At 73.0% G+C, this 47,320-nt stretch carries 34 protein-coding genes and 2 pseudogenes; 14 read left to right on the top strand and 22 right to left on the bottom strand.

The window, feature by feature from the left end; genetic code table 11:
• Positions 1–1,400: 1,400 nt before the first annotated feature.
• Positions 1,401–3,860 carry a DEAD/DEAH box helicase gene (locus CG736_RS35345; protein ID WP_100590196.1) on the top strand — a complete coding sequence of 820 codons (2,460 nt, stop codon included), beginning with the start codon at positions 1,401–1,403 and terminating at the stop codon, positions 3,858–3,860.
• A 706-nt stretch (positions 3,861–4,566) separates the two neighbouring features.
• On the opposite strand, the gene CG736_RS35340 is transcribed toward CG736_RS35345, so the two are convergent.
• From CG736_RS35340 to CG736_RS35330, 3 genes are all read right to left on the bottom strand, one after another.
• Entirely contained in the window at positions 4,567–7,545 is a 2,979-nt protein-coding gene (locus CG736_RS35340; protein WP_100590195.1) for a substrate-binding domain-containing protein, read from the bottom strand.
• Positions 7,542–7,895, bottom strand: a complete 354-nt coding sequence (locus CG736_RS35335) for a hypothetical protein (RefSeq protein ID WP_100590194.1) — start codon at positions 7,893–7,895, stop codon at positions 7,542–7,544. Before CG736_RS35335 ends, CG736_RS35340 begins: the two co-directional genes overlap by 4 nt.
• A 591-nt stretch (positions 7,896–8,486) precedes the next feature.
• Complete coding sequence (locus CG736_RS35330; protein WP_100590193.1) at positions 8,487–9,074, bottom strand: GNAT family N-acetyltransferase; 588 nt, start codon at positions 9,072–9,074, stop codon at positions 8,487–8,489.
• A gap of 847 nt (positions 9,075–9,921) precedes the next feature.
• Here CG736_RS35330 and CG736_RS35325 point away from each other — a divergent pair.
• Positions 9,922–10,425, top strand: coding sequence for a helicase associated domain-containing protein (locus CG736_RS35325; RefSeq protein ID WP_100590192.1), 504 nt, complete (start codon positions 9,922–9,924; stop codon positions 10,423–10,425).
• 311 nt (positions 10,426–10,736) lie between these two features.
• On the opposite strand, the gene CG736_RS35320 is transcribed toward CG736_RS35325, so the two are convergent.
• Entirely contained in the window at positions 10,737–12,359 is a 1,623-nt protein-coding gene (locus tag CG736_RS35320) for a DUF11 domain-containing protein (RefSeq protein ID WP_157815863.1), read from the bottom strand.
• Between the two features lie 1,120 nt (positions 12,360–13,479).
• On the opposite strand from CG736_RS35320, the gene CG736_RS35310 reads away from it, so the two are divergent.
• Positions 13,480–14,316, top strand: coding sequence for a hypothetical protein (locus CG736_RS35310; protein ID WP_157815862.1), 837 nt, complete (start codon positions 13,480–13,482; stop codon positions 14,314–14,316).
• A 649-nt stretch (positions 14,317–14,965) separates the two neighbouring features.
• Here the strand turns inward: CG736_RS35310 and CG736_RS35305 are convergent.
• A complete protein-coding gene (locus CG736_RS35305) occupies positions 14,966–15,349 on the bottom strand; it encodes a cupin domain-containing protein (RefSeq protein ID WP_100590188.1) in 384 nt (127 codons plus the stop codon).
• A 718-nt stretch (positions 15,350–16,067) separates the two neighbouring features.
• Here CG736_RS35305 and CG736_RS36760 point away from each other — a divergent pair.
• From CG736_RS36760 to CG736_RS35285, 3 genes are all read left to right on the top strand, one after another.
• Complete coding sequence (locus tag CG736_RS36760; protein ID WP_157815861.1) at positions 16,068–16,475, top strand: hypothetical protein; 408 nt, start codon at positions 16,068–16,070, stop codon at positions 16,473–16,475.
• 725 nt (positions 16,476–17,200) lie between these two features.
• On the top strand, positions 17,201–18,010 hold the full coding sequence (locus CG736_RS35290) for an alpha/beta fold hydrolase (RefSeq protein ID WP_100590186.1): 810 nt from the start codon (positions 17,201–17,203) through the stop codon (positions 18,008–18,010).
• A gap of 107 nt (positions 18,011–18,117) precedes the next feature.
• Positions 18,118–18,924, top strand: a complete 807-nt coding sequence (locus CG736_RS35285; RefSeq protein WP_100590198.1) for an AraC family transcriptional regulator — start codon at positions 18,118–18,120, stop codon at positions 18,922–18,924.
• 797 nt (positions 18,925–19,721) lie between these two features.
• Here CG736_RS35285 and CG736_RS35280 read toward each other — a convergent pair.
• A complete protein-coding gene (locus tag CG736_RS35280; protein WP_100590185.1) occupies positions 19,722–20,078 on the bottom strand; it encodes a hypothetical protein in 357 nt (118 codons plus the stop codon).
• Positions 20,079–20,274: 196 nt separating this feature from the next.
• On the opposite strand from CG736_RS35280, the gene CG736_RS35275 reads away from it, so the two are divergent.
• Entirely contained in the window at positions 20,275–20,691 is a 417-nt protein-coding gene (locus CG736_RS35275) for a hypothetical protein (protein WP_157815860.1), read from the top strand.
• Positions 20,692–21,124: 433 nt separating this feature from the next.
• On the opposite strand, the gene CG736_RS35270 is transcribed toward CG736_RS35275, so the two are convergent.
• Complete coding sequence (locus tag CG736_RS35270) at positions 21,125–21,862, bottom strand: hypothetical protein (RefSeq protein WP_100590183.1); 738 nt, start codon at positions 21,860–21,862, stop codon at positions 21,125–21,127.
• Positions 21,863–22,067: 205 nt separating this feature from the next.
• Between CG736_RS35270 and CG736_RS35265 the strand changes: the two genes are divergently transcribed.
• Entirely contained in the window at positions 22,068–22,463 is a 396-nt protein-coding gene (locus CG736_RS35265; protein WP_232734385.1) for a contact-dependent growth inhibition system immunity protein, read from the top strand.
• A gap of 142 nt (positions 22,464–22,605) precedes the next feature.
• Here CG736_RS35265 and CG736_RS35260 read toward each other — a convergent pair.
• From CG736_RS35260 to CG736_RS35240, 5 genes and pseudogenes are all read right to left on the bottom strand, one after another.
• Positions 22,606–22,983 (bottom strand): annotated as a pseudogene (locus tag CG736_RS35260) (transposase); the annotation flags it as partial.
• A gap of 434 nt (positions 22,984–23,417) precedes the next feature.
• Positions 23,418–23,972 carry a hypothetical protein gene (locus CG736_RS35255; protein WP_100590181.1) on the bottom strand — a complete coding sequence of 185 codons (555 nt, stop codon included), beginning with the start codon at positions 23,970–23,972 and terminating at the stop codon, positions 23,418–23,420.
• Positions 23,972–26,620, bottom strand: coding sequence for a transcriptional regulator (locus tag CG736_RS35250; protein ID WP_100590180.1), 2,649 nt, complete (start codon positions 26,618–26,620; stop codon positions 23,972–23,974). The genes CG736_RS35255 and CG736_RS35250 overlap by 1 nt, the downstream gene beginning before the upstream one ends.
• A gap of 11 nt (positions 26,621–26,631) precedes the next feature.
• Positions 26,632–27,267, bottom strand: coding sequence for a hypothetical protein (locus CG736_RS35245; protein WP_100590179.1), 636 nt, complete (start codon positions 27,265–27,267; stop codon positions 26,632–26,634).
• A 676-nt stretch (positions 27,268–27,943) separates the two neighbouring features.
• Entirely contained in the window at positions 27,944–28,969 is a 1,026-nt protein-coding gene (locus tag CG736_RS35240; RefSeq protein ID WP_100590178.1) for a YafY family protein, read from the bottom strand.
• Positions 28,970–29,061: 92 nt separating this feature from the next.
• Here CG736_RS35240 and CG736_RS35235 point away from each other — a divergent pair, with 92 nt between their 5' ends.
• Positions 29,062–29,460 carry a VOC family protein gene (locus CG736_RS35235; RefSeq protein ID WP_100590177.1) on the top strand — a complete coding sequence of 133 codons (399 nt, stop codon included), beginning with the start codon at positions 29,062–29,064 and terminating at the stop codon, positions 29,458–29,460.
• Positions 29,461–29,941: 481 nt separating this feature from the next.
• Here the strand turns inward: CG736_RS35235 and pcaD are convergent, their stop codons facing one another.
• A complete protein-coding gene (gene pcaD / locus CG736_RS35230; RefSeq protein ID WP_100590176.1) occupies positions 29,942–30,748 on the bottom strand; it encodes a 3-oxoadipate enol-lactonase in 807 nt (268 codons plus the stop codon).
• Between the two features lie 99 nt (positions 30,749–30,847).
• Here pcaD and CG736_RS35225 point away from each other — a divergent pair, with 99 nt between their 5' ends.
• Positions 30,848–31,798 carry a LysR family transcriptional regulator gene (locus CG736_RS35225; protein ID WP_100590175.1) on the top strand — a complete coding sequence of 317 codons (951 nt, stop codon included), beginning with the start codon at positions 30,848–30,850 and terminating at the stop codon, positions 31,796–31,798.
• An 848-nt stretch (positions 31,799–32,646) separates the two neighbouring features.
• On the opposite strand, the gene CG736_RS35220 is transcribed toward CG736_RS35225, so the two are convergent.
• The 5 genes and pseudogenes from CG736_RS35220 to gndA form a co-directional block, all read right to left on the bottom strand.
• The gene (locus tag CG736_RS35220; RefSeq protein ID WP_100590174.1) at positions 32,647–33,714 is read right to left on the bottom strand and encodes a CU044_5270 family protein; all 1,068 of its coding nucleotides are present in this window, start codon (positions 33,712–33,714) and stop codon (positions 32,647–32,649) included.
• Positions 33,711–34,382 (bottom strand): RNA polymerase sigma factor, encoded by a 672-nt coding sequence (locus CG736_RS35215; protein WP_100590173.1) that lies wholly within the window; start codon positions 34,380–34,382, stop codon positions 33,711–33,713. The genes CG736_RS35220 and CG736_RS35215 overlap by 4 nt, the downstream gene beginning before the upstream one ends.
• Before the next feature lie 414 nt (positions 34,383–34,796).
• Positions 34,797–35,090, bottom strand: coding sequence for a hypothetical protein (locus CG736_RS35210; RefSeq protein ID WP_100590172.1), 294 nt, complete (start codon positions 35,088–35,090; stop codon positions 34,797–34,799).
• A 1,009-nt stretch (positions 35,091–36,099) separates the two neighbouring features.
• Positions 36,100–36,744, bottom strand: a pseudogene (locus CG736_RS37260) (SDR family NAD(P)-dependent oxidoreductase); the annotation flags it as partial.
• A 138-nt stretch (positions 36,745–36,882) separates the two neighbouring features.
• A complete protein-coding gene (gndA, locus tag CG736_RS35200; protein WP_100590170.1) occupies positions 36,883–38,334 on the bottom strand; it encodes an NADP-dependent phosphogluconate dehydrogenase in 1,452 nt (483 codons plus the stop codon).
• A gap of 294 nt (positions 38,335–38,628) precedes the next feature.
• Here gndA and CG736_RS35195 point away from each other — a divergent pair, with 294 nt between their 5' ends.
• The 3 genes from CG736_RS35195 (at position 38,629) to CG736_RS35185 (ending at position 40,375) form a co-directional block, all read left to right on the top strand.
• Complete coding sequence (locus CG736_RS35195; protein WP_198520710.1) at positions 38,629–39,054, top strand: low temperature requirement protein A; 426 nt, start codon at positions 38,629–38,631, stop codon at positions 39,052–39,054.
• A gap of 440 nt (positions 39,055–39,494) precedes the next feature.
• Complete coding sequence (locus CG736_RS35190; RefSeq protein WP_100590168.1) at positions 39,495–40,139, top strand: PASTA domain-containing protein; 645 nt, start codon at positions 39,495–39,497, stop codon at positions 40,137–40,139.
• A 29-nt stretch (positions 40,140–40,168) separates the two neighbouring features.
• The gene (locus CG736_RS35185; RefSeq protein ID WP_100590167.1) at positions 40,169–40,375 is read left to right on the top strand and encodes a hypothetical protein; all 207 of its coding nucleotides are present in this window, start codon (positions 40,169–40,171) and stop codon (positions 40,373–40,375) included.
• Between the two features lie 447 nt (positions 40,376–40,822).
• On the opposite strand, the gene CG736_RS35180 is transcribed toward CG736_RS35185, so the two are convergent.
• Complete coding sequence (locus CG736_RS35180) at positions 40,823–41,632, bottom strand: hypothetical protein (RefSeq protein ID WP_100590166.1); 810 nt, start codon at positions 41,630–41,632, stop codon at positions 40,823–40,825.
• A gap of 44 nt (positions 41,633–41,676) precedes the next feature.
• Positions 41,677–42,264 carry a transposase gene (locus tag CG736_RS38255; protein ID WP_232734384.1) on the bottom strand — a complete coding sequence of 196 codons (588 nt, stop codon included), beginning with the start codon at positions 42,262–42,264 and terminating at the stop codon, positions 41,677–41,679.
• 1,823 nt (positions 42,265–44,087) lie between these two features.
• On the opposite strand from CG736_RS38255, the gene CG736_RS35170 reads away from it, so the two are divergent.
• The gene (locus CG736_RS35170) at positions 44,088–44,480 is read left to right on the top strand and encodes a hypothetical protein (RefSeq protein WP_100590165.1); all 393 of its coding nucleotides are present in this window, start codon (positions 44,088–44,090) and stop codon (positions 44,478–44,480) included.
• Positions 44,481–45,050: 570 nt separating this feature from the next.
• Here the strand turns inward: CG736_RS35170 and CG736_RS36750 are convergent.
• Both CG736_RS36750 and CG736_RS35155 read right to left on the bottom strand, forming a co-directional pair.
• Positions 45,051–45,374 (bottom strand): hypothetical protein, encoded by a 324-nt coding sequence (locus CG736_RS36750; protein ID WP_157815858.1) that lies wholly within the window; start codon positions 45,372–45,374, stop codon positions 45,051–45,053.
• 1,723 nt (positions 45,375–47,097) lie between these two features.
• Positions 47,098–47,320, bottom strand: a 223-nt coding sequence (locus CG736_RS35155; RefSeq protein ID WP_232734383.1) for an ATP-binding protein, incomplete at its 5' end; no start/stop codon positions are given.

Genomic DNA, 47,320 nt, shown 5'->3' with positions numbered 1-47,320 from the left:
CCCGGCTGCGCCGGGTAACCACGCGCCTTCGGCGCGGGTTGCTTGCGCCTTCGGCGCTGCGCGGCGGCTTCGCCGCCAGAACTGCCGGCCTTCGGCCGGGGCCCCAGGCTTCGCCTGGGGCGGCTCGTCGGCTTCGCCGACGACTGCCCGGCTTCGCCGGGCTGTTCGGGCTTCGCCCGATCATCGGGGCGTGCCCAGGTGTGTGGGGTGGTGGTGCGTCAACTCCGCTCTTCGCTACGGAGTTGAGCGGGTGTCAGGGTGGGGCCTTCGGCCCAGGGTGGGTGGGGTGGGTTCGAGCTCCGGCCCGCACTGACTGGGGTGGTGTGTCGGGGCGCTTCGCGCCTTGACGGGCGAGGAGGTGACGGGTGGTCACATGGTGGAGTTGTTCGTTCGGGTGACGAGAGGGCTTCGCCCGTTCCTGTGCATCAAAGTAGCTTCAGCGCTAGACTCTGGGCTTCTAGTGGGGTTCTGGATGATTCACGGACTGGTTTGTTATACGAGTATGGCGAGCGGCGAGGCAGTAGCGTCGAAACCTCGTGCCGCCGACGTGCAAAAAGGGTGAATTGATGGGTGAATCATTCGGTGAAGTTAATGTACTCTATGCCCAGTACTATCTGATCGGATCAGGGTTTATTCCGGGTGGCGATCACGACGCGCTGGGGCGAATCCGTGCGGGCAACAGTCTGGTCGCGGCGGCGCCCGATCACTTGGCGGTTCGCTGTGGCACCCACACCGGGCCTGTCAGGCTCACTGTCGTTCCTGAGTCTGCTCCGCCTCTGCCGCCGGGATCCGAGTGGGAGACATCTGTAGAAGTCAGCCTGCACAGCAGTTGTGGCCAGCTCGGGGTCCAGCCTTGGGGCGGCGCACCCGCGCCAGCTGGACTGCGCACCAATGTGGCTCTGAGCGGACCCGGCTGGTACCGCGTCAGAGTGGATGCTCGCGGACGAGACGCCGCCAGGGCCACAACACCGTTACAACGTGGATCGAGGAACACCGCATCACCCTCTGGCCAGGGGCACCGGCACCTGACCACGTCCACCGCGTCACCGACACCTTCGGCCTCAGCACATACGACCCCACCCGTCCCAGCCCATCACCGATCCATCCCCTCACCACCCCCGTCCTGCCGGCCAGGTCGGCGAAGGTGGCTGAGGTTGAGGAGGCCCGGCTGCGGGAGTGGGCCAGGACCGAAGGCATCTACGACAACGACAGCCGACCGGTACCAGAAGCCATACGCACACTCGCACAGTTCGCAGGAATCATCCCTCAGAACCCAAAGACAGTTGGCGCAGCCGAGTAAAAGCACTACGTTTTGCGGTTGAATATTGGGGCCCTTCCGCAATCCCATCGCAGCTTTCTCCCGTATCCCATAAATTCAGGGAAAGAAAAGTAGGAGCGTCATGAAAAGTCTCCGGCCGAACCAGGAGGGGGCCGCTGATTCCTCCGTACGACTTCTGACGCTCCCGGCGTCGGGTCTGGTGCCGCCTCAGGGACTGCGGTGCCAGATCCGGGCCGCGACGGGCACGGGGAAGTCGCTGACGGCCGTTCACATCGCCGGCCGACTGCGGTCGGAGCGGACGCTGGTGGTGGTGCCGTCGCTGCCGCTGCTGGAGGAGACGGTGGCGGTGTGGCGGCGCGAGGACCACGGCGGGCGGATGGTCGGGCTGTGCTCGCTGACCGGCTACGCGCAGCCCGTCGGCGTGCGGTGCACCACCGATCCCGCCGAGCTGGTGAAGCTGACGGCCGGGATGAAGCGGGTCACCGTGTTCGCCACCTACACGAGCCTGCGCCGGGTCGAGGAGGCGCACCGGCTGGGTCTGCCGGCCTTCGACCTGACGGTCGGCGACGAGGCCCACCACGCCTCCGGCGAGGCCGGGAAGCCGTGGTCGATGATCCTCGACAACACCCGCATCCTGTCGGACCGCAGGTTCTTCATGACGGCCACCCCCAGGATCTGGGCGATCACCGAGACCGCCCGGGAGCGAGCCGCCGAGGCCGGGGTGGAGCCGGCCGAGCTGATCGCGTCCATGGACAACGAGGACCTGTTCGGCCACGTCGCTCACGACTACCCGCTCGGACAGGCCATCGCCGACGGTGTGATCGCTCCGTACAGGATCGTGTGCGTCGACGTCTCCGACCCCGTGCTGCAGGGCCTTCAGCGGCGTGGGGTGGACGAGCGGTCGATCGAGTACCGCGGGGCACGGTTGGCGGCGCTGCAGACCGCGCTACTGACCGCCTGCGCGGAATGGGACCTGAGCAGGACGCTGTCGTTCCATCACCTGGTCGCAGAGGCCCGGGCGATGAGCACCGGCCTCCGGGAGGTGGCGCGGGTGCTGTGGGAACAGGATCCGGCGCTGCACCCGGACCCGAAGCTGATCGGGACGACGTGGCTGGAGGCCGACCACACCCCCGCCCAACGCCGCCGGGCGCTGGACGACTTCGCCTCCCTGATCGGGGAGAGCGGACTGCGGCTGCTGCGCCACATCCTCACCTCGGTCAAGACCCTCTCGGAAGGCGTCGACACCTTCGACTGCGACTCCGTGTTCTTCGCGGACGTCCGCGGGTCGATGGTCGACCTGGTCCAGGCCGTCGGCCGCGCCCTGCGCACCACCTCGGACAGCGGGAAGATCGCCACCATCATCGTGCCCGTGCTCCTGGGCGCCGGGGACAGCGGCGACGTCCTGCTCACCTCCCGGGCCTACGACGGGTTGGCCAAGGTGCTGCTCGCGCTGCGGGCCCACGACGAAGCCGCCGTCGAGCGGCTCGCGCTGCCGCAGTCGGAGACCCGCCCCGCGCGGGAGCCCCGGCACGCCGGGGAGCTGGACGAGGTCCGCTCCGCCGGCGGCGAGGAGCAGCTGCTCCATTTCTCCACCGAGCGGGATCCGGCGGTGATCGCCGCGTTCGTCCGCACCCGGGTCCTGGAGCCGGAGCGGGAGGAGTTTCGCCGCGGCCTGGCGGAGCTGCGCGCCTACCGCCAGGCGTTCGGCGATGCGAAGGTCCGCTACGCCTACCGCGCCCCCTCCGGGCACCGGCTGGGGGTGTGGGTCGCCGACCAGCGCCGCTACAAGGCCGCCGGCATCCTCGACGACAAGCGGACCGCCGAGCTCGACGAGCTCGGGATGGTGTGGTCGGCGTTCGACACCGCCTTCACCGACAACCTCACCGCCGTCGCCGGCTACGCCGCCGAACACGGCCACGCCTGCCCCCCGAACGACGCGGTGTGGGACGGCCGACCGGTCGGAACCATCCTCAAGAACTGGCGCACCGCCCAACGCCGCACCGAGGCGCTGGCGCGGCGGGCGGAGGCCGGCGAGACGGACCTCGACTGGACCGGGGCCCTGTCCGCCGAACGCAAGGCCGCCCTCGACGTCATCGACCCCGCATGGTGCCCCACCTGGCCGATCGAGTGGCAGCGCTGCTTCACCCTCGCCTGGCGCCACGTCAGCAACGGCGGCGAGCTGGCCGGTTCGGCACCGGGGACCGTGGTCGTCGTCCAGGGCGAGGACCTCGCCGGATGGGCACGGGCGCAGCAGACCGGCTGGAACAAACTCGGCCCTGCCCAGCAGTGGGCGTGCGAACACGTCCTCGGACTCGAGTCCCTGACGCCGGAGCAGCTCCCGCCCGCCAAGGTGAGCCACGCGGAAAAGGAGCGGCGGAACCTCGCCGCAGCCGCCCAATACCGCGAGCGGGAGGGGAGCCTCAAAGTCGGCCGCAAGCACAAGGAGCCGCTGGTGCTGGCCGACGGCACCACCGTGGAGGTCAGCCTCGGCCTGTTCATCGTCAACAGCCGCAGCAGGCGCGCTGACATCCCGGCCGAACGGGCCGCCCGGCTCACTGAGCTCGGGATGCGCTGGGAGTAGGACGGCGGGAAAGAGCGGGCGAGGGGTGCAGCGCGGAGTCGGCGCTGTACCTCTTCCTCGTACTGCCCTGGCCCTGTCCCCGCCGCGCCTGTCGCGCCCGACCCCGGCACAGGGGGGAGCGGGTATCCGTACAAATCACGGCACGCGACAGCGCCCACCGTAACAAGGGGTGCGACAACCTGCCGCGACACCCTCGAAGCCGGTCACCGGGTTGTCCCGGTGACCGGCTTCACCTTGAAGAGGCAGCCCGGCTAATGGGCGGGATGCGCTGGGGCACCGGCCGCGTTGTTGCTGCTCAGCACCGCAGGAGATCGCCGGCGGCGGTACTCACAGACACAGCAGGCCGCCTGGGAGGCTGGCCTGCCGAAACGGGGTGGCGGGTGCGTGCGGCGGGCTGGGCGCTGGAGGTCGCGGACGCCGAGGTCGCGGACCCGCGCGCCGGCTGCCTGGGCGATGAGGATGGCTGGACGGCCGACCGGCTGTGGGCGGCTGAGGACTTCCTTGGTACGAGTGGCCCACTGGACCTGCCCGGGCGCTGGAGGGGTGCCCTGTCATCAGATCCTGATCCGTCTGCTGGACCGGGTGCCGGCCGCAGCCACCATGATTTCGCCCAGGTCGTCCCCTCGCCCCTGACCCACTGGCTGGATCGGCTGCACCGGAGCCCGGGGCGGGTGCGGTCGACCGCACCCGCCCCGCGAGCGGGGGTTCAGAAGTTGGAGATGACCGCGGTGAGGGCGTCCGCCAGGGAACCCGCTGTGGTGGCGTCGTAGCTGCGGCCGCCGCTCGCTTCGGCGATCTTGGCGAGGGCCTCCTTCCCGTTGGCGCCGGCGGCGGAAGCGCTGTAGGCGATGGTGAAGACCCGGACCCGGTTCTGCGCCGGGTCGGAGAGCTGCTGCAGCAGGGCCTGTCCGCGGAAGGGCTCGTCCGGTTTCCGGTCCCCGGTCGGGTCGTCCTGGCCGTCGGTGAGCAGGATGACGGCGTCGATCGCGGCGGGGTCGTAGCCGCTGCGCAGGGCGGTGACCGCGGCGCCGGTGGTGCTGAACAGGGTGGTGTCGCCCTTGGGTTCCAGTGCGGCGATCCCGGCCACGAGCGCCTGCCGGCGCGGGAGGCCGCTCACCGGGTCCACGCCGTCGAGTCGGCCGAGCGGGACGCGAATCCTGTACCCGGACCCGCCGAGGGCCGACACCGAGGAGAACTCCCACAGCCCGACCTTGTCCGTGTCGGTGAAGGCTTTGTCGTTGAGCAGGGCGGGGGCGGCGGCCTTGAGGACGTCGAGCTTGCTGTTCTGCCCGTCCATCGCATCCTTCATCGAGCCCGAAGTGTCCAGCACCAGCAGGACGTTGGAGGGCTTGCGCAGCTTCGGCCAGAGGTCGAGGAGCTGATCGGCGACCGCCGGCGCGGGCAGCTTCAGTGGTTGCTTCGGCCCCTTGGGCAGCGCGCCGTTCGCCTCGACGATCTGGTCGCTCGCTTCTCCGTTCGGGCCGCGCATCCCGATCTCCGCGAACGGCCGCTGCCCCTCGGCGGTGTGCAGGTAGCGGAGGAAGTCGTCGGCGACGGTCTGTTTGGCCTGGCCGATGCCGTTCAGCTCGATGTACGGATGGTCCGACGACAGCTGTCCGTCCTTGGGGTAGAACGCCTTGAGTTTGGTCTTCGGCGGATCCAGTTTCCGGTCACAGCCGGCTTGTTCGGTGCTGCGGGTGCCGCACGGGTAGCCGAGGTTGTAGGCGATGACCGCGCTCTCCTCGACGGTGACCGCCGAGATGTAGTTGAGCGCCGGATCGGGGTCGGCCGTGGTGGGCGCGCTGTCGTCGGCGTGGCGCAGGTTGGCGAGGAAGGTGAGCGTGGTGTCGCCGTAGTGGACAGCTGCGTTCTCGATGTCCTTGACGATGTCCTGGTTGCTCTGCGCTGCCACGTCCGCGGCGGTGATTCCCTCCTGGGTGCGGGATGCGGCGGCGGTGAACGCGGCGATGGTGGCGTTCAGTCCGGAGGTGGAGTACCTCGGATCGGTCTTGCCGAGCCGGAACGGGCCCCAGTCCTTGGGGCCGTTGTCCCTCCAGTAGGTGGGCGCGGCGTGGGCCATCGCGGCGAGGTCCCGCCAGCCGAGCTGCTGGTCCTTCCAGTGCTTCGCCTCGGCCATCTGGTCGGGCATGGCGATGACCAGCGGGCTGGTGGCGATCAGGCCCTTCGGCGTCTCCGGCAGCACGGCCGTGGTCTCTGCTGCCGCCTTCTCCCCCGCCGGCGGCAGTCGCGCCAGCGACAGCCAGACCTGCGAGGCCGGCGACCACACGTCGGGCTTCCGGCCGTCGCTCTCCTTCCAGCCGCTGCGCAGCGCGGTCATCGCGAGACCGGAGTCCTTGCCGTCGACCGCGACTTTGACGCACGTCCCCTGCACGGAGTGGCCGCCGTAGGTTCTGGCCTGCTCGGCGAGGATCGAGGAGACGTCCACCGAAGCGGTGACGACCAGTTCGACGGGTTGGGCCGCCGAGCAGGTCGGTAGCGCCGACGGCGCAGGATCATCGGTGCTGTGGTCGGGGGCGTAGGTGTAGGCGATCAGCCCGGCTGTGAGGGCCAACGTGATGCCGGCTGCGAGAAACGCGTACCTCCGCCCGGGCTTCCGGGGCCGGTCCGGCTCGTTCCTGCTCGTCGATCCGCCGGTCGGCCCTCTGTCGGCGGGCGGATCGTTCCGCCCCGGCCCTGAGGGCTGTTTCCCGCCTTCGGGTGGAACTGCCCTGCCCGGCGGCTCCGTTCTGTCCTTCGGCTCCGCCTTCCCGGAATCGTTTGTGCCGGAAGTGTTGGTGCCGGAAGTGTTGGTGCCGATCGGCGGTACACGGCTTCCCCCGCCCTCTTCGTCGCCCCCGAGTCCGGCTCCGCTGCCGCTGCCGGTGCCGGTGCCGCCGCCCTCCGAGTCCCCGCGGACGAAGGCGCGATTGGCCACCAGCGGATAGTTCGCGGCATTCGCGAACCGGGCGTCCTCCGGGATCGGGAGCTCCGCGCCCTGGTCGCGCTCCAGAATGATCCGGTTCCGCAGCGCCCTGAACACCTCACCGCTCCGCAGCAGCTCGCCGCCGCCGGGAAGGCCGGTCTCCAGCAGGTCCAGCAGCCGTCCGGTGAACGCCGTCCGGGTCTCGCCGGGCAGGACGCGGGCCACCTCATGACCGGGCGCGGAGGCCATCAGGTGGGAGCCCGCGATGTTCAGGCGGGCCATCGGGAAGCCGTCGTCCAACCCGCCCACGATCACCTGCCCCGCGTAGCAGCAGTCCAGGATGACGATCTTGGTCCGGGCGTTGCTCTCCCGGAACGCCTTGCGCACCAGGCCGAAGTTCAGAGCGGTGGTGGCCAGCCGGGTCCGCACGGTGTTGTACAACGACAGGTAGAGCGCGTGGTTGTCGCTCTGGTCGAAGATCCCGTGGCCGCTGTAGTAGAACAGCAGCAGGTCCTCGGCCTCGATGGCTGCTGTCTCGAGTATCTCGTGCACCTGGCCGAGGTCTGCCGCTGTCACGATCTCGCACTGCTTGGTCGTGAAACCGCCGAGCCCGGGGTCGGTCAGCATGCTGAACATCCCGACCAGGTTGTTGGCGACCTCCGGCACCCTGGTCAGCGCCTTCTCGACGTAGGTGGTACCGCCGAGCAGGATGATTCTCGACCTTCCCCGGTCCGGCAGGCGCGGTGGACTCGGCTGGGTCACTGCGCGGTGCCCTTCGTCTGTCGGATCAGCTCGGCGATGTCTATCTCCTTGGCCCGCTTGGCGTCGACCTCGACCTTGGTGCCGTCGGGCAGGGTGAGCACGATGCGGAAGTCGGCCCGCCGGGGCTGGGCGAACAGGACCCGCAGCGAGGCAGCGAACACGGCGACCGCCCCTTGCGCTCCGAGTGCGATGGCGAGGGTGTCCGAGAGACCGCCCAGGTCGCCCGGCCTGATCGCATGTTCCTCGACCCGCACCTGCCCGCGGAGTTCCGGCTCGCAATCGAGCAGGGCCCGCACGTCCCCGAGGTCGGTGGCGGCCCGATCCCCCAGCACGGTCAACCGAATGTTCACTACGCTCTCCCCAAACGTCGTCAACTACCGCGTTCACAATAGGATGTTGGGCCGTTCCTGACGCTTCGCCAGGAGTGCGCCACAGGTACCGATTGGGTCACTGCCGAACGTCGGCGCCCGGATGTCGAACCCGTCGACGATTCCAGCCTCTCCGACGGCCGTTCCGGTCCCCGGCTCGACGGCGACCAGCGCGTACTGATCCCCGCTCGCCGTCCGTCCGGTGCACGGAAGTTGCCGCTGCTCCCCCGGGTACGGCAGGTCGGCGCAGCCGGCAATCAGGGTGCGGGCCCTTCGTCGGTGGGTCGGGGGTGGGGGAAGTCCCGGGTCGGGATTCCCGTGCGGCGGCTGGTCGTTGACGGCCAGGCGCAGTCGGAGCCGGCGACCGACCGGCGCGGCGGGGGCGATACCGGGACCATGGGCCGGGCCGACGGGAGCATGGGCGGACGGGCAGACATGAAGACGGGCAGATGGCAGACGGGCAGGGCGGGGCGGGGCAGGGCCGAAACGGGGGCGGGGCGTTCACGGGTGTCGGCGACGGGCCGCGCCCACCGGCGCGGGCCGCTGACCACTCGTCAGCCTTGGAGGAGGAGGTCAGGAGCTGGGGTCGGTCGGTGCGGGGGGCCTGCTCTGGAAGTCCTGTGGTACGAGGGAGAACAGGACGAGGTCGACTCGGCCGGCATGCACGAAGCCGGCGTTGCGCAGGACGCCTTCGCGGTGCAGGCCGGCCCGGAGCGCGACTTTCTGAGAGGCGGTGTTCTCGGTGGCGGCCAGCAGTTCCATGCGCTGGAAGGCCCGGTCCGTCAGCAGCCACTCTCCCAGCACCCGGGTGGCCTCGGCGGCGATCCCGCGTCCCCTCGCCCAGGGCGCCACCCAGTAGCCGACCTCGCTGACGCGCGCCCGCCAGTCGGTCTTCTTCAGCCCGACGGTGCCCATCAACCGGTCGTTGGAGGCGTCGGCGATCGCGAAGTGGATGCCGTCACCGGACTCACGCAGGGCATGTGCGACCTCGGTGCACCAGGCCGTCGCGTCCTCACGGGTATAGGGCCGGGGCAGTGGGAGCCACCGCTGGGTGAGCTCGTCCGAGCAAGCAGCCCGGGTGTCGTCGATGTCGCCGCCGGTGAACGGACGAAGCGTCAGCCGGCTCGTTTGCATCACCGTCTCGGGGAAGATGCCCGACATGCCCGTCCCCGTTCGCAACCCGTCATCGCAGCCGCGCTGACGGTAACAGGAGGCCGCCGGCCGTCAGGTGATGCCCCCTGCGCTTGATCGGCAGCGGACGGCCGCCGGAGACACCCGGGCTCCTCCTCGCCACACGGTCCCCGATCTCCTCCAACCCTCGACCAAGACTGTTCGATTCCGTGACCTGCGTAAATGGCATCAGGACGTTAAGGCACGGGTAAGGAACACATGGCCGTACGACCGGATGGACGCGGCCTGCCCGGAGCCGGCCGCCCACACCGTCCTGGCCGACGGCGGCGGCCGGTACATCGCCTGCGACGGCCACGCCCGCGCCGCCCGCATCCACATCGTCGGCAGCGAGATCGTCCCCGGCACCGCATACTCCGGGGCGCGGCGGGCGGGGTGCTGCTGGTCGAGACCAGAGACGAACCCGGCCGAGCCGCCCGCCGGGACGGACCCGGGCGGGCACGGCGGCCGGGGCCGAAGTGTGGTGGTGGCACCAGGCGGAGCGTCAGGCGGCCTCGGCGGGCCCGCCGGAGCCTGGCTGCGCGGCCCTCTGGCCGGGACGGCAGAGAGCGGCAAGCGCCGGTGGCAACCCCGCCCGGCCGGGCCCGGGTGCTCGACGGCCGGGCCGTCGGGACGGCCCGCGGCGGCGGAGAACAGCCCGCCGCAGGCGCGAACCCCGAACCGACCAACCGACCCAGACCAAAAGACAGAGGAGGAGGGGTCGTCGGGATTTCCCGAGCCCCGGCCAGGTGCCTTGGGCTGCGGTGATGCCTGGTCAGGCCATGGGGTGGGGTGCCCACAGGCCCCCGCGAGGGAACCGGAGAGGTGTCCCGCCTGGGCGGTGGAGTGGCAGCGCTGCTTCACCCTCGCCTGGCGGCACGTCAAGAACGGCGGCCGGCTCACCGGCGCCGAGCCGGGAAGCATCGTCGTCCAGGGCGAGGATCTGGCCGGGTGGGCGCGGGCGCAGCAGGCCGGCTGGGACGGACTCGCACCGGCCCAGCGGTGGGCGTGCGAGCAGGTCCTGGGCCTGGTCCCGCTGGAGCCGGAGGAGTTGCCGGCCCCGAAGGTCCCCCACGTCGTCAAGGAGCGGCGCAACCTCGCCGCTGTCGCGCAGTACCGGGAGCGGAAAGGGCACCTCGACGTCCCCCGCACGCACGAGGAGATCCTGGTCCTGGGCGACGGCACCGGCACCCGCATCACCGTGGGAGTGGGTCTGGGGCTGTTCATCGCCGACAGCCGCAGCAGACGCGCCGCCGTCCTCCCGGCCCGCGCCGCCCGACTCGCCGGGCCGGGGATGCGACGGGCCGCTGGTTTCGACAGCCAGGAGGCCCGGGGGCGAAAGTGACGTCAGGTCGGCTCGCTCAGCTCGCCGGGGGCGGCACCGGGTGGGTGTGGGGGCGGCCTGTCGCCTCCGTCGGGTGCTGCCGGCCGGCCTCGCGGCGTGCGGGGTCGGCCGGCAGCGTTCTGTGGGGCTGTTGGTGGGGCGGCGGTGTGACCTGGGTGGGAGCGTGCGGGTGTGAAGCGGTGCGGGACGGGTGGGCTCCGTGCCTGGTTCGTGGTCCTGGTTGAACAGGGCGGTGGGCCCGTCCGGGGCGTTGTTCCGGTGGTTGTGGGGGGGGGGTGGTGCGGGCTCCGGGGTCTTCGGGGTTGGGTGGGCTACCAGTGCTCGTGGCGGTCGCAGCGCATGTCGTACTTGTCGTGTTGGTCGTGCCGGTGGTGCTTGATCCTGGTGGGGTCGGTGGCGGTGTGGGGGGTGGTGTCGCCGCCTCCGGTGACGACCGCGACGTTGGTGACGTCGTCGGCGGCGCTGCAGGAGACGTCGACCTGCAGGGTGATGGGCGGGTAGCTGCTCCCGGCGGGGAGGGCGTCGCTGCGGGTGCAGGTGAGTGTGCTCTGGTCGCAGGTCCAGCCCGTGCCGCTGATGCTGTCGGCCTTGAGCCCTGCGGGGAGGGTGTCCTGCATGGTGACCGTGGTGCCGTCGGTCGGGGCGGCCCCGGCGGTGTTGCCGACGGTGATGGTGTAGAGGCCGTCCCGTCCTTGGGTGAAGTGCCCGGTGTGGGTCTTGGTGATGGTCAGGGACGGGACGACGTAGGAGATGGTCACCTGGCCGTTGTGGTTCGCCGTCCCGATCGTCGACGGCGTGTAGCTCGTGCCGGTACCGGTGGGGGTGGCGAAGCTGCTGCCTCCGCCGCCGCCGCCCCCGCCCGCCGAGGTGCCTCTGAAGTTGACGGCGCCGCTGCCGCCGCCCCCGCCGGCGAAGTACCCGCCCCCGCCGCCGCCGCCAGCGCCGATGACGGAGGCGGCGCAGCCGCCGTCGAAGGTGCCGCCGGTGCCGCCGGTGCCGACCGTGGCGCCCAGGAATCCGCTTCCCGGGCCGCCCGGCAGGGCGGTACAGGGTGGGGCGGTGCCGGCGGCCCCGGGGGCGCCCCCGGTGCTGGTGCTGGTGCTGCCGCCGCCCCCGCCCTGCCCGGGTGAGGCCCCGGGGCCGGTGGCGCTTCCTGCGGTGGCGCCGGTGGCGTCCGGCGTCGTCCCGCCGTTGCCTCCGTTGCCTCCCGTGGAGCCCGCTCCGGTGCCGCCGGAGGCGCCGCCGCCGCCGGCGACCACGAGCAGGGAGCCGCCTGTGGTGACGCTGGAGGCCCCGCCCCCGCCCGGGCCCTCGAAGTGGAAGCCGGTGAGCGGGAAGCCCCCTCCCGGGGCGCCGCCGTTGAACCCGCCGGCGCCGCCCGTCCCGGTGCCGTTGCAGCCCTTGCCGCCGGTGCCGCCGACGTTGACGGTGAAGGTCGTCGGGGTGGTGGTCTGCGGCAGGGTGGTCACCACGCGCGCCCCTGTCCCGCCGGTCCCGGTGACGGAGCAGGGGGTGCCGGTGTTGTCGGCGCCGCCCGCGCCGTCGGCGGTGATCGTCACCACCGCGGCCGCCGGAACCGTCAGGGTCTGCGGGGCGCCGGTGAAGGTGAAGGTCTGCGACGGATCGGCCTCCTGCGCCCGCACCGGCACGGCCTCCGCCGGCGCGGCGGCCACCGGTGGGGCCGCGGCCGCCAGCAGCGCCATGCCGGACAGCAGCGCGCCCCCCACCGACACCGCCCCCGCAGCGCGCTCCCCGCGCCGTCCGACCGAGCCGACCGGGTCGGACGGGTCGGACGGGTCGGACGGGTCGGACGCCCCGCCGGCACCGGCCCGGATCGTCCCACCGGCCGTGGCCCTGTTGAACACGGCCGCGGGCCACTGACGGCCGACCCGGTACCACGGCAGATCGCCCTGTCCACGCGTACGAGCACTCATTCGCGGGTTCACCTCTCCTCACAACAAAAGCGCCCCGCACTCTCACGCGACAACCCGGAAGTGCGACACGACACTTGACGGCAGATCATGACAAACCGCAGCAGATACCCCGATTCGATCGCTTCGAGGCAGCGAGGTTGTGATGAGAAGCCTCGTATGCCGCACCACCCCACGCGAGCCGGCGAGGAGCCGGCATCGCCCATACGCCTGCCGCACCGGGCGCTGCTCGACGCCGGCGAGGCCGCCGCCGCACGCACCGCTGTGCGCACCCGCGAGACCTTCGCGGCGCCGCGGGGTCGCGGCAGGGGCTCGGGTCCGACGGCCCGGCCGGCCGGACCGTGCTGCCGCTGGACACGGTGCACGGGGGCGGGCAGCTCGGCCGGTGGGCGCCCGGTGGGCGCGGGCGCAGCGTGTCGGCCGGCCGGGCCCGGAGGCGGACCGGCGGGACCTCCTCGTCGCGATCGGGATCGGGGCCGACGCCGGGCCGGCGGCCGCGGGGGCCGACGCCGTGGCCGAGCGGACGGTGTCAGATGAGGGCCTCGGCGGGGAAGCGCGGGAGCGCGGCTCCGCTGCGAGGAGGAACCCGGCCTTTGCCGTGCCCGGCCGGACGTTCGCCGGGCGGTTCGGATCTTCTGGGCCTGTCGGGGGCTGTGCTCGGTGGGGTCGGTGAGGTCGGTGAGGTCGGTGGGGTCGGGCCGGTCATGGCGGCCGGAGGGGCTTCTCGCCGGACGGCACCTGCGCGAGAATGAGCCCGATTTGGACCAGATCCGTGCTGGTCTCGCTGCCGTGCCCGGCATCGCGGCGCTCGCCGGCTTTTGCCGACGCGGTGCCGTACCGCCTGCTGTTCACGTTGCCGCGAGGGGCCGCACGGGCGAACCGGGGGGATCGGTACGGCGGCGACCACGGTGGAGGTGGCCGTTCCCGACGCGTTGCGGCCGGTCGTGGATGTGGCGGCGGCGCCGGCGGTCCTCGGTGACGCGGGGTCCGGGGTGGCTGGTGCTGTCCGGGGGCGGACGGCCGGCGCGGTGGACGCCGACGACCGGCGAGGTCCGGGACGTGGCCCGGCATCGGGAGGAGGGGCCGGCGTCCGAGTGCGGTGGCGGCGTTCGACTGCGGCTCCATGTGTCTCGATGCGGCCGTTGGGCGGCGGTGGTTCAGGACCGCGGGTCGGTACGGCACCGTCGTCGATCTCACCACCGGTTCGCCGGCGTTGGAGTTGGACGGCGGGGACTACTGCTGCGAGACCGTCCCGTTCGCGTTGGCGTTCGCCGAACACGGCGGCCGGGCGGTTGCCGTCCATCGCACCGACTGGAACCGGCTGGACGTCACCGACCTCGCGTCCGGCGAGGTGCTCACGGCGCGGAACAGCCCGGACGGGGACGGGGAGGATGCGGGGCACGACTTCGACTACTTCCACGGCGCGCTGTCGCTGAGCCCTGACGGGACCCGCATCTACGACGGCGGCTGGGTGTGGCAGCCGTGGGGGATGCCGGCGGTGTGGAGCCTTGCCGCGTGGCTGCGCGACAACCCGTACGAGTCCGAGGGCGGGCCCAGCCATGCGGTGTATCCCGAGGTCTCGCAGTGGAACCGGCCGGTGGTGTGGATCGACGACGGGCGGATCGCGGTGTACGACCGCGACGATGCCGGCAGCGGTACCGTCCACGTCCTCGACCCCGCCTCGATCGAGCTGCGCGCGCCGGGCGTCCGATGGATCAAGGCGGTCGCGACGTTCCCCTGGCCGGTCGGCGTTTTCGGCTTCTTCACCGACGGGGAGCATCTGCTGATCGCCGACGAGGCCGGTCTGCAGGGCGTCGACATCACCGGCGGACGGCGGGTGTTCGCGATCGACGGGTTCCGCCCGGCACGCCAGGACCGGCATACCGGAACGCTGATCCAGGTCGGCAGCGCCAGTGCCCGGTTGTGGACGCCGCCGAAGTGGACTGCGCGCGCCGGCTGAGCTGCCGATTTCTGCGGGGCGCCGAGCGGGAGAGCGTTCGGGGGCCCCTCCGGCGGGCGTAGGCGGGCCGGCGACCCCCGCCGCCCCGCCGGCCCGCCCTCGCCCGCCAGTACCCCTCCCCTCGCCCCGGCCCGGCCCGTCCGGTGGGAGGTCGAGGCGCCGGGGCCCGCCGCACTACGGCCCCCGGTGCTCGCTGCCCTCGAACCGCAGCATGTCGACAGCGCCGTCCTGCCGGCCCCGGCGGGAGCCCTGCGCCGGGCAGAATCCGTTCCCGCCGGGTGGGCACGGGCGCAGCAGGCCGGCTGGGACGGGCTCGCGCCGGCCCGGCAGTGGGCGGGCGAGCACGTCCTGGGACTGGCCCCGCCGGAGAGCCCGGGGAGTTGCCGGCCGCGAAGGCCCCGCACGCCGCGCAGGAGCAGCGGAACCTCGCCGCCGCCGCGCATACCGGGACCGGGAAGGACATCTGGACGTGCCGCGCAAGCACAGGGAGCCGTTGGAGCCGGCCGACGGCACCGCGGTGGGGATCAGCCTCGGCCTGTTCATCGCCAACCGCCGCGCCAGCATCACCGCCGCCCGCGCCCAACGCCTCACCGAGCCGGGGATGCGCTGGGCACAGGACGGCGGGAAGCGGCGGGGTGGGGCCGGGCAGCTAGGGCGTGCCGTCCTGTTGGCGGCCCATCCAGTCGGTGATGGCCTGCTCGGTGCGGGCGAGCGCATCGGTGGGGCTGAACTGCAGCAGCTCCGTCCCGGCGTCGACGTAGGGCCGGTGGCCCGGCGGCTGGTAGAACGCGTCGCCGGCCTCGTACACCTCCTCGTGGTCCGCGAAGACGAAGCGCATGCGCCCGGCGATGACGTAGCCCCAGTGCGGGCACTGGCACTTCCCGTCGGGCAGCGACTGCAGCGGCCCGTCCAGGTCGGCGTCCGCGCCGAAGGAGACGAATTCGACGGTGTAGCCGTTCATCTCCTCGCGGCGGTCGGTCACCGGGCCGAATTCCTGGACGTTCGTCGCGGACTGCTTGGATACCTTCGGCATCGCTCGGCTCCTCTCCGTGACGGCCCCCGAGGCTTCCCGTCGTCTCGAGTCGACCACTGTGTACGGCCGGGTGCATCCGGGCGGTGGGGCGGCGTGTCGGGGGCTTCTCGGTGGGTGCCGACTGTGGGCGCTGTCGTGTGGGCGCTGGCGCGGCAGCCCTCGCGGCGGTCGCGTGCGGCGATGGGCGCTCGTGCGGCGCGGTCCTGCACCGGGTGGGGCTGGGCGTGCGGCGATGGGCGCGTCCGGTGGCGGACCGTCCGGGGCGCAGACCTGCTCGCGCTCGGTCGGGGCCGGCAGTGCCGGCGGGGGTCCAGGGTCTTCCCGGGGCGAGGGGCACCGCCTTCCCGGGCTCTGTCGTCCGCACGATCCCGGCACGCCGGCCGCGGCCGCCCGACGAGCGCCCGGAGCACCGCCCGGACACCGCCCGGACACCGCAGAGGACTGTCGCACCGGCCCCTGCTTCGACCAGCGCGTTCGAAGACGGCCAGGCTTCGAGCCGGTCGTCCCGGCGTCCCGGGCCAGTGGCGGCCCCGTTCCCGGGCGAGCGGGTCGGGCGGCAGACCGTACGCGCGACTGCTCGGGGGTCCTGCCGAACGGCTTGGAGGCTGGAGCTCAAGGCCCGTTGGAGTGGTCAACGGCCGGCGGCCTGTTCATCCGCGCTCGAATCGGTGACATCTCCTCGTGTCGCGTTGCCGAACCCGCTTCGAGGAGAGCCGAGATGAACGCGTTCAGGAAAGTTGCGCTGGGGGCGCTGTCCGTCGCCCTCGTGGCCGGGGGCTGGGTGGCGTCGGCCGAGCCGGCGAAGACGGAGCAGGCGCTGCCGGTCGTCACGACGTACGCCAAGGTCGATGGCGACGGGAATCTCCTCCGGGCGAGCGGCGTCACGGAAGTCGAGCATTCCGGCATCGGCCGCTACCTCCTGACGACGGAGAACGACGTCAACGCGTGCGGCCTGATCGGCACAGTCAATTCGAACGGCTCCTCCGATCCGGGGCCCGGCAGCGCGTCCATCATGGTCACCTGGACGGATGCCATGCACATCTTCGTCCGCACGGCGACGCCGTCTTCGAGCGGGAGCCAGACCGTCGATGACGACCGCCCGTTCACCGTCATGGTCGTCTGCTGACCGGTGCCCGGCCCCGGCCCGGGCCCGGCGGCACCCCCGCCACCAGCCGACCGGTCGACGCCCCGGGCTTCGACCGGTCGGTCCTCACCGCCGAGCCCGACCGCCGCGAGTGGCTCAGGATCGCCCGGCCGGTCCCCGGCCTGCGCGTGTGGGCGGCACAGCGCGATCGCCTCGTCGGCCCGTCCCCGGTCCTTCAGCAGTTCGGCCCGGGCCCGGGCCGCCGGCCACCGGCCCGTCGCCACGTACGGGCGGGACCTCCAGCGCCCGCTCGTGCTGCTGCCGCTCGCCCCGCAACCGCGCCCACGCCGGCGCGCAGAACCACTCCCCGCGCCCGGCCTGCGCCTCCACCTCCCGCTCGTGGCCGAGTTCGAGCAGGCGGGTGACCGTCAGAGCGGGACAGCGGGAATGCAGCCCGGCGAGGTCCGGGTGCGGTAGTCGAGATCTTCGGCGTCCACGGCCCGGCACCCCAGGTCCCGGTACCGGTCCCGGTCCCGACAGGGCTCCTGATGCCGTGTCGCGGTGCAGCCGGTCCGTAGGGGCTCGTTGACCTGCATGGATGCTCGGCAGTTCGAGACTGCCGGTGGCTGCCGGTGGCTGCCGGTCTCGAGCAGCCCGGCTTTCGCGGAAGTTCCGCCCGCCGTGGAGGCGGAAGTCGTGGCGATCGTCGGCCCCGTGACGACATTTGTACAAGACCGGGGGCCGGCAGCCCGGGCATCCTCCCGGGTATGGGTATCTACGACGGTCAGCACGTGCACGGGATGCACGTGGTCCACGACGGCCCGCGGGAGGCGCCGCCGCTGGTGCTCATCCACGGATCGGGTGCCTCGGGCAGCTCCTGGGGCCCGGTGGTGCCGGCGCTGGCCGGCCGGTACCACGTCGTCCGGATCGACCTCCCGGGCCACGGCCGGTCCGCGCCCGCGCCGTCGTACGACGTGCCCGAGCAGGCGGCCGGCGTGGCCGCGGTGCTCGATGAGCTCGGCCTTCGTCCGGTCGTCGTGGCCGGGCACTCCAGCGGCGGATACATCGCCACCGCCCTCGCCGAACAGCGCCCGGACCTGGTGGGCTCGCTCGCACTGATCAGCAGTGGCCCGAGTCCCGACGCGCTCCTTCCCCAGCCCGTCCTCCTGCGGGTCCTGCTCGGCCCGCCGCTCGGCCCGCTGCTTTGGAGGGTCCGTTCCGACGCGATGCTCCGCCGGGGAGTGAGCGCGGTGTGCAACCGCCCGGTGGACGTCCCGGACGACCTGGTCGCCGACGTGCGGGGCATCGGCTACCGCACGTTCAGGACGGTGCTGCGCCGAAACGGCGCGTACATCGCCGGCAGGAGCGTACCCGCGCGCCTGACCGCACTCGACGTCCCGGTTCTGGTGATCTTCGGCGCTGCCGATCCCCGCTGGGATCCGTCTTCGGCGCACCGCTACGACACGGTGCCGAACGCGCGAGTCGAGCAGCTGCCCGGCGTCGGGCACTTCCCCATGCTCGAAGCGCCGGAGGCGACCGGCGAGTTGCTGCTGCGCTTCGCGGCGACGGGCCGCTGACACCCGTCGCCCGGCCTGGTGCTGTGAGGTCCGCCGGATCACCACCTGACTGGGCGTCGGTGGAGGTCGCCGTGCCCCGGCAGCCGGGCCGGCTGCCAGGGGTCGGCATGGCCGGGTTCCGCCAGCGTGCTCCGGCGCACGTGGACATCGCCATGGTCGCGCACCCCTCGGTCACTCTGTTCGTGGACCTGAGCGACGGAGACGGCCTCGTCCACGACGCCCACGGCCGGCGCGGGCGCGGCAGCACAGTCGCTGGACTGGTACCGGGCGACCTTCGGCTCGGGGGCCGGGCGGCCGGGGGCATCGCGTGCCTCCAGATCCGGTTGTCGCCGACCCTGGCGGCTGCGGTGTTCGGCGCACCGACCGACCTCAGCGGGACGGTGGTCCCCCTGGAGGATGTCTGGGGCCGTGACGCCGGGCGGACCGAGGAAAGGCTGCGGGCCGCCGCGTCGTGGGACGAGCGGTTCACGATCGCCGCGGATGCCCTCGGCCGACGGATGAACACCCGCCCGTCGCCCGACCCGGAAGTGGCCGCCGCCTGGCGACTGATGCTCACCAGCCGGGGACGGGTGCGCGTCGACAGCCTGGCGAACGAGGTGGGATGGAGCCGTCAGCGCCTGTGGTCCCGCTTCCGCTCCCAGATCGGCCTCACCCCCAAGCACGCCGCCCGACTGGTCCGCTTCGACCACGCCGCCCATCTCCTCGCGGCGGGCGACGCCGCCGCCAGGGCGGCGGCGCTAAGCGGCTACGTCGACCAGGCCCACCTCCACCGCGAGGTCAAAGCGTTCACCGGGGAGACACCCACCGCCGTAGCCGCTGCGCCGTGGCTCGCCATCGATGACGTCGCATGGCCGACCTCGTCCGCGGACCTGACATCGTCGGCGCCTGCGATCCGTCGGGTTCCGGCAAGGTGACCCCGGCCGGTCCGTGGATCGGGGCCCACACGGCCGGATCGTCGGGTCGGATCCATCGCCGCCCCGGGCTCCGCGTATCTGTCGAGAACGGCCGTGTCAGGTACAGCGAGAACCGGACCACGAGAATCCGACAGCTTCAATGCGACAGGACAACCCGAACGCCGTCGAAGACGACCCCTCTGAGCCCGGCGGTCAAACTTCCGTGAGACAGACCCTCGCAGGTCGAACTCCGGTGAGACGGGTCGAACTTCGATGAGACGGGTCGAACTTCGATGAGACGGGTCGACAGACCGGCCTCCGACACGTGATCACGACTGTCTGCCGAGTGGCCCCGACCGACGCCGGGCTTCGTCGCTCTCCCCGCCTCGCCGGGCGCCCTGCAGAAGTGGCCCGGCACAGCCGGCGCCTACCGCCGGGCAGGCTTCGCCTGTCCGGCGCGAGCGCGGTTCCGCTGCCCGGACCGCTCGATCAGGCCCGGAGCGGGATCGACCGCGCCGGCCACCGCGAACACCGCCGGCACCAGCCGCTGCCACAACGGCGCGTGCCCCGGCAGCGCCCACCCCGAGGCCGCCGCCACGACGGCAGCCCTCCACCACAACGTCCGCTTCCCATCAGCCGAACACCGCGCCCCCAAGCTGTACGGATCCTGACGGCCGCGCACTCCACGCCGCCCCACGACCCGCCGAGCAGGCCGTCCTGCACAGCGCACGGACCGGCCCCGGCCCTGACGAGCGCGCCGCCCACACCGACGCCACTGCCGATCAGGATCAAGTGACAGACCGCAAGCGGGTCCGCCGTCAGCGGCGCAGCGCTCGCCGGGCCAGGGCGGGGGTGACCTTGGTGTCGTCGCTCCAGGAGCAAACCTCCGGCCAGGAGAGGTGGCCGGTCTGGGCGAAGGCCAGGACTTCGCCGGGGCTGTCACCGTTCTCGGTGCAGATCGGGGCCTGGGCGGCCACCACGGTGCGCGGTCCGGACGGCGCCGGCTGAACCGCGGCCGTGTCGAGGTCGAAGTAGGTGGTGCCGCATCCGCACGGACAGCGACCGTGCACGCGGAGGTGGGGCGTCTGGGCGCGGAGCGCCAGGTGAACCGGGTCGTCATCGCCGAGGAGGGCGTCGAGCGCCTCGGCAATGTCGGGAGGAAGGTGCCCAGTCACGTCCGCACTGCACCTGACCTGCGACGTCAAGGTTCGATGAGCGGGATCTCGGGCGGTCGGACTCCGATGAGACCGGTCAGACTTCCCGGACAGGCGATCTCGACCGATCCGGGGAGCCGGGCGCCTCGCCGTCGCCGGTGGCCGTTACAGGCCGGCCGCTCGGATGAGTGACCTCTGGGACTGCGAAGATCGGCGGATGGTGCGCGTGGGTGAGTTCTTCCTTGCAGAAGACGACGAGTCCGCCCTGCGGGTGGGCCCACGCCGCAGCCACGACTTCCCGGCCGTACCGTGCGACGGCATCTACCCCGATGAGGCGGTTCTGCGGTGGGAAGCCCAGCTGACGGGCACCAGGAGCACCCTGCGCGACGTGGTGCCCATGGCCAACGACGGATTCACCGTCTTCGCCGTCCCCGAGCCGCTGTGCGGGGCTCTGGCCGCTGCGGGAAGCGCCCGGCTCCGAGCCGCAGCTCGTGCGTGGGCCGAGGCGGCCTCCGAACCGGACGACGAGATCTCGCCGGCCAACGCGGCAGACCTCCTCGAACGTGTGGCAGCCCTGGCCGGCAGTCGCGCGGAGGAGCACCTCGACCTGTACTGCTGGTACTTCGCTCCCTGACCCCGCAGCACCGACATCCTGCCGTGCCGAGCGGCCGGGCAGGCCACACCTCCCCCGGCACCGGTCAAGATCACCTGCCGGAACCCTGGCGCCGGTCGAGAGCACTCGGCAAACGGCAAGATCGCCTGTCAAGGACAGTTGACGACCCGTCTCATCGAACCTTGACCAGTCTCAACGACGTTTGACCGGCTCCCGCTCCGGGGCCGGGGTCAGTCCGCAGTACAGCCGCCAGTAGCCGACCTCAGCCGGCCGGTCATCGCGACAGAGCACCGTGCAGCGGCCCTCCCCCATGCCCGATCGGGTCAAGCAACCGGCGCTTTGCCGCATCCCACTGCTCATGGGTCGGACGGCCGCCGGGGCCCAGGCCAAGACCTCGCCCGGGGACGAGGGGCCGCCGGCGTCGGACGGGTCCGCACCGCTCTCAGGCGCGGTCTCAGTGTTCGGCGGCGTTGCGGAACTGGAGGGCGAGAGTCGACGCCTGCTGGATGTCGACGGCGCCGGCCGTCATCACGGTGCCGGCAGTGCCGGCGTCCTCCCAGTGGCAGATGACGAGGTTGCCGCTTTGGGTGCGGCCGCAGCGCATCAGCCCGCCGAGCGGGCCGGGGTCGACGTCCTTCGCGTCCTCGACCTCGGCGCCGGCGAAGAAGTTGACGAAGAGCCATTCCAGGGAGTGCTCGGACTTCTCGGCGGCCTCTTTCGGATCCCACGCGGCCGTCGATGCGGAGAACACGACGCTGGGCTGCGTCCCGCCCGGAGCCTTCGAGTAGAACCAGAAATGTTCGGACGTCCCACTCTTCGTCTTCGCGGCGAGCCGGGCCGCGGCTTCACCGGTGATGAGGTGATACCCGGCGACGGTGTCGGGCGCGTCGACGGTCCGGTCGGTCGGCCCGGTCGCGGCCGCCGACCCGTAGGGGGTTTCGCTCCGCACGTCCAGGACGAACTTCGTTGTGAAGAGGGCGCAGATCACGACCGTGGCCAGAGCCAGCAGGATCCGGCGCTTCTTCCGCAGCGCGGTGACCCGGGGCAGGTCCTCCGGCGCCAGGGCGACCGGATTGCGCCACCTTCGGGTGAGCACCCGGACGACGACGATGCCGACGGCCAGCACGACGGCCAAGCCGAGGGTCTGTCCCTGCAGATATGCCGTGGAACGGGTGTCGATGGCGAGAGGCATGCGCGGCACCCTAGCGGTCGCTCACATGTCGGCTCCGGAGTTTTCGCCGGGCGATCACCGTGAAACAGGACGAATCCCCGACGAATGAAAGCGAATCCGTTGTGCGCCGGTCGGCAGTACAAGGGTTGGGCGCGCGGCCGGGGATGGCGGGGTGGATGAGGTCCCCTCGGACCGCGTTTGAGATCTGACATGGGACGATCGGTTGGTGACTCGACTCGTGAACCGTGATCGCTCACTCGATGAACTTGAGCGCGACTGCTGGCCGGTCCGGTCGGACGGCGAAACCCGGTTGATGGCGACCGTACGCGAGCTCCGGCGCAAGCCGATCGGCGACCTGACGGTCGAGGACATGCGGCTGCTGATCAAGCAGGACGTGGGCCTTGCCCATCTTCTGCCGCAGGCGGTGGAGGTCCTTCGGGTCGATCCACTGGCGGAAGGTGACATGTACGAGGGTGATCTGCTGGCCGCCGTACTCACCAGGGGTGCGGAGGTGTGGAGCGAGACCCCCGAACTCAGGCGGGAGGTCCGCATGATCGTCTCGGAGTTGGCCGACGTACCGCCTGCCCTGAAACGCGAGGTCGAGGGGTTCCTGGCTCTGTAGGTCGCCGAGGGTGGCTGCCGTCGGCGAGGGGCCGGGCCGTCTGTCTACGAGGACCGCCGAACGAGCGGTCGCGGGCCGGGGCGCGTCGCAACACGGCCCCGGGTGAGCCGGCGGACCATGACACCGATCATGGCCCATCGAATCATCGTCTCGAAGTGGGCCGGGCCGGTCTCGTAGTCCCGGGCGAGGCGCCGGTGGCGGTGATCCATGAGAAGGTGCGCTCTACCGCCCACCGTTCGGGCTGGACTTGGAAGCCCCGCTGATCAGGGTCCTTGCGGACGATCTCCAGGTCGCGGCCAAGGATTTGAGCGGCCCAGTCGATCAGGCGGCCGGCGAAGCCTTGGTCGGCCCAGACCTTCTTGACGCCGGGGTGGTCGAACCTGGTCCACAGCAACGGTTGCTTCGCGCCGTCGCGGTCCTGAACGCTCGCCGCGACGACATGGACGGACAGGAGCAGGCCGAGAGTGTCGGTGACGATGAACCGCTTGCGGCCCTTCACCTTCCTGCCCGCGTCGAAGCCCCTGGTGGCCGGCCGGTCCGAGCAGCTGTCGCCGGTCTTGGCCGGTCGGGACCGTGCGGTCGTAGGTCGACGAGGCCGCTGGGGTCCCAGGACAGCGCAGCGGTTGTGCGCCCGGCCGCGCGGACCTCGGATTCGTCGAACTGCCATCGGCTGGCAAGCCGGCGGGCACGCACAGGGGCGTGCCCGAAGAAGGCGGAGTCGTGTGCAGCGAAACGCTTGCGGCGGAAGTGCTCCGGTCCCACCGGGATCAGGCAGTCGCGGGTCTCCTCGGCCAAGCACACACGGCCGGCTTTCGGCTGAGCGTCCGGTCGGCCTGTCGTCCGGATCCGGCGGCGGGGCGCCGGATCCGGCCGCTCGACCGGCTCCGACGCCTGCGAGCCTCACCGGTCGGCCTGGGCGCGAGCCGCCCGTCCCTGGGCGGGTGGTCGGCCGTTTCAGCTCAGGTCGAAGTCGTCGGCGTCGTACTCGAAGTCCTGGGCGGTGAAGCCGCCGTATCCGCCTCCGCCGTTGAAGTAGTCGGCGAGGGCTTCGTCGATCACCTCGCGCATCTCGCTCTCGTCCTCGGCGCGGGCGAGGGCCGCGGCCTGGTCGCCGGTGAGGCCGAGGTGGACGTCGCGGGCCCGGACGGCGTCCGAGCCGCGGATGTCGAACGTGCGGGCGCGCCCGACCCTGGCGGTGATCCCGGAGTGCGCGCCGAGCTTGGCCAGCTGCTTGGCCCTGCGCTCGCGGCCGCGCTCGGTGGTCTGCACCTCGACCGCGTCCAGGCGCAGCTTGTCCTGGTGGCGGCCGGCGGGGTGGCGGGTGCCGTCGATCCAGCGCAGGACGGTGCGCGGGGAGACGCCGTAGGCGGCGGCCATGGCCTTGGTGTTGCCGTCGTACTTGCGCGTCCGGACCTGTCCGGCCTGGGTGGTGGTCTGCGCGGGGGCCTTGCGGGAGGGGAACAGCGCCTCGCGGACCCGCCCGAACATGCCCCTGAATCCGCCGGCCATCAGTTGTCGCCCTCCTGGTCGTCGGTCTCGGCGCCATCGCCTTCGGCGGTGGCCCGGTCCTGGTCGATGGCGGCGCCGTCGGTGGTGTGGTCGTGCGCGAGCCGGGAGGGGTGCTCGCGGCGTGCCATCGCCTCGACGGCGGCGTGCAGCGGGATGGAGGCCTCGTGCTTGTGACTGCCCGGGGCGATGCCCAGGCGCAGCGCGCCCGGGACCGGGGTGCCGTCGTCCTTGACCGGCAGCAGCTCCAGCGGGGACGGCTGATCGGTGGTGTAGAGGTAGGAGTCGACGTTGACGGCGAACGGTGCCCGGCCGGTCAGGAGATAGGTCTTGCGCAGGCGGCGGTGGGCGGCGATGCGGGCGGCGGCGATGATGTGGAAGCGGATCTCCGGGCGGTAGGTCCAGGATCGCGCAGTCTTCTCCAGCCACAGTTGGTCGTCGAGGTGGCGGGCGGAGTCGGCCCACTTGCCGATGCCGCCCTTGTAGATGTTCTTGTACAGGCCGGCCAGGGTCAGGGCGTCCGCGCGGGCCGGGTCGGTACCGGTGTCCTTGTGGGCGGCGTAGGCGGTGAGGAACTCCTCGGGGCTCTGGCCGTCGGTGAGGCCGAGGTCGGCGTAGGCGCGCTTGTAGCCGCCGCGGATGCGGCCGGTCCATTCCTTGAGGAGCGGCGCGGTGTGCGTCGACAGGTAGGCCTCGGTGATGGTGGCCGGGTCGAAGCTGTACGTGCTGGTCATGTAGGCGACGGTCGGGGTGGCGTACCAGCCGGGCCCGGTCGGGGGGCGGCCGTGGAAGGTGGCGGGGTGGGGCAGCAGTTCGTCGGTCTCGACGGCGGTGAAGTCGCAGAGCCAGAGGCCGGCGGTCCTGCCCTTGCCCCAGGCCGGCCTCGTCACGTGTTCCAGTTCGCCGATGGGCAGGGGCAGGGAGTCGGTGACGGAGAGGTAGGAGGCGCAGACGTCGACCGCGACCGCGAACGTGCGGGCGGCCTCGTCCGGGGTGAGTTCGCGGGCCCACCACTTGTAGTCCTCCTCCTCGCACACCGCCTTGCCCTTGGAGAGGAGTTCGCGGGTGAGGGGGTGGCGGGCCCCGGCCGCGACCGGCACGCACAGGTCGCCCTTCGGGAGGGCGCCCTCGCGCAGGTGCGAGGACCACTCCCCCGTGTCCTGGTCCTTGGCCCACTCCTCGCGCGGGCGGACCGCGTCCAGGAGCAGCATCGCGGTGGTCGCGGTGGTGGCGCCGGGGGCGACGCCGAGGTCGGCGGTGAAGGCGCGGTAGCGGCGGGCGAACGTCTGCCCGTCCCGGGCGTGGTCGGGGGTGGTGGCGAGCGGCGCGGCCAGGGCGCTGACGGCCTGCTGGCGGGCGTCGCCCTGTCCCAGCCACGGTGCGACGGTGACCTGGAGGGAGGTCTTGGGCCCGCCGGCCGACCCGGCGCGGCGGAACGCGCGGAAGACCGGCCCGATGTTCTCGCTGATCTCCATGCCGACCGACGCGGCGGCCTTCGCCAGCTTCGCCCGCAGCGCAGCCAGCGCCTTGTCCGTGGTGGGCAGGGCGGCGGGCAGGCCGAGCGACTTGAGGGCGGCGGCGGTCAGGCACACCGCGCCGTCCCCGCCCCGGCCCGAGGGGTGGGCGCGCTCGACGCGCAGCGGCAGGCCGGTGCCCAGCCACGCGAACCAGTCGCCGAGCTTGGGCCCGGCCGGGGCCGGGAAGCCCGGCACGTCCAGCACCCAGCCGCCGTCCGGCGTGGCGTCCAGCGCGACCACCGGCACCCACCGGCCGACCGCCGGCACGACGGCCGGGGCCGGGCCGGTGGCGCGCGGCGCAGCGGGGCGGCCCTGGGCGCGGGCCGGGGCCGGGGCCGGACGCTGACCGGCCCGGGTGGGAGCGGGCGCCGCGGACGGTGCGGGCCGGGACAGCGGCGCGGCGACCGGAGCCTGTGCGACGGGGGTGGCCCGGTCGGCCGGGACCGGGGAGACCAAGGCGGACTCGGCCCGGTCGGCCGGAACGTCGGCGACGGGCTCCGGGGCGGGCTCCGGGGTCTGCTGCTCGGCCTGAGCAGCGGGGTGCGCGGGTGCCTGAGCCGCGGGGGCCGCGGGGCGGCAGAAGCCGCCGAGGTGCATCGGCCGGCCCTGCGCGCGGTAGACGGAGGGCTGGCCGCACTGCACACACGGCGCGGCCGCGGCCATCACCAGCGAGCCGTCCGGGTGCTGATCGAGCATCACCGGCTGCGGCCCGGCAGGCACGGTCTGCCGGCCGACGGCCGGCACCGGGGCGGCAGGCGTGATGGGAGTCTGCTGCCCGACCGCCGGAGCAGCCCCGGCCGGGGCGGGCGCAGCCGGGACAGGGCCGGGCACGGGCTCCTCGGCGGCGGGCTCCTCGGGGGCGGGCTCCCCGGGGGCGGGCTCCCCGGGGGCGGGGAAGCGGGCCGCGAGGCCCTCCAGCAGGCGGGTGTAGGCGGGGGCGACGTCCGGGCCCGGAACCGCGCTGCCGTCCTCCCACTCCAGCACCCGCTTCGAGGCCACCCGCAGCGCGGCGGCGATCTGCGCGGGCGTCAGACCGGCCGCCAGGCGCAGCCGCTTGCGCTCCTCCGGGACGGGCAGGCCGGTGGACACGGCGGCGAGCAGCGCGTCGACGGAGTCGAACAGCTCGTCGGACATCGGGCTTCTCCTCAGCGTCCGTCGGGTCGGGTCGGGTCCAGGCGCGGATCGCCGAACAGGGCGTCGAAGACCTCCTCGGCGAGGCAGGCGATCGGGCCCTGTTCGGGGCGCAGGGTGTAGCCGGCGGTGCGTCCGAGGTCGGCGACCGCGATCGGGACCCGGGGGCGGTAGTAGAACTCGAGCTCCCGGCCGGCGAGCCGGGTCGGTTCCGCCGCTCCCTGCGCGGGGTCGGACGGCAGGGTGAACGAGGGCAGACCGGCGACGTCCTCCTCGGTGGCCAGGTGCAGCACGCCGTCGTCGGTGGTGCGGAACGCGACGACCAGGTCCACGCCGCCGGTGCGGCGGTCGCGCGGCAGGCCGTGGCCCTCCAGGACCCGGCCGAGCTGCGAGGGGGACATGGCGGCCGCGCTGCCCAGGGCGCGCCTGTTGGAGTAGCTGTCGCCGGCGTCCGCGCGGGACATGGCCAGCTCCTTGACCACGGTCAGGTGCTGGGTGACGCGGCTGATGCGGGCGACCAGGGCGGTCAGGTCGTCGAAGGCGGAGGCCTGCGGCGGCTCCACCGACCGCTCGCCGCGCAGGGCCGCGAGCAGCGCCCGGGCAAGGTCGTCGGGCACGTCGACATGCTCGTCGCCGATGCCGATCCTCACGAGACGACTCCCAAGTGGTAGGGCATGACCACATAGTAGACCCGTCCACTCTTGGAGCGGGCGGGAGGGGGCCGGGCACGGCAGGGCCGGGTGGATCCCGGTGGGTTCCCGCAGGCGAAGAGGTGCTCGAAGTGGCGGCGGTCGGTGCGGTGGGCGCGGGCGACGACGGCGTGTCCGATGTGCAGGGCAGCGGCAACACGCCGGGTCGACCGGCGCAGTGGGCGGTCACCTCGTTTCCCGGGAGCAGGTGCTTGTTCGACCCGCGCAGGAGGTCGCGGGCGGGGGCGGTGGCCGCGGGGGTGGGGCGGGCGGTGATGCGGTCCGGCGCAGGGGGTCGCGGGCGGGGGCGGTGGCCGCGGGGGCGGGGCGGGCGGTGATGCGGCCCGGCGCCGGGGTGCGGGCGGGCGGGGCCGCCGGCATGGAGGCGTGGTCGTCGTGTGCGTCGTGGACCGCGGTGAGCGCGGGCGGGTCCGGGTGGCCCGGCCTTGGCGGCCAGGTGGGCCGCCACTGGCCGGTGGTGGTGGCGGGTGCGGCGGCCGGACGCGTCGTCGTCGTGATCGTGGCGGCTGCGGGGGCATGGCGCCGGCCGGCACGGGCCCGGCCGCGGGATCGGCGAGCGCCGCGGACCCGGAGGCCGCCGGGAAGCCCGGGCCGGCTGTCGGCCCGGCCGGCTGCTTCAGTGGGCTGCGTGGTGCTGCGCGGCGGGCGCGTGGTCGGGTTGGCGGGCGCGGGACGCGAGGCGGTCGGCGAGTGCGGTGACGAGGTCGCGCAGTTCGTCGGGGCGCTCGATGACGAACGGCCGGTCGAGCAGGGCCAGTGTCCGCGCCACCCAGTCGAGTCGCTGCGCCCGGATCCCGACGCGCAGCCAGCGCTCGGCAGCCGGGTCCTGGCCGGCCGCGGGCTCGTGGTCCTCCAGGCTCGCGACGCCGGCGGGGAGGTGCGCGCGGATCTGCTCGGCTGTGCCGTGGATCCGCAGGGTCACCTCGTGCCGGTACGCGGCCGTGGCGAATCCCGACAGCACGCGCTGTGCCGGATCCGGGCCGGCCGGCGCCTCGAACGAACCGGGCAGGGTCCTCGCGGCCGCGATGCGATCGAGGCGCAGGGTCCGGTCCTCGCCGATCCGGGCGTCCCGGCCCGTCACGTACCACCGGCCGGCGTGGGCGACGATCCCGTACGGGTGCAGTGTGCGTTCGCTGTGCCGTCCGTCGCGGTCGGTGTAGCGGACGGAGACGGGTCGGCGGTGGCGCACCGCGTCGGCGACGGTGAGGAGGATCCCGGCGTCCGGGTGGTCCGGCTCGCCGGGCCGGTCCGTGAAGGCGAGGGCTTCCAGCAGCATGTCGAGGCGGTGGGCGGTGCGCCGGGGAAGCACCCGCCGGATCTTCGCCGACGCCGTCTCGCTCGCCGTGCGCTCCGCCGTGGCGAGTCCCGCCCGACGGCCGGCGGCCAGGCCCAGCAGCACGGCCAGCGCCTCGTCGTCGCTGAGCATGAGCGGAGGAAGGCGGTAGCCGGGCGCCAGCCGGTATCCGCCGTAGCGGCCGCGCACCGATTCCACGGGCACGTCCAGGTCGATCAGCTGGTCCACGTACCGCCGTACGGTGCGGCCTTCGACGCCGAGGCGGTCGGCGAGTTCGGCCGTCGTGCGGGTGCCGCCCGACTGCAGCAGTTCCAGGAGCGTCAGCACGCGGCCGGCGGGTCGGGGCATGTCCGCAGCCTAACGCGGATACCGGACCGGTTCTGTCCACTATTTCTCCTAGCCTGCGACGTGCACGCCTCAGCACGGCCAAGGAGATTTCCATGAACTTCGTCTCGATCCGCGTCATCACCGGCGACGTCGCGCGACTCGTCGACTTCTACGAGCGGGCCACGGGGGTGCGGGCCGTGTGGGCCACCGAGGACTTCGCCGAGCTCACGACCGCGGGCGCGACTCTCGCGATCGCCGGCGCCCGCACCGTCGCGCTGTTCGCCCCGGGCTCCGCCCGCCCGGCGGACAACCACAGCGTGATCACCGAGTTCCTCGTCGACGACGTGGACCGTGTCCACCGGGACCTGACCGGTTTCGTCACCGACTTCGTCACCGGGCCCACCACGATGCCCTGGGGCAACCGGTCGCTGCTGCTGCGCGACCCGGACGGCAACCTCGTCAACTTCTTCACCCCCGTCACCCCGGAGGCCGTCGAAAAGTTCGCGCGCTGACGCCGCGCGCAGACCTCACACGCGAGCCCCCGAGGCCCCGGGGCTCCCGGTGGGCGCGGGGCTCCGAGGCCTCGGGGCTCCGGGGCTCCGGGGCTCCGGGGGGGCTCCCGGTGGGCGCGGCCGCCGGGTCCGGCAACACCGCCGCCGGGCCCCGACCCGGCCCGGGCAGGACGGCCGGGCCGGACGGACGGTGCGTCAACTGCGCCGGCCCCTTCGGCCAGGAGAGGTGGCGAGGGGCGCGCCGGGCTTCGTCGCGGCGATCGCATCGGCGGGCCGCGAGTCAGGTCGGGGCCGGTCGATGGTGCGCGCCGGGCCGGTCCGGGCGGATCTGCCTGCCGGGGCGGGGCCCACTCCGCGGCGGTTCCACCCCCGCCGCCGTCGGCGGCCCGACCGGTGCGGCGGCGTCCCCGTGCGGGCGGACCTGCATCTGCACGGGGGCCGTCGCCGGCGGCGCCGGCCGGAGGCGGCGTTGCAGGGGTCGTCAGGGCCGTTCGCGGAGGAAGGCCACCACGGCGTCCAGGAACTCCGCCGGCCGTTCGACGTTCGCCAGGTGCACCGTGGGCAGGACGGTGAACTGCGCGCCCGGGACGATGGCGGCGACCTCTTCCCCGTGGGCGGCGGAGGTGACGGTGTCGTGCTCGCCCGCGATGACCAGTGTCGGACTGGCGATGAGCGCAGCCGTGCGGCGCAGGTCAAAGTCGCGTACCGCGGCCCAGCTCCCGGCCACGCCCTCGCGCCGCGTGGCGAGCAGTGTGCGGCGGAAGCCCTCGACGGTCTCGTTGCCCTCTTCCAGCATGGCGGCCGGGAACCAGTTGCGGAGGAACGTCTCCGCGGTGGCCCGCATGTCGGGGGCCTCCAGCAGTTCGGCGATGGGACGGTCCCACCGGCTCGCCGGGCCGAGGTGCGCGGCGGTGTTGGAGAGCACGAGGCGGTCGACGCGCTCCGGAACGTGGATCGCCAGCCACTGCGCCACGATTCCGCCGAGGGACAGGCCCAGCACGTGCACCCGCTGCAGGCCCAGTGCGTCCAGCAGTTCCACCGCGTCGCGCCCCAGCCGGTCCAGTGAGTACGGGCCGCTCGGGACGTCCGAGGCGCCGTGGCCGCGTGCGTCGTAGCGCAGCACCCGGAAGTGCTCGGTGAGGGCCGGCACCTGGCCGTCCCACATGTGGAGGTCGGTTCCGATGGAGTTCGAGAGCAGCAGCACCGGCTTGCTCTCGTCGCCGTCGAAGCGGTGGGCGAGGCGGACTCCGTCGCCGGTGGTGACGGCGGTACGGGCCTGGGAGGTCATGTCGGCTCCAATGGTCCAGCGGCTGTGTGCCCAGCCTAGGAACGCCACCCGCGGAGTTCCATGACAAAGATCGACAGAGGACTGTAGGTTGCCTGGACAATGCCGGACTTCACGCTCCATGAGTTGCAGTGCTTCGACGCCGTCGTGAGCGAGGGCGGCTTCCAGGCCGCCGCCGAGCGGCTGCACCGCTCGCATCCGTCGGTCTTCGCGGCGGTGGGCAAGCTGGAGCGCCAGTTGGGCCTGACCCTGCTGGATCGCTCGGGCTACCGGGTGCGACTCACCGGGACGGGGCAGGCCTTTCACCGCAAGGTGCGCCTCCTGTTGCACGAGGGCGAGGAACTCCGCCTCTACGCCGCGCAGTTGGCGATGGGCGAGGAGGCCGAGCTGCGCGTGGTGCTCGGGGACCTCTGCCCGCTGCCGCCGGTACTGGCGCTGCTCGGCCGCTTCTTCGCGCAGCACCCGCAGACGCGACTGCACCTGCAGTTCGAAACGGTGACCGGCCCCTGGGAACGGCTGCTGGAGAACGAGGCCGATCTCATCGTGCACCGCGTTCCCAAGAGCGACGTGCGGATGGAGTGGGTCGACCTCGGCCGCGTCGCGCTGGTCCCCGTGGCGGCGCCCGGTTTCCTGCCCTTCCCCCCGGACACCGACATCACGCCGCAGCGGATGCAGGCCCTCACCCAGTGCATCGTCCGGGATTCGGCGCGGCACCCGTCCGAGCAGGGCCACTTCCTGGTCGAGGGCGCGCCCCGGTGCTCCGTGCCGGACCACCTCATGAAGAAGGAGCTGATCCTGCACGGCATGGCATGGGGGCACCTGCCGCGATTCATGATCGAGCCGGAGTTGCGCGACGGACGCCTGCTCTCCATCGCCGGACGGCACTTCCCCGGCGTGGTCGAAGAACTCTCGGCAGCGCGCCTGCGCGACCGGCCGCACGGCCCCGTCGCCGATCAGCTGTGGGACTTCCTGGCCCGCCACGCACCGGTACTGCGGCCGGCACTGGGCCGCATGCCCAGAACGAAGGCGACGCCGGCACGTCCCCCGGGTTGAACCCGCGCCGCCGACGGCCACCGATGTCGCACCACCGGGACCGAGGCCCATCGACACCTGCGACACAGCACCCGCGACACGGCAGGTCCGACCCGGGTGATGACGGCAGGAGCCGCCGCCTCCCCCGACCGGGACTCCCCCGGCAGGACCGGCGACCGGCGGCCACCCCGGGCAGCGGGTCCGACCCGGGTGGTGACGGCAGGAGCCGCCGCCTCCCCCGACCGGGACTCCCGCAGCAGGACCGGCGACCACCCCGGACGGCGGGTCCGCTGGCGGCAGCCCCGGACGGCGGGTCCGCTGGCGGCCACCCCGGACGGCGGATCCGCTTGCGGCAGCCCCCGGGCAGCGGGTCCGCTGGCGGCCACCCCGGACGGCGGGTCCGTTGGCGGCCACCCTGGGCGGCGGGTCCGCGTGCCGCGTCTGCCGGTCGGTGGAGGTGCGTCGGCCGTGGACCTCCGCGACCGGCGGTGGGCCATGGCCGGTGGCGTTCTTCGCCATCCGGGGTCCCCGCCGCGTTCCGACGTCATCGCGGCGTTCCCGGCTCGCCGGGCGATACCCCCCGAATCCGCTCGCCCGTCCCTGCACCCGACGGCCCCGGGCACGAAGACCCGAGACCGACAGCCCGTCCACCGGCCCGGCGCCGACGGGGCCGGCGGTGTGCGGCGCCGTCATGGGCCGGCGCGGCGGCCCGCCCGAAGGCGAGGTCAGGGCCGTCCCACGACGTGCGTACGGCCGACCGGGCGCCCGCCCCGCTGGCGGGGATGGACCGCCGTGCCTGCCGGCCTTGGCCGCACCGGATCGCCGACCGGCACCGGCCGGGGCTGCGGCCCCGGCCGGCGCGAGAGGGGTCAGGCCTTGGCCCGGCCGGCCCCGGGGTGCTGCTTGTTGGCGTCGACGACCGCGCGGGTGACGATGGCCGTGCGTTCCACGACGGTGCCGGGCTTGACGCCGTTGACCTCCCGGATCTGCACGCCCCGGCTGCCGAGGTACTGGTGGCTCTCCCGGTCGAAGATCCACTCCGACCGCTCGCCGGTCTGCGGGTCCAGGCGCGCCAGCGCGATCCCGTCGCGGTCGGAGGCGTCCTGCGCGTGCTCGACCACCACGACACCCGGGATCTTTCCGGCCGCCTCGTAGAGAGCGCCGGCGAGGCCGGAGGGCACGAGCTGCTCGCGGATGATGGAGCCGATCTCGTTGAACGCCTGCTGGTCACGGTCCCGGGCGCCGCCCGCCGTCGAGTAGGCGAACTTCAGCAGCGCGTCGGGGTCGGCGGGCTGGGCCGCGAGCCACGTGCAGGTCTGCTGCTTCAGGGGATCGCCGCTGCCCAGCGCGATGCCGCCCTTGGCCTGGTAGCCCGGCTCGTCCAGCCAGCCCTTGGCGCCGTCGGGGGACCTCCACACCTCGCGGTCGTGCAGCGGCTGGACCCAGGTGGCGGACTCCCCCGTGTCCCCGTTGAAGCTGGAGGCCATGAAGGAGACCCGGCTCTTGATGTAGATGTACTGGCCCGGTCCGGGCCGGGGCGCGGCGTTCGCCGTCGCGGCGGCGGCGAGCTCGCGCACCGTCGAGGTGACCTTGACGGCGCTCCCCTCCTCGATCTGCACGACGGGCGCCTTGACCAGCCGCGGGGCCGCCACCGTCGCGGTGTCGGGCGAGGCGCCCAGCGAGACGACCACGGCGAGGGCCACGGCCGCGGCGACCGGCGCCGCGATCAGGGCGGCACGGCGCACCGGGCGCCGTACCGGGGCGGGCGCGGGGGCGGGGGCGGGCGCGGGGTCGGACCGGTGGATCTCGTTCATCAGGTGCTCCTCGAGCAGGCGCCGGCGGTCCGCCGCCAGACGGGGGTCGGCCGGCGCGGGCAGGAGGCAGGCCAGTTCCGCGTGGTCGAGCGGTTCGGTGCGCCGCCGCGGGTTGCGGATCATCGGTGCGTCTCCTTGTACGGCCGGGCCGCGGTGTCGCGACTGCCCTGTGTTTGTCCGGGGGGCGGGTGGGGTTCCGTGTTCTTCTTCGCGGCGCGCAGTTCCTCGTCCGCGAGTCTGCGCAGCCGGTTGCGTGCGCGGCACAGGCGCGAGCGCACGGTGCCGACGGGCACGCCGAGGGTGGCCGCCGCTTCGGCGCAGCCGAGCCCGGACCAGACGCACAACGCGAAGACCTCGCGTTCCGGGCGCCGCAGGCGCGCCAGGGCCTTGCGGGCGGCCGCGAGTTCCTCGGAGTCGGCCATGCGGCCGACGAGTTCGTCCGCGAAGTCGGGGACCGCGTCGGCGGCGGGCAGGCGGGACATGGCCGCGCTGTGGCGGCAGGCGGCGCGGGTCGTGTTGCGCAGCACGTTCACGGCGATGCCCATCAGCCAGGGGCGCGGGCTGTCGCCCTCGTCGCGGAGCTTCCCGCGCAGGCGCCAGGCCTCCAGGAAGGCCAGCGAGACGACGTCCTCGGCCAGGGCCCAGTTCCCGGTCACGCGCACGGCGTGGCGGTACACCAGGAAGGAATGGTCCCGGAACAGATCGCGGAACGCTTCGGGGTCCCCGGCACGCAGCCGGGAGTGTGGATGGTTCACGCCCTGCCTTGTCCGAACAGGAACACCGGTTCCCATGACCCAGGCCACCGGTCGAAACCGGTGAGGGTGGATGCGGGGCTCGACCCGAGGGCCCGGATCCCGCAGGCCGCCACTGCGCCACTGCGCCACTGCGCCACTGCGGGGGGCACTCGCCGACAGGGCCGGCGAGGTCCGACTCGGATGCCGGCGGACCGGCCTCGCGACCGGCCGGCGCGGCAACCGAGGAACGGTTCCTCCGCCACTGGTCGGGGCCGCCTGACACACAGTCAGGACTTCCTGGCGCACGGCCAGAACTGCCTGACGCACAGTCAGAACTGCCTGACGTACGGCCAGGGCCGTCTGTCGGGGACAGGCGGCCGGTGACCTCCGTCAGGAGGTCCTGGCCGTGCGGCAGGCGAGTTCGGTCACCCGTCCGCCCCCCGCAGACGTGTGTCGGTCGCGAGAGGGGCGTCAGAACGAAAGAGCGGTGTCCTTGAGCAGGCGCAGGACTTTACGCCTGCAGGGAGCAGTGGCGCGCCAGAGCTTCAGCTTCTCCGCTTCCACGCCGACGCGGGTGACGGCCACCTCCCCGTCGGCGGTGCGGACCACGTCGACCCAGTGGGTGCTGGCCATCAGCAGATTGAGGTCGAACTCCCCGATCCCCAGACAGAAGGCCGCCCCCTCCCGAGTCGTCCACTCACCGCCCTGCGGGAGCGCCCGGTAGGCGAAGGGTACCCGCGCGAGGCCGTCTCTCCAGGTCCTCACCCAGACATTGTCCCCGACCGCCCACAGGGTTCACACCGGAACCGGCACAGAAGACGGGAGTGCGTCTGCGACGACCCCAACCGACCCCACCGGAACGGCAGGAAGCAGCTCCGCCAGACGCTCGACCCGCAGGCCCCCAGATGGTCGAGGCACCGGCACAGCCAACGAGAAAAGGCCGACGACGGCAAACCGAACCGCCGCCCGCCCGTTCGAGGGGCGGGGCCACTTTTCACCGTTCGCCCGGGTCCGGCGGAGGCCGCTCCAGACAGGGAGTGGCGCGGGTGGACCGCGGCCGGCCCCGAACCCGAAGAGGGCCTCCGCTTCAAACGCTCGGACGAGCGGTGCTTGCCGGGTCGGCGGGCGTGGCGCAGGTGCAAGGCGCGCGTCATCGCCGAGGCAGTCGCCGGCACTCCGACGGCGCCGGGCGCGGTGCTGCCGGGCCGCTGGGATCCGAACGGACGGCTGGGTTCCGGACGGGCGGCTGCGCCGCGTCGGTCGCGGCGCCGCCCTGACCCGCGTCCTGGCTCGCGACGTCGCCGGGCGGGCGGCGCTCCGCTCGGGCCGGGCGCCCGTGGACCGGGGGGGAGGTTCTCGACGGGGTTGGGCCAGCCGGGAGAGCCTCGGCGTCCGCCCGGTCGGGCCCGAGACGGTGGCGGAGGTCCCGGCCGACACCGCCAGCGCCTCGTTCGCGCCGCCTCCGCACCGGCCTCGCACCACGCGACCCCCTACCGCGCCGACCGCAAGGGGCGGGCCCGGGCACGTGGGTGTCCGGGCCGTGCGCCTGAGTGCCGAAGTGGCTGTCAGCCGGCGAGGGTGGCGTGCAGGGCGTCGAGGCCGTCGGCGTAGATGCCGGTGAACAGGTCGACGACCTGCTGCTCGGTGGCGTCCATGGCAGGCGCCGCGAATATCGGCCGACGGGCGCCGCCGGTCGGGGCAGGATCGTCGGCAGGAGGCCGCCGTCGACGCCGAGCGCCCTCCCGGTGGTCGCCGAGGCCTGCTCGGAGGCGACGTACGTGATCATGCCGGCGGCCTCGCGGGGGCGGATCAGGCGCCGCAGCAGCGACGCGGCCCCGCGGCTCTCGGCCCGGTGGCGCTGATCCTGCTCGGCGGGGTCGACGCCGGGGTAGGGCTCCGCGGACATGGCCGGCACGCCGTCGCTCGTCGTCGGCCCCGGCAGCACGCGGTTCACCGTGACGCCGCTGCCGGCGACCTCCTGGGCCGTGCCCCGGAAGACGGCCGGCTGCGCGGTCCTGGTCGTGCCGTACCGGACCATGTCGGGCAGGGTCCGGACCCCGGCCTCGCTGCTGACGAAGACCACCCGGCCCCGCCCGCGGGCGACCGTCCGGGGCGCGCGGTGCCGGGCCAGGCGCACCCCAAAGAGCAGGTTGACCTCGTAGGAGCGCGGCCGGTCCTCGTCGGTGATGTCGAAGACGGGCACGGTCGCGAAGATGCCGGTGCTGTTGACCAGGATGTCGGCGCCGGGCAGCTGCCGGATCAGCTCGGCGGTCCCCGCGGCCGTGCCGGCGTCGGCGGCGACGCCGCGTCCGCCGATCCGCTCCGCCGCCTCGGCGACGCGGTCCGGGCTGCGGCCGTTGACCACGACGTCGGCCCCGGCGTCGGCCAGGGCCCGGGCCGCCGCCGCGCCGATTCCCACCGTCGATCCGGTGACCGGCGCGGTCCGTCCGGTGAGGTCGATCCGCAGCCCAGGGAGCCTCCCCTCGGCGGGTGGTGACGGCCCGCCGGCGGCAAGCCGCTTCCGGCCGGCCTCGTCCCGGCCGGCCGCGGTGTCCGGCTACGCGGCCCCGGTGTCGGTGCGGACCTCGGGCCGGCCCGGCTCCGCCCAGCGCGTGTGGAAGGCGCCGTCGCGGTCGGTGCGGTGGTAGGTGTGGGCGCCGAAGAAGTCGCGCTGGCCCTGGATCAGCGCGGCGGGCAGGCGCTCGCTGCGCAGGGTGTCGCAGTGGGCGAGCGCGGCGGAGAACGCGGGCACCGGGACGCCGCGGAGGGTGGCGGTGGCGACGACCGAGCGCCAGGACGGCAGGGCGTCGGCGATCTCGGCGGCGAACCGCTCCTCGGCGAGCAGGCTGACCAGGCCGGGCTCGGCGGCGTGGGCGGCGCGGATGCGGTCGAGGAACGCGGCACGGATGATGCAGCCGCCGCGCCAGATCTTCGCCACCGCCCCCAGGTCGATGTCCCAGCCGTACTCGGCCGCCGCGTCGCGGATCATGGTCCAGCCCTGGTCGTAGGCGATGACCTTGGACGCATAGAGGGCCTTCTCGATGTCGAGGACGCCGTGTCCGAGCTCGTGCGGCACCACGTCCGCGCTCCGCGCGGCGAGCGGCCGGTAGGCGTCGCGCAGTTCGGTCCGGGCGGAGGCGACCCGGGCGAAGGTCGCCTGGGCGATGGCGGTGACCGGGGAGCCGAGGTCGAGGGCGCTCTGCACGGTCCAGCGTCCGGTGCCCTTCTGCTCGGCGGCGTCCCGGACGACGTCGACGAAGGGCCTGCCGGTGGCGGCGTCGGTGTGGGCGAGCACCTCGGCGGTGACCCCGATCAGGTAGGACTCCAGGCGGCCCCCGTTCCAGCGCCGGAAGATCCCGGCGATCTCGGCCGGACTGTGGCCGCCGACCTCCCGCAGCAGGTGGTAGGCCTCGGAGATGAGCTGCATGTCGGCGTACTCGATGCCGTTGTGCACCATCTTCACGAAGTGGCCGGCGCCGTCGGTGCCGATGTGGGTGCAACACGGCTCGCCGTCGACGTGGGCGCTGATCCTCTCCAGCATCGGCCCGAGGACCCGGTAGGACTCGGCGGAGCCGCCCGGCATGATCGACGGCCCGTTCAGCGCGCCCTCCTCCCCGCCGGAGACGCCGCTGCCGACGAAGTGGATGCCGCGCTCGCGCAGGGCCCGCTCGCGGCGGCGGGTGTCGGCGAAGTGGGCGTTGCCGCCGTCGACGATCATGTCGCCGGGCTCCAACAGCGCGGCGAACTCCTCGATCACCTCGTCGGTGGCCGCGCCGGCCTTCACCATCACCAGCAGCCTGCGGGGCCGCTCCAGCGCCGCCACGCACTCCTGCGGCGTCCCGGCCGGGACGAACGCGCCCTCGTGGCCGAACTCCTCGACCAGCGCCTTCGTCCGCGCCGGGGTGCGGTTGTGCACCGCGACCGTGTAGCCGTTGCGGGCGAGGTTCCGGGCCAGGTTGCGGCCCATCACCGCCAGCCCCGTCACGCCGATCTGTGCGGATGCCTCCATGACGGCTGCTTCCTCTCTCGGGATTGCGGCGCCCGGACCCAACGGTCCCGCGGTCCCGCCGCACGCGTCCGGGGCGCCCTGCGAGCGTTCCGGACGGCCGGAACCAGGGTGTGCCACCCGGGGCGGGCGCGCGCGGGGAACTGGCCCGCCCGGACGACTCCGCGCCGGAGCGCGGACGGTGCGGTGCAGCGGTGCGGTGCGGCGGGGTGGGGTGCGGTTGCGGTGCGAGCGGGTTCACGCCAGCGGCGGCCCCGCCGCAGCAGCTCCCGGCGGGGGCCACGCACAGCGAGGACCGTGATTGCACCCCACCTGATGCCGTCGGACCGTGAAGCCGGGCCGAGCCGCCCCCGCGTCCCGGGAGCGCGGGACGGCACGCCCCGCGAGCCGTTCGCCGTCCTGCGCCGCAGCGTCTCCCCGCCGGAGCTCTTCTTCGACCTCGTCTCCGTCTTCGTCTTCGCCGTCGGCCGACTCGCCGAGCACCTGCTCGCGAAGCTCTCCTGGCGCGGGGCGGCCGAGACGGCCGTGACGCTCGCGGCCGTGCTCAACTGCCGGGCCCTCACCAGCTTCGACGCCGCGTTCCCGGACGTGGGACTCCCCCGAACACGATGGCTGGTACTGACGGTGACGGGCCCGGGCTGTACACCGACGCCCAGATCCCCCACGCGTTCGCCGACCGGCCCTGGGCCTTCGCCGTCCCGCCGGCCGCCGTCCTGCTCCTGACCGACATCACGGCCGCCGCGACCGCACCGACGGCCGTCCTGCGTCGCCACTACCGCCGGGTGACCGCGCGGGCCGCCGTCCCCGTCCCGCTGCGGCTCGTCGGCGCCGGCTTCGCCCCCGACCCACCAGGCCGGCCTGGTGGGCCGCCGCCGCGACCGTCGACCTGCTCGGCGTGCGGCTCACCCACCCGCTGCCGGGGAACGTCCTCGACTCCCGGAAACCCGTCCTCGACGCCGAGCACACGGTGGAGCGGATCCGACTGCTCGTCATCCTCCGACTGGGCAGGACCGTCCTGACCCTCGGCGGAACGATCTCCGCCGCCCCGGTCGACGTCCCCGCCGTATGCCGAACCAACCGATCGATCACGGTCCGGACACACGGCCCACACTGCTCCCCCGCCATCGCTACGGTCCAGCGGACAACCAGCCACCCTCCGAGGGATGTTGAACGTGCGCCGAACCACCACCGCAGCGGTGCTCCTCGCGGCCGCCGCCCTGGCCGCCTGCAACCCCACACCCACCACCACTGCAGGAAGCTCCTCGGTCCCGCCCACCGCGATGCCCCCGCCCGCGGCACAGACCGGCGCGCCGACATCCGCGCCCGGCGCGAAGACCGCCGAGTTGCCGAACTTCGTCGGCATGGGCCTGCAAGCCGCCCAGGACAAGGCCCAATCCGCCGGGTTCTACGCACTCAAGTCCCACGACGCCCTCGGCCGTTCGCGCTCCCAGATCCTCGACCGCGACTGGAAGGTGTGCGGGCAGAACCCGGCGGCCGAGCAACTGCCGACGGGTACGACCGTCGACATGGCGGCGGTGAAACTCGACGAGCAGTGCCCGTCGGCGGACCAGGGCACAGCGACGCCGCAGGCAGGGTCGTCGATGCCGGACGTGAAGGGAAAGTCGGTGGCTGCGGTGCGGGACATGCTGCCGAGGAACGTCTCGCTGTCGTCGAAGGACGCGCTGCAGTCCCGGATGGTGGTGGAGTCGAACTGGCAGGTGTGCGTACAGGACCCGGCGGCCGATGCGGCGTTGAACGGGCAGCCGGTGATGTTGAAGGTCGTCAAGTTCGGCGAGGCCTGCCCGTAGGCCTCCCATCGGATCTGAAGGCCCTGTCGGTGAGTGACCTCGCCCGGCACGTCGTCACCGACCTGTGTCTCACCGCAGCCATCGTGCCGGACTCGAACAACGCGTCCTCGTCGCTGAAGGATCTGAACAACGTGCGTGTCGCCGTCGCGGACGCAATGGTGCACATCGCGCCCGAGCCGGCTGCGGGTGCTTCGGGGACCGAGGTGACAGTGGTGCCGACGTCGGCGGCGGGGTAGGTCCGGCATCGGGTGGTGCCGGTGTCGGTGTCGGCCGAGGGTTTGCTCTTCCGATCACGGGTGTGCCCCGCCGTGAGAAGCGCGGCGGGGCGCAATCGTTGCAGCGGCTCACGGGCCCGCGGCTTCCAGGTCGGCGCCGTCGATGCCGATGCCCTCCGACCCGGAAGTGCCTGCCTTGTCCCGGATTGCAGCGGCCTACCACTGGACACTCATCTCCGCCCGGTGTTCGAGCCCGAGGCGAAGATTCCCCGTGCAGACCGTGGTGGAGGTTTGATGAGTGCCGCAGCGGCGACGGCTGCTTCTCGGCGGCATTTCCCGTCGAACCGGTCGGCAACCGCTGTCGGAACTCGCCGACAAGTGCTGTCAGGTCTCGGGTTCTGGTCCACTTCTTGTGGCGCGGCCACGCAGGGTGAGCAGTGGATGAGTGGGAGCGTTTTGGACCTTGAGTCAGAACGGCGGGTCTTCGCTGTAGCCGCCGCCTGTCCAGTTGCCGTCCCAGGAAGCGCGTGCAGCCCTGAGGCGGGCATAGTGCTCGCGGGCTGCGATGTCGGACGGGTTCTCCAACCGGCTGGTGTCGTGACCCCACGCCTTCAGCGCGTCCAGGACACGGTCGCGGTGGTGCCGGTCAGCGCTGGTAGCCAGTAGACGTCGTGCGTGGCCGGCCAGGTCGGCCTGGTGCTGGGTCAGGAGGGGGTGCTCTATGAGGGGAATGGCAGCGATCAGAGCGGCGTGGCGAACTTCGGCGTTGTCATGACCAAGGAGGGCTTGAACAGCGGAGAAGATCGCCAGCCGTGCATCCCTAAACGCACGCATCTCCGCGTACTCATCGAGATATCTCTCACCGTAGAGACGTTCGCCAATGGCAACGCACTCGTCGTCGGCGTCGTAGGCGGTGTCGCCGAGCCAGTCGAGGAGCTTCACGAGGGTCGGACGGGACGGGGGTGTGGTGGCGGCGTCGTGGCTGTAGTTGCCTGCCGTGATGGGCGGTTGGTTGAGGATCGCCGCGACGAAGAGCGCCACGGGCACGGTGGCCTCGTAGATGCTGTTCTGGTGAGTTACGGGTCCGAGCGCATCCTGGAGAGCGGACTCCCTGATGACCGGGTCTGAGCTGGTCAGGAGTGTCAGCGCCGCCGGCAGGGATTCACCCGTGCCGCAGGCTGTGGCGAGCGACGCCCAGTTTGTGCTGTCCAGCGGTGTCTGACAAGGAGGGAGCTCGGCGGGGTGAGGTTGCTCGGTCTGTCTGCGGCTGCGGGTCACAGGCTGAGGCTATTGCGTTGACGGGCCAGAGTCGTGCCCGGGTGTCACGTGTAGAGCAGGACGCGCTTGCGGAGTAGTTCGAAGCCTGCGCGTCCAAACATCTGGCGCTTGAGCATCTTGATTCGGTTGACGTGGCCTTCGACGACTCCGGAGTTCCAGGGCTGTGTGAGTCCGGCGGTGACGGCGTCGAGGTCACGTTCCAGATGCCGGGCGAATCGCTGGAGGCTGGGCAGCTCGGCGGTGGTCGCGGCTTCGATCCATGCCGATAGTTGGTGGCCTTGCAGCTGGGTGAGCATGTGGGCGAAGGAGCGCACGTGCTCGGCGAGTGCGTCCAGTTCGGGGCAGTTGGCAAGTACGGCCTTGAGCTGGAGGTGGTCGCTCTCGGCCAGGGCGTCAGGGTGTGTAAGGATCCAGCGAGTGACGGCGCGGGCGGATGGCGGCCGCGGGCCGACCGGCTGGGCTTTGCCCCGCAGGTTCCGGCTGGCGTAGGCGCGAACGTTTCCGTAGCCGTCCGGATAGCCCTGTGCCTTGATCTCCTCCCACAGTTTCCAGGCGTTGGTGCAGCCTTCATGCCATCGCTGGTCGAGGTAGGGCGTTTGAAGGCATCGAGCTTGGTGGGGCGGCTTTGCCACTGGCCGGTGAACAACTGCTCCGGCTCGGTGGCGCGGGAGAAGCGGAGGGCGGTGTTGAGGCCCATGCCGAGCTGCCGGGCGATGGACCGCTTGCTGTGGCCCGCGGCCAGGAGCGCATGGACGGTGGCGTGCTTGGCACGGGTCCGCTCAGCGAATCGGTGCCCTGTCGGCCACGGCGACGACGCGGGTGACTCCGGCGCTGGCTGTAGTTCCTCCAGTGGCGCTGGTGCCGGTCGCAGGCAGGCGCGGTCCCGGTGGACGCACTTCTCGGCCGCTTCGCCGAGGTTGTGCCAGAGGTGCCATCTGTCGGCGACCTGGAGAGCTTGCGGGGCGCCGCGGGTGGCGCCTTCGGCGTAGAAGAGGGCACGGCACCATTCCGTAGATCCGGCCCTTGCGCTGAGCGTATTCGTCCACGCCGACCACGCGGGGCGCAGCGGTGGGCGGATCAGGCAGCGAGGTGATCAGCCTCAGCAAGGCGTTCCGGCTGACCGGGACACCGAAGACATCTGCCATTCGGGCGCCGGCTCGTCCTGCGAGCGCGAGACCGACCGAGACCAGCGTCGATCGAAGCCGCTCCGTCCGCCGACCGAACCGACGGGTGAGGCCAACCACCTGCTCGGCAAACGTCTTGCGTGAGCAGAAGTCCTCGCCACAGACGAACCGGCGCACCCGTAACGACACCACGACGATCTTGCCTGCTGTCGGCAGGTCGCGAGGAAAGCGCAGGTAAGAGCCGTGTATTCACCCGGACCAGCACCCGCAGCCCGGACAGGCCGCCTGCCTGGCCGTTGTCCGGGCCACCACCCGGACAACCGTGTCAGCTACCTCACCCGACTCCGCCAATACGTTCTCCACGGACCAGAACAGCAGCTCATCCAGCTGCGGCAGTACCTCGTTCACGAGGCAGCACTGTCGACGCACCCAAACTCAGTCGGGGCGATTTTCAGACGACCTTCAACGCCGTCGCACGACGATCAACGGTCACGCTACGTACGCGACCACAGGAAGTGGACCAGAGCCAGGTCTCGGTCTCGCCCACGCAACCGGACGCCCCGGACCTGTTGCGGACTGCCCGGTCGGAGAGCGGCCGGGGCTTCCTGGACGCGGCCGGGTTCGATGAGGTGCTCGGCGCGTGCGTGGCGGTGGGCCGGATGCGGTCCGAGGGCTGCGAGGGGCTCCTCGGTGCGGCCGGCTGCGGCGAGCGGGTCGCAGGCGGCGCGGACTGCGTGGGAGGCACCGCCCTCGGGACGGGCCTGGGCCGGTTCGGCCGGTTCGTCGGTCCGGCCGCGGGCGGCTTCGGGCGGCCGTGGGCGGGAGCCTCGGGGCGTAGGTCTCCCGTCCCTCCTGCCCTCCGTGGCGTTCCTTCAGGGCGTCGAGGTACGCCGGGCCGTCCTGGGCCTGGCCCTGCCGGGCGTACCGGGTGCACGGCGCCTCGACGACCCGGTCCTCCCCGTTGCCGGGCGCCTCCGTGAACGATGTGGCGGCGTGTCCAGGAGATCGTGGCGGCCCGCACCCTGGTGGAGCTGCGTGATGCCGTGCGGCGTTGACCGGTCGGCCGGACCGGGGCGTCGTCGCCGGCCGGCAGCGCCCCGATCGGTCGGGGGGCGATGTCCGAGCCTGCCGGTCCGGGACGTGATCGGGCGGCCGCGCCGGGACGGGGAGAATGGTCCGGCGGCCGGTCGGCTCCCGCGCGGCCCCGCTTCCCCGATCCCCATCTCCCCCGCGCCCACCGCGGGCCACCGCCGAAGCGCCGGCGCCCGGTTCCTGCCGCTCGGCCGGACGCAGCGCACGCATCCCTTGGACCGCACCATCAGGAGGAACCGGTGTCGTACCCGCGACCGCTCACCCCCGAGGAGAGGCTCGCCGACGCGAAGAAGCTGTTGGGCCTCCCGCGTGTCGTCGTGATCTGCGGCTCCACCCGCTTCATGGCCGAGATGGCCGAGGCCGATCTGCGGGAGACCGTGGCCGGGAGGATTGTCGTCAAACCGGGCTGCGACATGAAGTCGCCGCACGGAGGACTCCGGTCCGATCCTGTCGGGGCCGAGGCGTTGAAGGCCCGGCTCGACGATCTGCACCGGGCGAAGATCCGGCTCGCTGACGAGGTGCTCGTGGTCGGCGACTACATCGGAGACAGCACCCGGGCCGAGATCGCCTACGCCCGGTCGCTGGGCAGGCCCGTGCGGTTCACGTGCCCCGAAGTCGACCCCGGTGCCTGACCGATCGCTGCCGCCTCGACGACCGGGGTCGGCAGCCTGTCTCGCGGTGGCTTCGGCCGTCGCCCGCCCCACACCCTCCGCGGGCATCCCTCGGAATCGATCGTCCGGCTCATGGCTGCGACCTGCCCGGGGCAGTGATGCACATACGGCAGTGCGAATGATGCGAAAGGCGCTCACCGCGGGCACCTGATCAGAGGACCCCTTCGGGCGGTCGGGCGCACGCCCACCTGCACGGGTTCCCGACCGCGGCCCGCGCCGGAACCCCGGGACCGTTGGCCGGCCCGGTGGCCTTCACCCCCAGCACCGGGTGAAGGCGGGTCGGCACACCGGCCGCCGTTTGATGTCGCCCGTCGGCAGTCGCGGGTGGGGCCCTGCTCCTCCGGGAGCGCGGTGACGGAGGAGATGCCAGGCCGGGCCGGGCTGCTGGCGCGGCCGGGCGGCGGGACGTCGTGGAACGCGGTGGCGTCCGCGTCTTGTCGCTCGCGGCCGCCGCCGCGTTCCGGGCCGGGCTCCGGTGTTCGGTGTTCGGTCCGCGTGCCAGGGGTTGCGGCCGTCGAGGGGGCCCTCGCGTCAGCGGTTCTCGATCCAGAAGTCGACGAGGGTGGCGCCGTAGTCGGCGCAGTTCCAGCCGAAGGCCCAGTACCCCTGTCCGACCCAGCCGCCGTAGTAGATCCTGTTGTTGGAGCACTGCGTCACCGCCCGGGACTGGCCGTAGTCGACCAGCACGTTCGCGCTCCACTTGTAGCTGTCCCAGCTGTACGTCGGGGAGTTGCCGACGTGGGCGGAAGCCGGTCCTGCGGACAGTGCGAGGCTCGCGGCGATCGCGGTCGCCCCGATGGCGAGGGCGCGAAGGCCCGTGATGCCGGTGGTGGTCCCCCGTGTGAGCAGAGGCATCGAGTTCCCCTCCCGTTGCGCGGGGCGAGCCGCCCCGCTGTCCGACGCAAACGCTACGAGCGCCCGGACCGGTGTGGCTACGAAGGAGCGGGAAGTGCACGGGCCGGTTCCGGACAGCTTGCGGACCCGGCGGGGCCGCTCCCGGGACACGTTCCCCGCGCGGGAGGCCTCCGGCCGTGGACCACGTGGCCACGGCGGCGCTCGCGGTCGGCGCCCTCGGCCGAGGCGCAGCCGGGCGCGGGCCGGGTCGAGCGGCTGCCGGCTGTCCGCAGGCTCTTGCCGTGACGGTCCTGCGTCCCAGGGGCCGTCGAGCGTCCTTGCGGGGGTGTTCGCCGCGAGCATGTCGTCGATGCAGCCGCGCAGCCCGAAACCGGCGGGGTCGGTCCGGGCGAGCCGGGGCACCGGCCGGAACAGGTCGTCGCACCGGCGGGTGCCGGGTTCGGTGAGGAGGGCGCGGAGCTCGTCGGGTGCGGGGTCTGCGACCGGGCACCGCCGGGCGGGGCCGGTCACGGCCAGGCCGAGCCGGCGCCGATGCGGACCTCGGGCGGCCGTCCGGGATCCGACCGGGGTTCGGCCGGAGGTCCCGGGCCCACCCGGGGGCGTGGTCGTCCTGGTGTTCGCGAACGAGTCGGGCGACCGCCAGGGCCGGGCTCGTCCGAACCGTCGCGTCGCCTTCCGCTGTCGGCCTGGGCTGCAGGGCCGAGGAGGCGCGTGAGAGCGCGCCGGTCGCCGCCGCCAGGACGCAGGCGGTCACGGAGCGGACCTCGGGGTCCGGGTCGGTGAGGAGCGGGAGCAGGAGGTGCGGGTCGTCCGTGACGGCCCGGCGGGCGGCCTGGATCGTCCGGTCGCCGGGCACATCGTGCTGCCCTCGACCACCGGCGGCTCCTCGGCGAGCCGGGGGAGGGCCTTCCCGCGATCCGTCCCCCGTGTGCCGGCACCGGCCGATCTCGGCGACCGGGCGAAGGGTCCGGGCACGGAGTTCGGGGTGCCCGGCCGTCGCGATCCGGAGCAGGAACGGCACCGCCAGCGCCCCACCGCGATCGTGCCGCCCTGGTGATGAGGATTCGTCCAGAGCTGCCGCAAGGCCCTGTCGGCAGGTTCGGCGTTGCCGGAGCCGGGTGTCGGGGATGTCCTCGCCCGGGCCGCGGGAGTGCCCGAACCCCTGCCAGGGGACGTCGTCGTACCTGAACCCGTCCGTGACCTCCCGCAGGATCGCGCCCGCGGCCGCCCGCACGTCGCAGCCCGCACCGGTCCACCGCTCCGACCGGCCGGCCCAACGGTCGTCGTCCATGGCTCGGCCTTCCCGTCCACCGGCAGCACCGGGCCCGGGGAGTCCGACGACCGGCGGTAGGAGGCGGACCGCTTCTGCCGCACGCCGATGGCGGCGTACCGCGGCGGCGTCATGTCCCGTGAGCGTCCGCAGTGCTCAAGACCGCCGACGCCGGAGTTGCGGGGCACTCGACGGTCGCCGACGGCGGCACCTCCACCGGCGGCAGAGGCAGCGGGGACCGGGGCTGCCGGAGCAGGCACAGCCGGGGTGAGGCGGGCGGGACCGAGGTGAACGCGGGCGCAGCCGGGGTGAAGGCGAGCAGGACCCGAGTGGAGGCGGGCGCAGCCGGGGTGAAGGCGAGCGGGGCCGGTCGAGGTCCCGGGTGGGGTGTGCGGGTGTGGTCGTTCGGGCGGCGGCCCGGTCGGCTTCCGTGCGGTCGGGGGCCGTTCGCGGTCAGGAGTCGTTCGCGGTCGGCAGCCGGACCACCAGCCGCGCGCCGGGCAGGCGGCCGGGCGGCTCGGCGGTGGCCGTGCCGCCGAGGCTGTGGGCGATGGTGCGCACCAGGGCCAGGCCGAGGCCCGCGCCGCCGGTGTGTCGGTCGCGGGCGTGGTCCAGGCGGACGAACCGTTCGAAGACCCGTTCCCGGTCGGCGGCGGGGATGCCCGGGCCGTCGTCC

It is taken from the genome of Kitasatospora sp. CB02891, assembly GCF_002803145.1.
In the GTDB taxonomy this organism is placed as follows: domain Bacteria; phylum Actinomycetota; class Actinomycetes; order Streptomycetales; family Streptomycetaceae; genus Kitasatospora; species Kitasatospora griseola.
This window is presented reverse-complemented; position numbering and strand designations above follow the sequence as displayed.

Excerpts from the sequence above, each read along its gene's own strand:
- CG736_RS35345 (WP_100590196.1), top strand. The coding sequence starts at position 1,401 with ATGAAAAGTCTCCGGCCGAACCAGGAGGGGGCCGCTGATTCCTCCGTA.
- CG736_RS35330 (WP_100590193.1), bottom strand. The coding sequence starts at position 9,074 with ATGTCGGGCATCTTCCCCGAGACGGTGATGCAAACGAGCCGGCTGACG.
- CG736_RS35320 (WP_157815863.1), bottom strand. The coding sequence starts at position 12,359 with ATGAGTGCTCGTACGCGTGGACAGGGCGATCTGCCGTGGTACCGGGTC.
- CG736_RS35310 (WP_157815862.1), top strand. The coding sequence starts at position 13,480 with ATGTGTCTCGATGCGGCCGTTGGGCGGCGGTGGTTCAGGACCGCGGGT.
- CG736_RS35305 (WP_100590188.1), bottom strand. The coding sequence starts at position 15,349 with ATGCCGAAGGTATCCAAGCAGTCCGCGACGAACGTCCAGGAATTCGGC.
- CG736_RS36760 (WP_157815861.1), top strand. The coding sequence starts at position 16,068 with ATGAACGCGTTCAGGAAAGTTGCGCTGGGGGCGCTGTCCGTCGCCCTC.
- CG736_RS35290 (WP_100590186.1), top strand. The coding sequence starts at position 17,201 with ATGGGTATCTACGACGGTCAGCACGTGCACGGGATGCACGTGGTCCAC.
- CG736_RS35285 (WP_100590198.1), top strand. The coding sequence starts at position 18,118 with ATGGCCGGGTTCCGCCAGCGTGCTCCGGCGCACGTGGACATCGCCATG.
- CG736_RS35275 (WP_157815860.1), top strand. The coding sequence starts at position 20,275 with ATGGTGCGCGTGGGTGAGTTCTTCCTTGCAGAAGACGACGAGTCCGCC.
- CG736_RS35270 (WP_100590183.1), bottom strand. The coding sequence starts at position 21,862 with ATGCCTCTCGCCATCGACACCCGTTCCACGGCATATCTGCAGGGACAG.
- CG736_RS35255 (WP_100590181.1), bottom strand. The coding sequence starts at position 23,972 with ATGGCCGGCGGATTCAGGGGCATGTTCGGGCGGGTCCGCGAGGCGCTG.
- CG736_RS35250 (WP_100590180.1), bottom strand. The coding sequence starts at position 26,620 with ATGTCCGACGAGCTGTTCGACTCCGTCGACGCGCTGCTCGCCGCCGTG.
- CG736_RS35240 (WP_100590178.1), bottom strand. The coding sequence starts at position 28,969 with ATGCCCCGACCCGCCGGCCGCGTGCTGACGCTCCTGGAACTGCTGCAG.
- CG736_RS35235 (WP_100590177.1), top strand. The coding sequence starts at position 29,062 with ATGAACTTCGTCTCGATCCGCGTCATCACCGGCGACGTCGCGCGACTC.
- pcaD (WP_100590176.1), bottom strand. The coding sequence starts at position 30,748 with ATGACCTCCCAGGCCCGTACCGCCGTCACCACCGGCGACGGAGTCCGC.
- CG736_RS35225 (WP_100590175.1), top strand. The coding sequence starts at position 30,848 with ATGCCGGACTTCACGCTCCATGAGTTGCAGTGCTTCGACGCCGTCGTG.
- CG736_RS35220 (WP_100590174.1), bottom strand. The coding sequence starts at position 33,714 with ATGATCCGCAACCCGCGGCGGCGCACCGAACCGCTCGACCACGCGGAA.
- CG736_RS35215 (WP_100590173.1), bottom strand. The coding sequence starts at position 34,382 with ATGGGAACCGGTGTTCCTGTTCGGACAAGGCAGGGCGTGAACCATCCA.
- gndA (WP_100590170.1), bottom strand. The coding sequence starts at position 38,334 with ATGGAGGCATCCGCACAGATCGGCGTGACGGGGCTGGCGGTGATGGGC.
- CG736_RS35190 (WP_100590168.1), top strand. The coding sequence starts at position 39,495 with ATGTTGAACGTGCGCCGAACCACCACCGCAGCGGTGCTCCTCGCGGCC.
- CG736_RS36750 (WP_157815858.1), bottom strand. The coding sequence starts at position 45,374 with ATGCCTCTGCTCACACGGGGGACCACCACCGGCATCACGGGCCTTCGC.